Consider the following 56,616-nt stretch of genomic DNA (forward strand, 5'->3'; position numbering starts at 1 on the left):
CGCCCAGAACATCGCGCTCGTCCCCAGGATGACCGGCTGGCCGAAGGCGAGAGTGAGCAGCCGCGTCGAGGAGATGCTCGACCTGGTCGGCCTGGACCCGCGCGAGTTCCACGGCCGCTACCCGCGGCAGCTCTCCGGCGGGCAGCAGCAGCGCGTCGGGGTGGCGCGGGCGCTGGCCGCCGACCCGCCCGTCCTGCTCATGGACGAGCCGTTCGGCGCGGTCGACCCGATCACCCGCGACCACCTCCAGGACGAGCTGATCCGGCTCCAGCACGAACTGCGCAAGACCATCGTCTTCGTCACCCACGACTTCGACGAGGCGATCAAGCTGGGCGACCGCATCGCGGTCCTGCGCGAGCGCTCGCACATCGCCCAGTTCGACACGCCCGAGGCCATCCTCACCAACCCCGCCGACGACTTCGTCTCCGGCTTCGTGGGGGCCGGCGCGGCCCTCAAACGCCTCAACCTCACCCGCGTACGGGACGTCGGCGTCGTCGACTTCCCCACCGCGTCGATGGACGACCCGCTCCAGTCCATCTTCGACCTGCTGCGCTCCGGCGCCACCAACGAGATCCTGCTGCTGGACCGGCACCGGCGCCCCTACAAGTGGCTGCGCCGCGGCGACCTGATGCGCGCCAAGGGCTCGCTGGCCCGCGCGGGCACCCTCGTGCACGACACGGTCACCCGCGACGCGACCCTGCGCGACGCGCTGGAGGCGGTCCTCACCGACAACGCGGGCCGGGTCGCGGTGACCGGACGGCGCGGCCAGTACATCGGCGTCGTCGACATGGAGACGCTGATGAACAACGTCCACCAACTGCTGGAAGAGGACCGGCTGGACGCCGTCGAGCACCGGCACGAGCTGGAGGAGCAGCGCGCGCGGCAGACCCGGCTGGCCCAGGAGGGCGTGGATCCGGCGGGTGGCGCGCACGGGGTCAAGGCGTGAGCCCCCGGGACAGGCGCCGGCCGCCGAAGGGCGAACGGCCGCCGGGCGAGCACGAGGTACGCGGCGTGACCTTCCGCGACGAGGCGGCGGCCGGGGAGCGCGGGCCGGTGCTCGCGGCCGAACCGGCACCCGCCGCACCCGCCGCGTCTGCCACCCGGCCGCCACGCCGGATCACCTGGAAGAAGGCGGCCGCGCTGCCCGCCGTACTGGCGGCGGTGCTGCTCGCCACCTGGCTGTGGTTCCGCGGCGTCCGGCTGGACTCGATCGCGCACCAGGCGGTGGACGACGGCAAGGTGTGGCTGGCGCTGCGCCAGCACCTCCAGCTGACCGCCGTGTCGACCTTCTTCGTCCTGATCATCGCCATCCCCCTGGGCATCGCGCTGACCCGCGCCAGGTTGCGCCGGGCCGCGCCGTTCGCGGTGGCGGCGGCCAACCTCGGGCAGGCGGTGCCCGCCCTGGGCCTGCTGGTGCTGCTGGTCATCCGGCTCGGCATCGGCCCGGAAGCGGCCGTCATCGGCATGGTCGTCTACGCCGTACTGCCGGTACTGGCCAACACCGTCGCGGGCCTGAAGGCCATCGACCCGACGCTGACCGAGGCCGCCCGCGGTATCGGCATGTCGGCGGCCGGGGTGCTGGGGAAGGTCGAACTGCCGCTGGCCGTACCGCTGATCCTGGCGGGCGTACGCAACGCGCTCGTCCTGAACGTCGGCACCGCCACCCTGGCCACCTTCGGCGGTGGCGGCGGGCTCGGCGACCTGATCTCGGCGGGCATCATCACCCAGCGGATGCCGGTGCTGGTGCTCGGTTCCGTCCTGACGGTGGTGCTGGCGCTGCTGGTCGACTGGCTGGCGTCGCTCGTGGAACTGCTGCTGCGCCCGCGCGGGCTGGAGGTGGGGGAATCATGACCGCAGGACCGCGCCGGCTGCGCAGGACCGCACCGGCCGCCGCTGCCTGCCTGCTGCTGGGCGCGGCCGCACTGAGCGGCTGCGGGCTGGTCAGCGGCAGCCCGATGAGCGACGCCGTGCGGCCCGGCACGATCGGCCGGGGGCAGCCGCTCAAGGGCGCCGAACTGACCGTGACGTCCAAGGAGTTCACCGAGAACATCATCCTGGGCCAGCTCATGGGCCTGGCCTTCAAGGCGGCCGGCGCCACGGTCGTCGACAAGACCAACATCCAGGGCTCGATCGGCGCCCGGGAGGCGGTCAAGTCCGGTACGGCGGACGGGATGTACGAGTACACCGGCACCGGCTGGATCACCTACCTCGGCCACGAACGTCCCATAGTGGACCCGCGGAAGCAGTGGGAGGCGGTACGCGACGGCGACCGCGCCAACGGTCTGGAGTGGCTGCCGCAGTCGAAGCTCAACAACACCTACGCGCTGGCGCTCAACGCCGAGCAGTACAAGCGGCTGGGCGTCGAGACCCTGTCGGACGTCGCCGAGCTGTCCCGCAAGGACCCGAGCGCGGTCACCCTGTGCGCGGAGGCCGAGTTCTCGGCCCGTAACGACGGCCTGCCGGGCATGGCCAAGGCGTACGGCATGCGGATCCCGCCCGGCAACATCAAGAAGATGACCAGCGGCGTCGTCTACACGCAGGTGGCGGAGGGCCGCGCCTGCACCTTCGGCGAGGTCTACACGACCGACGGCCGGATCAAGGCGATGGGCCTGAAGACCGTCAAGGACGACCGGCACTTCTTCCCGAACTACAACGCGGCGCCCGAGATGAACGCGGCGACGATGAAGAAGTACCCGCAGATCGCCGACCTCCTCGCACCGGTCACCGCCGCGCTGGACAACGCCGTCGCGCAGAGCCTGAACGCGAAGGTGGACGTGGACGGGCAGGACCCGCACGAGGTCGCCAAGGAGTGGATGATCGAGAAGGGGTTCATCAAGGACGGCGGCTGAGGCGCGCGGGGAGCGGGGCGCGGCCGCTGCCGACACCCTCAGCCGCCGCCGACGCCCTCAGCCGCTGCCGCCCGCTCTCAGCAGCCGGTCAGCAGCTGGGGACCTTGCCGCCGGACTTCAGCGCCTTGAGCGCGTCCACGGTCTTGGACAGCGTGCTGACCGGGACCAGCCGCAGTCCCTCCGGCAGCTCGGCCTGCGCGTCCCGGCACTCCGACTTCGGTACGAGGAAGACCGTGGCGCCGTCCCGGCCCGCGGCCTGCGTCTTCAGCGCGACCCCGCCGACCGCTCCGACCTCGCCGTCCGCGGTGATCGTGCCGGTGCCCGCGATCTTCTGCCCGCCGGTCAGGTCGCCGCCCGCGCCGTCCCCGGCCAGCTTGTCGATGATGCCCAGCGAGAACAGCAGACCGGCGCTGGGCCCGCCGATCGTGCCCAGGTCCAGCTTGACCTGGACGTCCTTGTCGCTCTTGTGCAGGTAGTTCAGGGCGGCGCGGGTGGCGACGTCCTGGGAGGAGCGCATGTCCTTCAGATTGTGCTCCACGGCCTTCTCCGCCGTGTCGCCGACCGGGTAGACCGACTCGACCGGCATCACGGCCTGATCCGTACGGAACCAGCCCCTGACGATGTCCGGCAGCCGGACCGGCGCGTCCGGGCCGGTCGCCACGATCGCCGCCATCCGCAGCTGACCGGTGGTCTCGCGGGTCGGCGCCCCGCTGATCGTGATCACCTGTTTGCCCTTGTGCTTGCCGAGCACGTCCGCCGTGTCGCCGGGGAAGGCGACCGAGAACGGCAGGGGCGCGAAGGCCACCGTGGCGAGGAGCGCGATGACCAGGGCGGCGCAGATCCCGAGGGCGCGAGTGCGAGAAGACACCCCGCCACCCTAGATGACCTGGCCGCCCGGCCTCTCACCACGGGGCGGGACGGGGTACCCGCGCCCTTCGGCCCCCGGACCCTCACCGCAGCGCTTCGGACACCTCACGGGCCGCCTCCACCACCCGGGGCCCGACCCGCTCGGGCACCGTGTCGGCGAGCATCACGACGCCGACGCTGCCCTCGATGCCGCTCACCCCGAGCAGCGGGGCCGCGGCGCCGCTCGCGCCCGCCTCCAACTCGCCGTGTGTCAGGGCCAGCCCGGCGTCCTCGATGCGGCCCTGCCGGGCCTTGAGGATGGCCCGCCCGGCCGCGCCCCGGTCCAGCGGGTGCCGGAAACCGGCGCGGTAGGCGACGTGGTAGTCGGTCCAGGACGGCTCGACGACGGCCACGGCCAGCGCTTCCGTACCGTCCACGAGCGTCAGGTGGGCGGTGGCGCCGATGTCCTCGGCCAGGGCGCGCAGGGCGGGCAGCGCCGCTTCGCGCACCAGCGGGTGCACCTGGCGGCCCAGGCGCAGCACGCCGAGGCCGACCCGGGCCCGGCCGCCGAGGTCACGGCGTACCAGGGCGTGCTGCTCCAGGGTGGCGAGCAGGCGGTAGACCACGGTCCGGTTGACCCCCAGCTTGGTGGACAGCTCGGTGACGGTCAGGCCGTGGTCGGTGTCGGCGAGCAATTTGAGGACGCGTAGTCCCCGGTCGAGCGTCTGGGAGGTCTCCGCGGTCACGACGCCCCCTCCTCGGGTGAGTGGCGGTCCGTCCGCGGGGTGCGCTGCCGGTCCCGGGGCAGCGCGCGCGAAGAGGCCGCCGGCCGCATGGCACCGGCTGCGCTCCGCGGCGGCGCTGCCACGGGGCGTGTGCGTGACCGGGACAGTAGCGAGCTGGTCCGGTCAGCGGAAGAGTCCGTCCAGAATCCGGTCTTCCGTGACCGCTTTATCCCTGAACATCCGCAGGTTGTGACCAGTTGGCGGCGCACCCCGGCCTTTCGGCCTGGGGTACAACACGAGCACGTCCGGACACGTACGGGTACGGCCCGCGCCCCGGAACACGTCCGGGCCGCGGGCCGCCGCCTCACGTCACACAGGGGTCACTTCATGCGCGTGGCCCACTCCCGTACCTTCTTGATCCGCTCGTTGAGCTGCCCGGCCGTGGCCTCCGCGCTCGGCGGGCCGCCGCACACCCGGCGCAGCTCGGTGTGGATCACGCCGTGCGGCTTGCCGCTCTGGTGGACGTACGCGCCGACCAGGGTGTTCAGCTGCTTGCGCAGCTCCAGCAGCTCCTTGTGCGTGACCACCGGGCGCCGCTCGGCGGGCATCTCCAGCAGGTCGGCCTCGGAGTCCGGCTTCTTCTTGCTGTGCGCTATCTGCCGGGCCTGCCGCTTCTGGAGCAGCATCTGCACCTGGTCCGGCTCCAGCAGCCCCGGGATGCCGAGGTAGTCCTGCTCCTCCTCGCTGCCCGCGTGCGCCTGCATGCCGAACTCGGCGCCGTCGTAGAGCACCCGGTCGAAGACCGCCTCGGACTCCAGCGCCTCGAAGGAGAACTGTTCGCCCGTGGCCCCGTCTTCTTCGTCCTGCTGCTTGTTGGCCTCGTCCATCTCCTTCTCGGACTCGGCGTACGGGTCCTCGTCGCCGTCCTTCTTCGGCTTGTCCAGGACGTGGTCGCGCTCGACCTCCATCTCGTTGGCGAAGCCGAGCAGCGAGGGCACCGTGGGCAGGAAGACGGACGCGGTCTCGCCGCGCTTGCGGGACCGTACGAAGCGGCCCACCGCCTGCGCGAAGAACAGCGGAGTGGAGATCGTCGTCGCGTACACGCCGACCGCGAGCCGCGGCACGTCGACGCCCTCGGACACCATCCGGACCGCGACCATCCACCGGTCCTCGGAGTGCGCGAAGTCGTCGATGCGCTGCGAGGCGCCGCTGTCGTCGGACAGCACCAGGGTGGCGCCCTCGCCGGTGATCTCACGGATCAGCTTGGCGTACGCGCGGGCCTGCTCCTGGTCGGAGGCGATCACCAGCGCGCCGGCGTCCGGTATCGCCTTGCGGACCTCGGTCAGCCGCTGATCGGCGGCCTTGAGGACCTTGGGCATCCAGTCGCCGCGCGGGTCCAGCGCGGTGCGCCAGGCCTGGGAGACGGCGTCCTTGGTCATCGGCTCGCCGAGCTTCGCCGCGATCTCGTCGCCCGCCTTGGTGCGCCAGCGCATGCTGCCGCTGTACGACAGGAAGATCACCGGGCGGACGACGCCGTCGCCGAGCGCGTTGCCGTAGCCGTACGTGTAGTCGGCGGAGCTGCGCCGGATGCCGTCGTCGCCCTCCTCGTACGTCACGAAGGGGATCGGGTTGGTGTCGGAGCGGAACGGCGTACCGGTCAGCGCGAGCCGCCGGGTGGCCGGCTCGAACGCCTCCAGGCACGCCTCGCCCCACGACTTGGAGTCGCCGGCGTGGTGGATCTCGTCGAGGATGACCAGCGTCTTGCGCTGCTCGATCCGGTTGCGGTGCAGCATCGGGCGTACGCCGACACCCGCGTACGTGATCGCGATGCCGTGGTACTCCTTGCCGAGCGGACCCGCGCTGTACTCCGGGTCCAGCTTGATGCCTATCCGGGCGGCGGCCTCCGCCCACTGCTTCTTCAGGTGCTCGGTGGGGGCGACCACGGTCACCTGCTGCACGACGTGGTGGTGCAGCAGCCAGGAGGCGAGGGTGAGCGCGAAGGTGGTCTTGCCCGCGCCGGGGGTCGCGACCGCGAGGAAGTCGCGCGGCTGCGTCTGGATGTACCGGTCCATCGCGGACTGCTGCCAGGCGCGCAGCTTGTTCGCGGTACCCCAGGGGGCCCGTCCGGGGAAGGCCGGGGACAGGTGGTGGTTGTTGGTGGCGCTGGTGGTGGTAGTCACGGTCTCCGTCGGGCTGGCTCGGCGATCGGCAACCGCGTCAGCCTAACGCTCCGCGGGAGCGGACGGCGTTCCCGGGTGAGCCGCCGACACCGTCTTCGCGCCACCGGGCGGGACCGTCGCCAGGCCGCTTCCCGCGGGCTTCAGCCGTGTGGCCACCCACGATCCGGTCAGGGCGACCGCCGCCATGGCGACGAAGACCGCGGCGAAGGCGGCGGGCTGCCCGGATGCGGCGTCGGTCACGTCCGGTGTGCCGCCCGTGTCGACCGAGGCGCCGCCGAAGGCGCTGAACAGCAGGCCGCTCAGGCCGACGAACGTGATGTTGCCGAGGGCGTCGGAGACCTGGAGCGAGGCGGAATTGCTCCCCGCGTCCTCCGGCGGGGACAGCTTCAGCAGCAGCACGCTCCCGCTGGAGATGTTCAGCCCCATGCCGTACCCGGCCACCACCCACGCGACCGCCACGATCCAGACCGGCACGCCGCCGAACAGCACCAGCGGCACGATCAGGATCGCCGCCGTGATCAGCAGCAGCCCGATCCCCATGATCCGCTCCCGGTACGGCTCCAGGCGCGGCCGGCTCTGGGTGTACGAGCCCAGGGCCCAGGTGAGGCCGCCGCCGGTCAGCGAGAGCCCGGCCAGCGTGGTCGACAGGCCGCGCTCCGTGACGAGCATCAGCGGAATGAAACTCTCGGCGGCGAGCAGCGACCCGGCTGCCAGACCACGGATCAGCACGACGGAGGGCAGGCCCCGCGCGGCCCGGAACGTCCCCTTGGGCAGCAGCCGGACGATGGCCGGCACCAGCAGTACGAGCCCCACCACCGCGGGCAGCACGGCCACCCAGTCCCGCCGCTGGGCCGCGTACTGAAGGAGCCCGGCACCCGCTGCCACCGCCAGGGCCAGCAGGATGCGGCGCCGGTCCATCCCCTCGTCGTCCCTCCGCGGCGGCAGCTTGCGCAGCGCGGGCAGCATGACCGTCAGCGGCAGCAGGACGAGCACGGGTATGGACAGGAACACCCAGCGCCAGCCCAGGTGCTCGGTGACCGTCCCGGCGACGAGCGGCCCGACGATCACCGGCAGCACCCAGGCCGCCGAGAAGGACGCGAGGACGGACGGCCGCAGCGCCTCCGGATAGGCGCGGCTCACCACCACGTACAGCGCGACGATGACCAGCCCGCCCCCGATCCCCTGCACCCCGCGCCCCACCACGAACAGCCACATCTGCTGCGCGCACCCCGCGACGACCAGCCCCGCGCCGAACGTGGCGATCCCGGTGAACAGGGGCGCGAGGGGCCCGCCCCGGTCGCACCACTCCCCCGACAGCGCCATCGCGAACAGACTCGCCGTGAAGTACGCGGAGAAGGCGAACGCGTACAGCTCGATGCCGTCCAGGGCGTGGCCGACGGCGGGCATCGCGGTGTTCACCGCGCTCGCCTCGAAGGCGATGAGCGAGACGACGGAGATGATGCCGAGGGTGAGCGCCCGGTACGTACGGCCGAGGACGCCTTCGGCGGGCGCAGCGGCCATGGGCTCGGCACGGAGGGGGACTTCGGGGGTTCTGGCGGCGTCGCGCGGGTCCACGGCAGTCATGCGGTCAGCGTAAGAGGCGTCGACCGCGTGCGCCCCTGTCGCAGGGAGGGGATCTTCTAGGCCGCCGGACCTAGGGCGTACCGGACGACGAGCGTCCCCTTCTCCCCCGTACGGCAAGCTGGGCCCATGCCCCACTTCACCAGTTACGACAACGCCGCACTGCACTACCGCGCACTCGGCCCGGAGGGCTCCGGACTCCCGCCCCTGGTGTGTCTGGCGGGCGGACCGGGCCGGGACGCCGCGTACCTGGGCGACCTGGGCGGCCTGGCGGAGCGACGGCGGCTGCTGATCCCGGACAGCCGCGGCACGGGCGCCTCCCCGACCGCCGCCGACCCGTCCCGCTACGCCTTCCCGCACCTGGCCGAAGACCTGGAGGCATTCCGCGCCCACCTCGGTCTGGAGCGCTTCGCGCTGCTCGCCCACGACGCCGGGGCGGCGACCGCGCAGGCGTACGCGGCCACGTACCCCGACCGCCCCACCCGGCTGGTCCTGATCTCCCCCGGCTCACACCTCCAGGGAGAACTCCCCGACGACGCGCCGGACATCTTCGCCTCCCGGTCGCACGAGACGTGGTGGCCCGAGGCGTCGGCTGCGGCCCGGCGTCTGGCGGAGACGTCCGACATGACGGAGGTACGCGACCTGCTGCCCCGCGCGGTCCCGCTCGCGTACGGGCGCTGGGAGGCGCCCCAGCGGGCCCACGCGGCGGCGGAGGGCGAACAGTTGAACCCGGTGCCGCGGGCCGGCTTCTGGCAGGGCGTGGACGAACCGGCCCGCCAGACACTGCTCGCGGGCCTGCGCGAGGTGACGTGCCCGGTCCTCGTCATGACCGGCGGCCGGGACGCGGTGGCGGGCGTACGGGCGGGCGAACTGGTCGCCGCATCCTTCCCCGACGGACGCACCCACCACCTGCCCGAGGCGGGCCACTACCCCTGGATCGACGAACCGGACCGGTTCCGCCGCGCGGTGGAGGAGTTCCTGCACGCGCCCTGAGGGGCGTCACCCCAACCCCTGAGCCCCGTCGGCCGACCGGACTTGTGAACACCGCATTGCAACCTCGTGCCGGCCCGCCCGAAACCCTTGCCCCGCCCCCGGTCCCCCGGCCTAACCTCGGTGCATCGCTTCACCACGGCCGTGTGCCCGAGCGGTTCAGGGGCCGGACTGCAAATCCGGTTACGCAGGTTCGAATCCTGTCACGGCCTCAGAACAGCGCTGCGCGCGCAACGTCCGCGACAGCGCGTCCACGGTCACGCCCACCACGGCCAGGAGCTGCGCCGGGGTCGCCCCGGCCCTGCTCATGACGGCGAGCGACTGGTTCACAGCCGCCGCGTGCACAGCGAAGTTCTCGGCGTCCTGTTCGGCCAGCCGGCCGGTCTTCAGCGCGGTGCGCAGGCGCAGGCGCTGGGAGCCGAGCGCCTGCTCGGCGTGGGCCGCGACGCCCGGACTCAGCACGGGGATCGCCATGGCCGACTGGGTGATCAGGCAGCCATCGGGCAGTTCGGGATCGGCGATGCGGTCGAGGGTGACGTCGAAGAACGCACGGACAGCGGCAACGGGGTCCACGGCCGCACCCGACAGGGCGACGTCGTACTTCTCGCCGTAGCGCGCGGCGTAGAGATCCAGGCAGCGCAGGAAGAGCGCGTCCTTGTCGCCGAAGGAGGAGTAGAGGGAACTGCGGTTCAGGCCGGTCACCCGGGACAAATCGCCCACCGAGGTGTCGGCGTAGCCGTCGCGCCAGAACTGGATCATCGCGGCGTCGAGCGCCGTGTCCATGTCGAACTGCTTCTTGCCTGCCACGCGGCACTTCCTCGGTGATGCGTCGATGGTCCGGACCGTGTCGCGCACCATTCTATCTTGAACTGATCGATTCAAGATGGGTAGCCTTCCAGCGTGGTCACGGCCAGGCGTGCCGGGCACTTCGCGACCGCGCGAGAAACCCACCACGCGTACGTGGTCCCGGCCGCCACCGCCAGCCACACCGCTCCAGCCGCACACCTGACACCCATGGAGGATTTCCGTGACCAGCCCGGCAACCAGCACTCCGCAGGTCTCCGACAGCAACCCCGTCCGCGACCTGCCCCTACAGCATCTGGCCGGCTTCACTCACCGCTGGGTCGACGCGGACGGCGTCCGCCTTCATGCCGTCGAAGGCGGGCGGCCGGGCGGCCCGGCCGTCGTCCTGCTCGCCGGATTCCCGCAAACCTGGTGGGCCTGGCGGAAGGTGATGCCCGGCCTCGCCCATCGGTTTCGCGTCATCGCGATCGACCTGCCGGGGCAGGGCCACTCCGAGCGTCCGGAGCGCGGCTACGACACGCACACGGTCGCCGCGCACGCCCACACCGCCGTGCAGGCTCTCGGAGTGTCGACATACACCCTGGTCGCCCACGACATCGGCGCCTGGGTCGCGTTCTCCCTCGCCCTCGGCTTCGAGAGCCACCTGCGCGGGGTCGCGCTGCTCGACGCCGGGATTCCCGGTATCACCCTCCCGGAGGCGATTCCCACCGACCCGGACCGAGCGTGGAAAACCTGGCACTTCGCGTTCCACATGGTGCCCGACCTGCCCGAGACGCTGCTCGCCGGCCGCGAACGCGAGTACGTCGGCTGGTTCCTGAAGATGAAGGCCCTGTCCCCCGACACGTTCGACGACGCCGAGATCGACCACTACGCGCAGGCCGTCGCCGTCGACGGCGGCCTGCGCGCTTCCCTCGCGTACTACCGGGACGCCGCGGAGTCGGCGCGCAAGAACCGCGAGGCGCTCGAACGGCGGCGCCTGACGGTGCCGATCCTCGGAATCTCCAGCAGCCACGGCTCCGTTCCGGACATGGCCGCCTCCATCAGCCCATGGGCCGACCGCACCACCCGGATCGTCGTGCCGGACGCCGGACACTTCATCCCCGACGAGCAGCCCGAAGCCGTCGCCGGCGCGCTGGCGGACTTCCTCGCCGACCACGGCTGACACCCGCGCCCCGGCAGGATTCCGGCAGCGACGGTTCCGGGTACGGGCGCCTACTGCTGCTGCGCCACCGCCGCCTGGGGCCGGATCGGGAGGCGGCCTATCGGGCGGCCCGTGGCGGCGCGTACGGCGGAGGCCACGGCGGCCGGGGAGGTGACGACCGGGACGGCGCTGGCGGGTTTGGCGCCGAAGGGGGCCACGACGTCGCGTTCCTCGACGAGTTTGACGATGCGGATGTCGGGGGCGTCGAGGGCCGTGGGCATCGCGTAGCCGGTCAGGTCGGGGTGGCGGATCCGGCCGCGGGTGGTGCGGAGGTTCTCCATCAGGGCCGCGCCGAGGCCCTGGGTGACACCGGCCTCGATACGGGCGCGGAGCTGGCGCGGGTTGAGGACCCGGCCGACGTCCTGGGCGACGGTCATCTCGACGACGCGGATGGTGCCGAGTTCGATGTCGACGTCCGCGACGCAGCGGATCGCGCAGAAGGCCAGGCCCACGAACGCGTCGCCCTGGCCGCCCTCGTCGAGGGGCTCGGTGGGGTGCGGGCGGCACTGGGCGGTGGCCCACAGTTCCTTGCCGTCGAGGGCTTCGGCGACGGTGGTGCTGAGGACACCGTCGTACGAGGTGATCTTGCCGTCGTTGATCTGGAGAAGTTCGGTGGACATGCCGAACTTGTGGGCCAGGGGCTGGAGGAGCTGGGTACGCACCATCTTGGCGGCGCGTTCGACGGCGCCGCCGGAGACCCAGGTGTGGCGGCCGTGACAGGCGCGCCCGGCGGACGGCTGGTCGGTGTCGACGCCCGCCACGTGCACCTCTTCGATGCCCAGGGTCTCCTGGACGATCTGGCGGGCCAGGGTCGAGAAGCCGGAGCCGGTCTCCACGGCCGCACACAGCACGGTGGCGACCGAGCCGCTGACCTTGACCGTGGCGGTGGACACCTCGTCGGCGCCCTCCGCGCCGAGCATGTGGACCATGCCGAGCGCGTAACCGACGCCGCGGCGCACCGCGGACGGCTCGCCCGCGCCCTCCAGGCCACCGGGCAGCAGCCAGTCCTCCTCCGGGGTGTCCTTGGGGAGTTCGGGCAGCGGCTCGTCCTTGACGGCGCGCAGCAGTTCGGCGACCGGCGCGGGGCAGGTGACGGTCTGGCCGGTGGGCAGCAGGTCGCCGGTGGCCATGACGTTGCGCAGCCGGATCTCGGCCGGGTCCATGCCGAGCTTGGCGGCCAGCTTGTCCATCTGCCCCTCGTACGCGGCGCAGACCTGCATCGCGCCCTCGCCGCGCAGGTGCCCGGAGGGCGGGTTGTTCGTCCGGACGGCCCAGCCCTCGATGAAGGCGTGCGGGACGACGTACGGGCCGCAGGCGAACGACACGGCGGCCGCCAGCGCCTCGGCGGAGGTGTCCGCGTACGCGCCCGCGTCCATCAGGATCTGCGCCTCGACCTTGACCAGCTTGCCCTCGGCGTCCGCGTGATGGCGGTAGCGCAGCAGGGTCGGGTGGCGGTGGGCGTGCCCGAGGAAGGACTCCTCGCGGGTGGCGGCCAGCTTCACCGGGCAGCCGGTGCGCAGCGCCAGCAGCCCGAGGGACAACTGCATGCCCGGGTCCTCGCGGTCCGCGGTGGCGCCGGGCACGCCGGTGACGACGACGCGTACCCGCTCCGGCTCCAGCCCGAAGCAGGCGGCGGCCAGGTCGCGGTCGGTGTGCGGGTCGGTGGAGGCGGTGTAGATCTCCACACCGCCGTCCGGACGCGGCACCGCCAGCCCGGCCTCGGCGCCGATCGGCGCCGGGTCCTGGCGGCCGATGCGGTACAGGCCCTCGACGATGGTCTCGCCCACCACCTCGGGGTCGCCGAAGTGCAGCGGGATGTGCCGGATCAGGTTGCCGTCCGGGTGCAGCGGCTCGGCCTCGAAGGCCAGTTGCGGGTCGGTGACCGGCTCCAGCACCTCGTACTCGACCTCGATGGCGGCCGCGGCCAGCCGGGCCGTGTCGGGGTGGTCGGCGGCGACGGCGGCGATCGGCTCACCGTGGTGGCGGACCACGTCGTGCGCGAAGACCGGGCGGTCGGGGACGCCCCGGCCGTGCCCGGCGTCGCCCGGCACGTCCGCGTGGGTGACGACGGCCCGTACGCCCGGCATCTCCACGGCCTGCCGGGTGTCGACGGAGAGGATGCGGGCGCTGGGGTACGGGGAGCGCAGGATCGCGGCCCACAGCAGGCCCTCGGCCCACAGGTCGGAGGCGTACGGGAAGACGCCTTCCGTCTTGGCGGGCGCGTCCGCGGACGGGAGGGAGACGCCGAGGCCGTGCGGCGGCGGGTCGGCGGGCCCGCCGGAACGGTCGCCCGCGGCGGGCGGCGCGGTGACGGCGCCGGCGCCCTCGGATGTGCCGGTCATACGGAGCCTCCGGACTGCGGATCAGCGCCCGGGCCGTGGGGGTGCGGCCCGTGGGGGTGGTGGCCGTGGGAAGCGGGGCCCTGCGGGTCGGCGGGGCCCGCCTGGTGCGGGATACGGGGGGTGCCGGTGCCGGGCTCCTCGGGGGCGGCGGCCGCGGCCTCTTCGGCGGCCGCCGCGGCGTCGGCCCGGCCGCGTACGACCTCGTTGACCGCGTCGAGCACGCCGCGGTAGCCCGAGCACCGGCACAGGTTGCCGCAGAGGGCCTGCCGGGTCTCCAGCTCGGTGGGGGCGTGGTTGCCCTCCAGCAGGTCGTGGACGGTCATCGCCATGCCGGGGATGCAGAAGCCGCACTGCACGGCGCCGGAGTCGGCGAGGGCGCGCTGCACGTCGGAGGGCGCGCCGTGCTGCGCGAGGCCCTCGACCGTACGGACCTCGCTGCCCGCGGTGGTCGCGGCGGGCACCAGGCAGGAAGCGACGAGGCGCCCGTCGACCTGGACGGAGCAGGCGCCGCACTCCCCCTGCGAGCAGCCGTCCTTGGCCCCGGCGAGGCCGAGGCGCTCGCGCAGTACGTACAGCAGCGACTCGCCGATCCAGGCGTCGGTGACGGGGCGGTCGGTGCCGTTGACGGAGAGGACGTAGGAGGTGTGGGGGTGTTCGTCGTGGGGGAAGGGGAGGGGTTCCGTCGTCGTGTCGTCGGCCGGGGTCGGGGCCGGGGTCGCGGCCACGGCTGTGTCGCCGGCCGGAGGCGGCGTGGTTCCGGGGGCGGGCGCGGCGTCCGGTGCTGCGGGCGGCTCTTCGGCCGTGGCGGCGGGCTCCGCGAGGTCCGGGGCGGTTTCGGGCTCCGGGGCGGCGGCCGGTTCCGTGGGTGCGTCGCCGGGCACGGCGGGCTCGGCGGGAGGGGCCGCCGGGGCGTCGGGGGCGGCTCGGCCGACGGGCTCGGCCGGAGCGGACTCGGTCGGAGCGGACTCGGCCGACGGCGTTTCGGGGTCCGTGCCGGGTGCGGTTCCGTCACCGGGTGCGGCACCGGACTCCGGCTCGGTTCCGGCCCCGGCCTCAGGGGTCGCGGCCTCGGCGGGCACGCCGTCGGCGGCTTCCTCCGGCCCGGCCGCCTCGGGGGCGGCGGGCTGGGCGTCGGCGGCCGGGGGCGCGTCCGTGGCGGCACGGGTGGCGGCTGCCGGGGCGACGCCGGGCTCGACGCCGGCTTCGGCGGTGGCGTCCGTCGGGGCTTCGCCGGTGGCCTCGTCCGTACGAGCCTCTGCGTCCGTACGCGCTCCAGCGTCCGCAAGAGCCCCGGCGGCAGGCGTCCCGGCAGCAGGCGTCCCGCTCCCGTCCACGCCCTGTTCGACGGCGTCGGCGGCGGCCGGGCCGAGGGCGATCGGCCCGGACACGACGGGGCCCGAAGCAGCCTGGCCGACGTCTTCCCCGGCCTCCGGCTCCGGCTCCGAAACCGGCTCCGGGTCCGGCTCCGCCTCCGCACCCGACTCCGCCCCGTCCCGCGGCTCGGCCGGACGCTCGTCGAGCGGTTCCGCACGCGGCGGCCACTGTGCCAGCGCGTCGGCGGGCAGGGACCAGTTGCCCGCGCCGCCCAGCGTGCCGCCCGCGCTGTCGCCGGAGGCGGGCACGTGGTGGCCGGGGTCGTAGCCCGGTGTCACCTGGTCGGCGGGGCGGAGCGGCTGCTGTCCGTACGGCAGGTGGCCGGCGCCGGTGTGCTGGTCGGTGGTGAAGTGCCACTGCCCGGTCGCCGCCGGGTCCACCGGGGTGTGGCCGTGGCCGTGCCCGTGGTCGTAGGGGCCGTACGCGGTGCCGTACCCGGAGGCCGGGTGCGTACGGTCGTCGCCCAGCAGGTACTCGCCGGACTCCTCCAGCATCTCGTCCGGGGCCGTCGGGATCGCCCACTGGCCCGTGGTGCCGCTGGACCCGTCGGTGCCCGCGGCGGGCCAGAGGGCGTGCGACGCGCCGTCCGTGCCGTCGGTGTAGTGGCCGCCCGGCGCGCCGGTGTGCGGGCCGCTGCCCGTCATCCCGTGTGCGGGCAGGTCGGTGGCCGGGGCGTCCGCGAACGGCAGCGTCCACTGTCCGGTGGCCGACGGGTCGGTCGTCGCGCCCGGGGTGGGCGGGGCGAAGGAGGACGGCGGGGTGTAGCCGTGGCCGGGCGCGGCGAGCGGGTCGGCGGCGTATCCGCCGTGGTCGCCGGTGCCGGGTACGCCGCCGTGGGCGTCCGGGGTGCCGGGGCCGTGCGGGTCCGGGTAGCCCTGGTAGCCGTAACCACCCGGGTAGGGGCCGCTGGTGAAGCCGTCCGGGAGCTGGACGAAGGCGGTGGCCTCCGACTCGTACTCGTTGCCCTGGGGCAGCGGTTCCCAGCGCTGGCGGTCCTGCGGTCGCACCACACGCAGCGGCTGGGTGTCCTCGGGGCTGTTGCGCCGGTCGTTACGGTCGGGGCGGTCGGCGTCGCTCACGAGAGCGCCCTCCCAAGTGCTCGGCGGGCCAGGGCCGCCACCGTACGGCGCAGGTGCAGCGCGGCGGGCGGCAGGGTCTGCGGTTCCGTGCCGTCCTGCGGCGGTGGCGGGTCCGGGATGCAGGCGGCGGCCACGTAGTCGCCGAAGGCGGCCAGCGCCTCGGGCACCAGCTTGCGTTCGCCGTCCCAGTCGATGATGGAGGCCACCCACTGCTCGGCCTCCAGGGGCCGCAGCGGCATGGCGGCGACCGCGCCGACCGCGCAGCGCACGCCGCGCCGGGCCGGGTCGAGGACGAGGGCCACCGAGGCGGTGGCGCGGCCGGGGCCGGTGCGTCCGGTGGCCTTCAGGAAGGTCTGCGGGGCGTGCAGGAGCGGCACCCGTACGTAGCCGACGAGTTCGCCGGGGCGCAGCATCTCGCGGCCGGCCAGGAGGTGGCTGACGGGGATCTCGCGGCGGGCGCCGCCGGGTCCGGCGACGACGAGGTCGGCTTCGAGGGCGGCGAGCACCGGCAGGGTGTCGCCGGTGGGCGCGGAGGTGACGATGTTGCCGCCGAGGGTGCCCGCGTTGCGTACCTGCGGGGGGCCGGCGGCGCGGGCGGCGGCGGCAAGGCCCGGGATGAGCGCGGCGAAGTCGGGGCGTCCCATCCGGGCGAGGGTCAGGCCCGCGCCGAGCAGGGCGTGGCCGTCCTGGTACTGCCAGCCGCGGATCTCGCTGATCCGGCCGAGGCCCACCAGTCCCGCGGGCCGCAGCAGCCCGGAGTTGACGGCGGCCATCAGGTCCGTACCGCCCGCGACGGGCACGGCGGCGGGCATGGCGGCGAGCGCCGCCACGGCCTCGTCGAGCGAGGCCGGCAACGTCACCGATTGCGAAGCCTGCGGTGCGTGCGTGGTCAACCCAGCTGCCCCTTCCCCGGTGTCCCGGCTGTTCCGCTCCGCCGTACGGTACGTGCTCACGGTCCGGACGTGGCAACTCTGGCACATCTTTGCAGGCCCGCGGTGCTAGGGCCCGGCTTCCGGACGCCTTGGGACGGCAGCGGGCGCGCCGCGTACGGGACATGGCCGGTGTTCGGGGCGTTCGGGATGTTCGGGGCGCGTGCCGGCGGGCGGCGGCGCCGGGCGGGCGGCGGACGGTGGCCGGGCTGCGGTGGAGCAGGCGTGACGTGCGGGACGGCGTCCCGGCTCGGCCCCCGGCCGTGGCCGGAGCCGGGGGCCGAGCGGTGCGCGGGCGGACGTTCCCGCCCCCGGCTGGTGCGATGTACCGGACATACCTCACCTTGGCTGCCTTCAGTGCGTTCCGCGGGAACCACCGTCCCAGGTACCGCCGGCGCCGGCCGCCCGCATCCGCTCCGGCTCACACGTTTGGGGGCGACCCCTCGATCGGACGTCCGAGCAACCCGGGGCGCCGCTGCCACGGGAAGGGACCACCGGGCGGCCGGTAGTCGACGCCGAGCGCGTCCAGGCGGTGGTAGTGGGTGTCCATCCGGCGGGTGAAGCCGGCGTGGTCGCGGTCCTCGGGGGGCGGCAGCCGCGACCAGGCGACCTCGGCGAAGGCGGCGAGCCGCGGGAAGACCTGGTAGTCCAGGCGCTGCTGGTTCTCCATCACCTCCGTCCAGACGTTGGCCTGGGTGCCGAGGACGCGGGTGGCCTCGTCCGGCGTCAGTTGCGGGGGCACCGGCTCGAAGCGGTAGACGTCCTCCAGGGTCCGTACGTAGCCGATCGGTACGGGTTCGTCGGCGCCGCCGTCCTGCCGGTGGTCCAGGTAGACCTGCTGCTCGGGGCACATGACGACGTCGTGACCGGCCTGGGCGGCGGCGATGCCGCCCGCGTAGCCGCGCCAGGACGACACCGCGGCGCCCGGCGCGAGGCCGCCCTCCAGGATCTCGTCCCAGCCGATCAGGCGGCGTCCGCGGTCGGCGAGCCAGCTGTCGAAGTGCCGGATGAACCAGCTCTGCAGCTCGTCCTCGTCGGCCAGACCCAGTTCCTTGATGCGGGCCTGGGCGGCCGGCGACGCCCGCCACTGGTCCTTGGGGCACTCGTCGCCGCCGATGTGCACGAACCGGGAGGGGAAGAGGTCGAGGACTTCTTCCAGCACCCCTTCGTAGAAGCGGAGGGTGGTGTCGGTGGGGGCGAGGATGTTCGGGTTGACGCCCCAGGTGTCCCAGGGCTTGAGGGCGCCGGTGTCGATGACGTCGGTGTTGCCCAGTTCCGGGTACGCGGCGATGGCGGCCTGCGAGTGGCCCGGGATGTCGATCTCCGGGACGACGGTGATGTGCCGGGCGTCGGCGTAGGCCACGATCTCGCGGATGTCGTCCTGGGTGTAGTAGCCGCCGTGCGGCCGGTCGTCCCACAGGGGCGAGGCCCGGTGGCCGAGCTTGGTGCGCTCCCGCCAGGCGCCCGCCTCGGTGAGGCGCGGGTGGCGCCGGATCTCGATCCGCCAGCCCTGGTCGTCGGTGAGGTGGAAGTGCAGGACGTTGAGCTTGTGCGCGGCGAGCAGGTCGAGGTAGCGCAGCACGCCTTCCTTGGGCAGGAAGTGGCGGGCGACGTCGAGCATCATGCCGCGCCAGGCGAAGCGGGGCGCGTCCTCGACACGTACGGCCGGTACGGACCAGCGCTGTCCGGGGCGCAGGGGCGCGCGGCGGTACGCGTCCGCGCCGAGCAACTGCCGCAGGGTCTGCGCACCCCAGAAGGCACCGGCCGCGCCGCCGCCGAGGAGGGTGACGCCGCTGCTGTCGGCCGTCAGCCGGTAGCCCTCGGGGCCGAGCGCGTCGGCGGTCCCGGCGTCGACGCGGAGGCGGATGACGCCGCTGTCGGGGCCGTGCCCGGAGGTGCCGTCGCCGGTCGTACGGGGAGGGAGCGGCAGGCCGGTCGCGGCGCCGACGGTGCCGCGCAGCCAGGCCGCGGTGGCTTCCGTACCGGGGCCCGCGTCCAGTGCGGTCCCCGGGCCCAGGAGGAACGCGCCGTCCCCCGGCCGGGTGTCGCGCGGCAGGGGTATCAGGTCGGTCTCCGTACGGGCGCCGTCCGCCGTCGCTGCGTCGTCCATGTGCTGACCCTTCCGTTCTCGGGGGCGTTCTCTGGGGCTAGAGGGGTGGGGGTGTCCGGTGCGGTTCGCCAGGGGGACGGGTGCGGGCGCGTCGTCAGTCCTTCACCGCGCCGCCCAGGCCCGACACCAGCCTGCGCTGTACGAGCACGAAGAACACCAGTACGGGGATGGTCATCACGGTCGAGGCCGCCATGATCCCGCCCCAGTCGTTCTCGTCCGGTTTGAAGAACACCAGCAGCGCCATCGGGAGGGTGGAGTTCTCCGTCGCGCTGATGATGAAGGACTTGGCGAAGAGGAAGTCGTTCCAGGTGCTGATGAAGGAGAAGACGCTGGTCGCGACGAGCCCGGGGAAGACGAGCGGGAAGAGGATCTGCCACAGGAAGCGGGCGCGCGACGCGCCGTCCAGGTAGGCGGCCTCCTCCAGGGCCTCCGGCACGGCGCGGACGAAGCCGCGCAGCATCCAGATCGCGAAGGGGAGGGAGAAGGCGAGGTGCGGCAGGACCAGGGAGCCGAGGGTGTTCAGTCCGATGCCGGGTACGGCGTCGCCGACGTCCCGCATCAGGAAGAACAGCGGGATGGTCAGCGCTTCGACCGGCACCATCTGCGCGACCAGGAACATGATCAGCAGCGTCGTACGGAACCGGAAGCGGAAGCGGGTGACGGCCGTCGCCGCGAGGAAGGCGATCAGCGCGGAGACGAGGACGACGACGCCCGCCACGAAGAGGCTGTTGAGGAAGTAGCGGCCGAAGTCCTGCTGCTGGAAGACCCGCCGGAAGGCGTCCAGGGAAGGGTGGAGGGTCCAGGGCACCGGTTCGGTGGACTGGATCTCGCCCGCCGGTTTGAAGGCGGACAGCACCATCCAGTACAGGGGGAAGGCCACGGCGGCGGCGAGCAGCAGCGCGCCCGCCTCGGCGGCCAGCCGTCCTGGCCGCCGTATCCGCGGTGTGCGGACCGTACTCACAGTTCCTCCCCCTGTCGGCGCAGCAGGCGCAGGTAGACGAGCGTGACGGCCAGCAGGATCAGCAGCATCACGATGCCGATCGCCGAGCCCAGGCTGTACTGGGACGAGGCGAACGCCTTCTGGTAGGCGTACACGTTCAGTACGAGGTTCTGCCCGGCGATGCCGCCGCCGTTGGTCATGACGTAGATCTGGGTGAAGACCTTGAAGTCCCAGATGACCGACTGGATGGTGACGACGACGAGGATCGGCCGCAGCATCGGCGCCATGACCGAGCGCCAGATCCGCCACTGCGACGCGCCGTCCATGGCGGCCGCCTCCAGGACCTCGCCCGGGATGGCGCGGATGCCGGCGTAGACGGTCACCATCACGAACGGGAACGAGCACCACACGACTTCCAGCAGGACCAGCGCGAAGGCGCTGTAGCGCCCGTAGGTCCAGGAGAAGTCGCCGAGGCCCAGCACCCGGTTGACCGGCCCGAAGTCCGGGTCGAAGAGGAAGACCCAGACGGTGGAGCCGGTGATGGCGGGGGTGGCCCAGGCGCCGAGCGCGGCGAGCATCAGGGCCAGCCGCGGCACCGCCCGGATGCGGGTGAGCAGGACGGCGGTCGAGCAGCCGGCCACCAGCGTGCACAGGACGCAGGCCGCGGCGAACACCACGGTCGCCAGCAGCACCTGCCAGAACTGGCCGTCGCCGAACAGCTCGGCGTAGTTCGCCAGTCCCTTGAAGCTGGTCGGTTCGCCGCCGCTGACCTGGGCCTGGGTGTATTCGAGGAACGAGATCAGGCCGAGCTGGTAGATCGGGTAGACGAGCAGACCGCCGAGGACGACCAGGGCGGGGGCGAGGTAGAGCCACGGTGTCCAGCGGCTCCCGTGCCGGGACGGCGGCCGCAGCCGGCGGCCGCCGGTGAGCGGCGGCCGGCCGCTCCCGGGGCGTGCTTCCTTGACCGTGAGCGTCACTTCTTGAACGCCTCGTCCATCTTCTTGGCCGCGTCGCCGGAAGCCGTGGCGACGTCCTTACGGCCGCTGACGATCTCCTGGTACATCGTCGGCAGCACCAACGAGGAGTCGATGCCGCCCCAGGCCGGGGAGGCCGGGACGAACTTGGCGCCCGCCTCCAGGGTCCGTACGAAGGGCTGCACGAACGGCTGCTTCCGCGCCGCCTCGGCCCGTACGTCGCCGTACGTCGGCAGGAAGCCCATCGCGTCGAACAGCCGCCGCTGGGTGTCCTTGCCGGCCAGCGACTTCATCAGGTCGACGGCCAGCGTGCGGTGCGAAGAGCTCTTCAGCACGCCGATGTTGTTGCCGCCCGCGAAGGCCGGGGCGATCGAGCCCTTCGTGGTGCCGGGCAGCGGTACGACCGCGTACTTGCCCTTGACCTTGCCGTCTTCCATGGCCTGGTGGCTGAAGTCGCCGCCGATCGTCATGCCCGCCTTCCCGGCGGCGAAGGCGGCGACGGTGTCGTTGCCGCCCATCTCGGCGCACTTGGCGGCCGGGCAGTTGGTGTCGCCGAAGAGGTCCGCGTACGCCTTGATGCCCGCCTGCGCCTTCGGGCTGTCCACGGCGGCGGTGTACGCGTCGCCCTTGCCGGTCGCCAGCTCGCCGCCGTGCGCCCAGAGGAAGGGCAGCGCGCCGTAGGTGTACGCGCCGCCGACGGAGATCCCGTACAGCTGGGGCCGCTTCTCGCGGATCGTGCGGGCGGTCGTGGCGACCTCGTCCAGGGTCGTGGGGACCGCGAGCCCCAGGTCCTTGAACACATCGGTGCGGTAGTACAGCGCGCGGACGCCGACGAACAGCGGCGCGCCGTAGACCTTGCCGTCCACGGTCACCGACTGCTTGGCCGTCGGGTCGGTGTCCTTGGCGTCCTTCCAGGCGCCGAACTCCTGGCTGACGTCGGCCAGTCCGCCGTCCTTCACGTATCCGGCGGTGTCGGTGTTCCCGTACTCGATGACGTCGGGGGCGCTCTTGGGGTCGTTGAAGGCGGCCTTGATGCGCTGGGCCCGGGTGTCGACCGGGATGTAGTCGACATCGACCTTCGTGCCCTTGTGGGCCGCCTCGAAGTCCGCCACCGCCTTGCGGACGACTTCTTCCTTGGGCTTGTTGTTGACCTCCTGGAAGAGCCAGACCCGCAGCGTGCCGGACTTGCTGTCTTCCTTGGCGCCGCCGCCCGAGGTGGACGGGGCACAGCCGACGGCGGTGCCGAGGGTCAGGGCAAGTGCCGCGGCACGGGCGGCTGTTCGGGCGGAGAGCTGCATTGGGTACCCCCTGAAGGATCGTTGCAGCATACGCAACGGGCGTTTCGCCATGCACAATCCTCAGGAGGCTAAGCGCGCCGACGCTCCCCCACAAGAGCCGATCAGGCAACGGCGCGGGCGACACGCCGCCACTGGCCCACATTCGTCGGCAATCCGTCCCGGTACGTCTATCTATGAATCAGATGTCCCTCCTCGGCTCCCAGAAGCGGCCCCGGGCCTCGTCCACGCGGACCGGCCCCCGGCAGCACCCCTGGAAGCAGCTCCCAGCCGCACGACACACAAAGGACCGACCGACCCCATGCGCTCAAGACCCGTACGCACCGCCCTGCTGGCCGTCGCCGCCCTGAGCCTGCTCCCCTTCGCCACGGCCCCCGCCGCCGCCACGGACGCCCAGCCGGAGACCGGCGGCCGCCAGCACATCGCCATCCACGAGGGCACCGACCCCTCCGGGCCGCTCCTCGCCGCCGCCTACCTGCGGTGCTTCCCGACCGGCGGCAGCCACCCGACGCCGGAGGCGTCCTGCCTCAAGCTGGCCCTCGCCAACGGGGACTACGCCCGCGTCCCGCGGATCCACCGCGCCTGCACGAAGATCTACCAGCCGGTCACGGTCGTCACCCACGGCACCTGGCACGGCAGGACCACCGCCTACCAGCACACCTACGCCAACCAGTGCATCGCCAACGCCGAGAGCGGCGACATCTTCAACCTCACCCCCTGGAGCGACTGACACGCCCGGCGCACCGACACCGGAGGCCCGGCCCCCGCGTGGGGACCGGGCCTCCGTGTGCGGCGCGCACCACGCGTGCGGCCCGCTCCTGGTACGGGAACGGGCCGGACACGCGCGAGGCGGGCGGGGAGCCGCGCGACAGCGCGCCGCCCCCGGACGGACTACTTCTTGCCGCCGTCCTTACCGCCCTTGTCCTTGTCGCCGCCGGCGCCCATGGACTCGTAGATCTCCTTGCACATGGGGCAGACCGGGTACTTCTTCGGGTCCCGGCCCGGCACCCACACCTTGCCGCAGAGAGCGACGACGGGGGTCCCGTCGAGCGCGCTCGCCATGATCTTGTCCTTCTGGACATAGTGGGCGTAGCGCTCGTGATCGCCGTCGCCGTGCGACGTCTGCGGCGTCGGCTCTACGAGGGTCCCCGTACCTGCCCCGCGCTCGGGCTCAACAGTGCTCATAACCGCCAAGGGTACCGACGCGCGCGGCGTGCCGGGAGCGGCGGGCCGCGCGCAGGTGGAGGGCGAGGGCGAGGGCCGCGACCCCTGCCGCCGCCCACGGCAGCGCGGAGGCCCGGACGCCCGCCGCGAGGGCCAGCCCACCGAGCGCCGAGCCGACCGCGCTGCCCAGGTAGAGGGCCGAGTTGTTCAGGGCGAGGGCCACCGTGCCCCGGTCGTCGCGCAGCGCGAGCAGCCGGTGCTGCTGCGGCACCTGAAGGGCCCAGCCCGCCGCGCCCCAGACCACCAGGGCGGCGCCCGCGCCGGGCAGCGCGGCGGAGGCCAGCAGCGGCAGCAGCGCCTGAGCTGCGGCGACGGTCACCAGCACGCCACCCACCAGGGCCACGGCCTTCCCCGTACGGTCCACCAACGGCCCGGCCGCCAGGCTCCCGAGCACCCCGCCGATCCCCCACGCCCACAGGTACGGCGCGACCTCGTCCACTCCCCCCGCAGAGGCCAGCACCGGCGCCAGATACGTGTAGAGCCCCAGGCTCGCCACAGCGGCCAGGAACGAGACACCGACGATCGGCGCCACCTCACGGTCCGCGACAGCGGCCAGCCGCGCCCGCACCGGGACCGGCGGGTCCGCGGGCACCGCGGGCAGCAGCCCGGCCAGCCCCGCCAAGGCGACCGCCCCCAGCCCCGTGACCAGCCACATCGTCGACCGCCACCCCGCGTGCTCGGCCAGTAGCACCCCCACCGGCACACCGAGCACCGTGCCCGTACTCATGCCACCCATGACCAGCGCCAACGCCCGTCCACGCCGCTCAGCCGACACCAGCGCCGACGCGGCCGCCGTCGACAGGGCCGCGTACACCCCGGCCCCGGCCCCCGCGACGATCCGGGCCGCCAGCAGCGCACCCCACGCGGGCGCGAGCGCCGTAGCGGCGTTTCCGACCGTGAACACCGCGAGCGCGAGCAGGATCAGCAGCCGCGGCCGTGCTCCCGCCGACAGTCCCGCGACCAACGGCGCGGCCACCGCATACGCCAGCGTGAACACCGTCACCATCTGTCCCACCAGCGAAACCGTCGTACCGAGGTCGTGCGCGACCACCGGCAACAACCCCGCCGTCACATAGGCGTCGAGCCCGAGCGCGAACGCCCCCAGCGCCAACAACCAGACCTTGCGCATCGCTGCCAACTCCCCTGTTCCGCCTGCTCCTGTGCATCGACCGGAGGAACGTAGGCGGGCTCCGGGAGGTGGGGGAAATGCCCGAGCGGGGGATTGATGCCCGGGGGGAATAGGTGTGATGTGTGCGGCAGCGGATCGACGTCGAGCCGCGCCGGCGGAGCCGCGGACGGAGATCGTCTCGCCGGCACGCCGTGACGAAAAGGGTTGGTGTGCCGCAGACCGAAGGCGCGCGACTGTTCCGGGAGAGCTGGACCGCGGGAGTGCGCCGGCACTTCCCCGGAGAGCCCAAGGCCGGCTACGTCACTCCGTGGGACGCCACCCCGCAGTGGGAGCGCGCTGCCGCCGGTGCCGTCCACGCGCAGGTCCGACAGTCCGTCGAGCTCAGCGGAGGCCGCACGTGGAGGCCGTCCCGCGAACAGAAGCGCCGGTTCGTCACGGCGTGCTGGACGGCCCGGATGTTCCGGCACTTCGAGGGCCCCGAGCCCGGCTACGTGGCCGACTGGGCCGATCTGCCGACGTGGCAGCAGGAGACCGGCGCGGACATCTTTGAAGCCGTCGAGGAGGCGTTGGGCTGAGCGAAGACGCTGAACTGGTCCGTCGGCCCCCGGCCCGGGAAGCGCAGCCGCTCCTCGGGTGTTCGGGGAGGTGCCTGCGCGGAGCGACGGATGTCCGGCGGGGACGTGTGCGGACGGCCACGTGCGGATGAGCGCGGCAGCGCTTCGGTAGAGGGTGGCGGCAGCATGGACAAGACGGCGGGCGCGGAGCCGGTGGCGGGAAGGGCGCGTGGCACTGACGGGCTCGACGGGGTCGAACTGCGGCACCTGCGCGCCTTCATGGCCGTTGCCGAGGAGCGCAGTTTCACCTACGCCGCCGACCGGCTGCGCGTCGGCCAGCCCGCGCTGACCAAGTCCGTACGGGCCCTGGAGGAGACCCTCGCCAGGCGGCTGCTGGACCGCACCACCCGGCGCGTCGAGCCGACGGAGGACGGCCGGCGGCTGTACGCCGAGCTGGCGCCGCTGCTCCCCCGCCTGGCCGCCGCGCTGCGCTCCCCCGGCGGGCAGCCCGTGCTGCGGCTCGGCTTCACGTCGCTGCTGCCCGCCGCCTGTGCCGAGCTGACCGCGGAGTTCGAGGCGGCCACCGGGGCCGGGGTGCGGCTGGTGCGCCGGGACACGCCGCTGGCGGGGCTGGACACCGGCGAGTCGGACATCGTCGTACTGCGCGGGGACGACCCGCCGGAGGCGGATGTCCGTACCCGGGTACTGCTGCACGAACCGCGGGTCGCCGCGGTCGGCCGGCTCGGCGCGAACGGGGCGCTGGCGCGCCGCCGCGTGCTGGACTGGGCCGAGCTGGCGGACCACCCGCTCGTGGTGAACACCGTCACCGGCAGCACCCGCCCCGAACTGTGGCCCGCGGACCGGCGCCCGCGCCTGGCCTGCACGGCGGACAACTTCGACGAGTGGCTGGAGGCGGTGGCCGCCGGGCACGGGGTGGGGGTGGCGCCGCAGGAGGTGGCCGCGCGGCACACCCATCCGGGCATCCGCTTCGTACGCCTGAAGAACGCTCCGCCGGTGACCGTCCGTCTCGCGCTGCCCCACCGCGGCGCCCATCCACTGGCGGAACGGTTCTTCGGTATGGGTGGAGGCTGAGGCCGGGGACGGCGGGTTGAGGCCGAGGAGTGAGGCCTGAGGCCGAGGACGGCGGGGCGGGAGGCGGGTGCCCTACGGGGGCGCGCTCGCATCCCCCCAGCGGGGGTTCACCCGGGTGGGGGCGAGTGGAATCCGGGGCTCGGGGCGTCAGTTCAGGGACGGGTCGTCGGGGTACGTCGCCACCATGGCCAGTTCGTTGCGCTGGCGGCGCAGGACCGCTCGCCAGAGTTGTTCGGGGTCGGGGGAGGACACGTCGCCCGGTTCGGACTCGACGACGTACCAGGCGCCCTCGGCCAGTTCGTCCTCAAGCTGGCCGGGGCCCCAGCCCGCGTAACCGGCGAAGATCCGCAGGCTGCCGAGCACCGTGGAGAGCAGTTCCGGCGGGGCTTCCAGGTCCACCAGCCCTATGGCGCCGTGGACGCGGCGCCAGCCCAGCGGGCCGTCGCCGACCAGCGCGCTCTCCGGGGTCTCGGGGCCGCCCGGCACCACGGCCACGCCGAGGGCCGAGTCCAGCGAGACCGGACCGCCCTGGAAGACCACGCCGGGCTCGCCGGCCAGGGACGCCCACGGCTGGAGGATGTCGCCGACCCCCACGGGCGTCGGGCGGTTGAGGACCACGCCGAGGGACCCCTCCTCGTCGTGGTCGAGCAGGAGCACCACCGCGCGGTCGAAATTCGGGTCGGCGAGCGCCGGTGTGGCGACGAGCAGCCGGCCGGTGAGCGAGGACACCTCGGTCATGGGGACATGATCCCGCACTTCGGACCGCGGCGGGGAGTCAACTGCGGTACCCGGGCGAGAGCAGCGCAGGGCGTACGACGGCAGCCCCGGCGCACAGGCCGACGGCAGAGGCGGCATAGCGTGTCGTAGCCGTACACAACGTACCGAATGTCGATTACAGAACAAAGGCGGACCGTAGCGGAGGGTGTTGTGACAAAGCCATTACACGCCCCGAACCCGCTCCGGCCTACGGGCACCCCCTCCCCCGCCCTTACCATTTCCCCTTGGCCCCCTGTCCGTCTCCAGGAACGCGAGATCCATGACCGTCTCTACCGACGACGTACTGCTTGTCCACGGCGGCACCCCGCTGGAGGGCGAGATCCGGGTTCGCGGCGCGAAGAACCTCGTGCCCAAGGCCATGGTCGCCGCGCTGCTCGGCAGCAGTCCGAGCAGACTGCGCAATGTGCCCGACATCCGCGACGTACGCGTCGTACGCGGCCTGCTGCAGCTGCACGGCGTCACGGTGCGCCCCGGTGACGAGGCGGGCGAGCTCATCCTCGACCCGTCGCACGTGGAGAGCGCCAATGTCGCCGACATCGACGCGCACGCCGGCTCCTCGCGCATTCCGATCCTCTTCTGCGGCCCGCTGCTGCACCGCCTCGGCCACGCCTTCATCCCGGGCCTGGGCGGCTGCGACATCGGCGGCCGCCCGGTCGACTTCCACTTCGACGTGCTGCGCCAGTTCGGCGCGACCATCGAGAAGCGGGCGGACGGCCAGTACCTGGAGGCCCCGCAGCGGCTGCGCGGCTGCAAGATCCGCCTGCCGTACCCGTCCGTCGGCTCGACCGAGCAGGTGCTGCTGACCGCCGTCCTGGCGGAGGGTGTCACCGAGCTGTCGAACGCGGCCGTGGAGCCGGAGATCGAAGACCTGATCTGCGTCCTGCAGAAGATGGGCGCGATCATCTCCATGGACACCGACCGGACCATCCGGATCACCGGTGTGGACAAGCTGGGCGGCTACAACCACCGCGCGCTCCCGGACCGCCTGGAGGCGGCCTCCTGGGCGTCCGCGGCGCTGGCCACCGAGGGCAACATCTACGTGCGCGGCGCGCAGCAGCGCTCGATGATGACCTTCCTGAACACCTACCGCAAGGTCGGCGGCGCCTTCGAGATCGACGACGAGGGCATCCGCTTCTGGCACCCGGGCGGCTCGCTGGACGCGATCGCCCTGGAGACCGATGTGCACCCCGGCTTCCAGACCGACTGGCAGCAGCCGCTGGTGGTCGCCCTGACGCAGGCGTCGGGCCTGTCCATCGTCCACGAGACGGTGTACGAGTCCCGGCTCGGCTTCACGTCGGCGCTCAACCAGATGGGTGCGCACATCCAGCTCTACCGCGAGTGCCTGGGCGGCAGCGCCTGCCGCTTCGGGCAGCGCAACTTCCTGCACTCGGCCGTGGTGTCCGGGCCGACCAAGCTCCAGGGCGCGGACCTGGTCATCCCGGACCTGCGCGGCGGCTTCTCGTACCTGATCGCCGCGCTCGCGGCGCAGGGCACCTCGCGCGTGCACGGCATCGACCTGATCAACCGGGGCTACGAGAACTTCATGGAGAAGCTCGTGAGCCTGGGGGCGCACGTGGAGCTGCCGAACGGGGCGCTGAGCGCCTGACCGGCGCGGCGGGTGTGCGGCCCGCGCACCCGCCGCGCGGCAGAGAGCGGAAGGGGCGGTCACCCGAGAGGGCGGCCGCCCCTTCCGCTGCGCTCGGGACGCCACGCCAGGCCGAGCGCTTTTGCTTTTGCGAATGGTTTAATTCGGACCCTTGGGTCGGGTGACACTCGCGGGCCGAGCCTGCGGACATTGCGGTTGCGACGGGCGCGCGAGGGGTGACGCGACGGGGACGGAGGCGACAGACGGCGGCGCCGGGTGGCGGCGCCGGGGGAGGACGGCGGCGGTCCCGAGCGTCTGCCGGTGTCCGGCCGCGCACATGCCCCCGATCACCCCCGCGCGCCGGCTGAGCCCACGAAGCAGCTTCTACGCCCCTGTAGAGCAACGGGAGACCTCAGGAGGCACTAGGGCCCCACCGGCCCCATTCGCGGGCCTTCTGGGCACCTCCGTGGCCGCTGAACGCCGTACTCCGGATGCCGGGGGGCGCCGGAGACCGGGCGCCTGAGGTCGCGCACGCAAAAGGGCGGCCGTCCCCCGAAGGGGACGGCCGCCCTCACGCCTTTGTCACCAGGGGGCCGGTCGGGCCCCCGGCGGCTTACTTGCCCTTGGCGGCTTCCTTGAGCTTGGAGCCCGCGGAGACCTTCACGCTGTAGCCGGCCGGGATCTGGATCGGGTCGCCGGTCTGCGGGTTGCGCGCGGTGCGAGCGGCACGGTGGGTGCGCTCGAAGGTCAGGAAGCCGGGGATGGTGACCTTCTCGTCGCCCTTGGCGACGACCTCGCCGACGGTCTCGGCGAGCGCGGCCAGAACGGCGTCGGCGTCCTTGCGGGTCACCTCGGCACGGTCGGCCAGAGCGGCCACCAGCTCACTGCGGTTCATGTTTGTACTCCCGTGTTCTTCTTGCCAATGAGGCGTGAGATCGAAGCCGATGCTGCCAGGGCCCTTGGACGGTGCCCGGACCCGGGTCTGCTGACAGACCCTCGCGCCCGGATACGCATCCTGCCCCCACCTGCGGCGGTAAAGCCAATCCGGCACCCAGGAGGGTCACACGAAAAGCGCCACTGCCTCAGAGTGGTGACGTCCCGCACCGTGCCCCACCGGGCCGGCCCCGCAGGGTGGCGGCCGTTTGCTGCCCGCCACCCTATGGGGGCGCCGCGGACCCGGTGCCACGCGACGCGCCGGGCGGTCAGGCCGTCGTGGCGGCCGTCACAGCCTCTCCCGCGGCCTTCGCGGCTTCCTTCACCGCGTCGGCCACCGCGCCCGCGACCTTGTCGTTGAAGACGCTCGGGATGATGTAGTTCGCGTTGCGCTCGTCGTCCAGGACGACGTTCGCCAGCGCGCCGGCCGCGGCCAGCATCATGTCCGTGTTCACCGTACGGGACTGGGCGTCCAGCAGGCCGCGGAAGACGCCCGGGAAGACCAGCACGTTGTTGATCTGGTTGGGGAAGTCGGAACGGCCGGTGGCCACGACGGAGGCGGTCTGCCGCGCGATCGCGGGGTCCACCTCGGGGTCGGGGTTGGCGAGTGCGAACACGATCGCGCCCTGCGCCATCTTGGCGACGTCGTCGCCGTCCAGGACGTTGGGGGCAGAGACGCCGATGAAGACGTCGGCGCCGACGACGGCCTCCTTGAGAGTGCCGGTCTCGCCCTCCGGGTTGGTGTTGTCGGCGATCCAGCGCAGCGGCGAGTCGGGGTCGGCGTCGACCAGGTCCTCGCGGCCGGCGTGCACCACGCCGTTGATGTCGGCGACGACGGCGTGCTGGACGCCGGCCGCCATCAGCAGCTTGAGGATGGCCGTACCGGCGGCGCCGGCGCCGGACATCACCACGCGGACGTCCTCGAACTTCTTGTCCACCACGCGCAGCGCGTTGGTCAGCGCGGCGAGCACCACGATGGCGGTGCCGTGCTGGTCGTCGTGGAAGACCGGGATGTCCAGGGCCTCGCGCAGCCGGGCCTCGATCTCGAAGCAGCGGGGCGCGGAGATGTCCTCCAGGTTGATGCCCGCGAAGCCGGGGGCGATCGCCTTGACGATCTCCACGATCGCGTCGGTGTCCTGGGTGTCCAGGCACAGCGGCCAGGCATCGATGCCGGCGAAGCGCTTGAAGAGGGCCGCCTTGCCCTCCATGACGGGCAGCGCGGCCTTGGGGCCGATGTTGCCCAGGCCCAGCACGGCGGAGCCGTCGGTGACGACCGCGACGCTGTTGCGCTTGATGGTCAGGCGGCGGGCGTCCTCGGGGTTGTTGGCGATGGCCTGGCAGACCCGGGCGACGCCGGGGGTGTAGACCATCGACAGGTCGTCACGGCTGCGGATGGGGTGCTTCGACTGCATCTCGATCTTGCCGCCGAGGTGCATCAGGAACGTACGGTCGGAGACCTTGCCGAGCGAGACGCCCTCGATGCCGCGGAGCTTCTCGACGATCTCGTCCGCGTGGGCGGTGGAGGTCGCGGCGATGGTGACGTCGATGCGGAGCTTTTCGTGGCCGGAGGCGGTCACATCGAGGCCGGTGACGGAGCCGCCGGAGGACTCCACGGCCGTGGTGAGCTGGCTGACCGCCGTACCGCTCGCGGGAACCTCCAGTCGCACCGTCATCGAATACGAGACGCTAGGCGCCGTTGCCATGGCCGACTTCCTCTGCTTTCCCTTGTTTCTCTCTGCGCGCCGCTCCGGGGTCCGCGGCGGGATCAGGCCGGAGTGCGAGGACCGATCGTCCCACCTACCAGCCGGTACACGGTAACCAGACTCCCGTTACGGAAAGGATTTTCCACCATACGAGAGAGTCTGGTCGAACGGAAGACCTGACCGGCAAGCGCGGATGAACACTGCGCGAACGCCGACGGGCGCCTCCCGGATTGCTCCGGGAGGCGCCCGTCGTGTGGTTCAGTGACACCGACCCGCCATGCTCGCCTCGCGGCAAGTGGTCGCTCGTAGCGACTATGGTTGGGCCCGGGGGCTTGGATCGGGCCGGTGCCACCACCAAGGCTAACAAACCATCCCTGGAAGCGAATCCCGTCCCGCCACCTTCTTTCGCGGCGGGGCACCGCCGTTCGGCGGACGCCCGGGGACGCCCCGGCCGCTCAGTCCCTCAGAAGATCCGGGACTCCGTCCTCGTCCGGTTCGTCGCGCGCCCCGGACAGCACGGTCAGCTGCTGGGTGGCCCGGGTCAGCGCCACGTACAGCACCCGCAGCCCGGCCGGCGACTCGTCCGCGATCTCGGCGGGCGAGACCACCAGGGTCGCGTCGTACTCCAGGCCCTTGGCCTCCAGCGAGCCCAGCGCCACCACCCGGTCGCCCAGCTCCGCCAGCCAGCGGCGGGCCTCCGCACGGCGGTCCATCGCCACCACGACGCCGACCGTGCCGTCCACCTCGTCCAGCAGCAGCCGGGCCGCCTCCCGGACGGAACCGGCCAGGTCGTTCTCGTCGGCGACCGCGAAACGCGGCGTCAGGCCCGTGGAACGGACCGCCTCCGGCGCTTCCATGCCCGGCATGGCCAGCGCCAGCACCCGCGCCGCCAGCTCCGCGATCTCCGCCGGGTTGCGGTAGTTGACGGTGAGGGTGAAACGGCGGCGCGGACGGGTGCCCAGCGCCTCGTCGCGGGCGACGGCCGCCTCGTCCGGATCGGACCAGGACGACTGCGCCGGGTCGCCGACCACCGTCCACGTCGCGTGCCGGCCGCGGCGGCCGACCATCCGCCACTGCATGGGCGTCAGGTCCTGCGCCTCGTCGACGATGACGTGGGCGTAGTCCGTACGCTCCTCCTCCAGCCGCTCGCGTCTGCCGCGGCCGCCGCCGGACATCCGCTCGCCGTACGTCCTCAGCTCCTCCAGACCGGTGAGCTGGTCCAGCGGGTCGGCCTCGCGGGGCCGGGCGGGCCGGGGCGGCGCGCCGAGGATGAGCTGGAGCTCGTCCAGCAGTGCCACGTCGTGGACCGACAGCGGCCCCTGCCCCTTGTCGTCCAGCCGGCTCAGCGAGCGGGCCAGCTTGCGCACCTCGCGCTGGTTGAGCACCCGGCGCGCCCAGCGGCCGAGCCGGCGCTCGTCGGCCATGGCGGCCAGCACGCCGCGCGGGGTCAGCTCCGGCCACCAGGCGTCGAGGAAGTCCTGGAAGTCCGGCTCGGTGGTGATGTCCTCGTCGAACGCCTGGCGGGCCTCGGCGGCCAGTTCGGGATCGGTGTAGCGCTTGGCCGCGCCGGAGCGGGACCAGAGGGCGTCCAGGATCAGGCGGCGGGCGCGCGGGCGCAGCAGGTTGACGGGTGCGGTGCCGCCGAGGGCGTTGTGCCGGATGCGGTGCAGGTCGCGTGCGTCCAGTTCGACGCGGGAGCCGAAGACGACCACCCGCAGCCGGTCCGGCGGTCCGGCGGGGGCCGCTGTCGCCTCGTCCTCCTCGCCGAAGGCGAGCTGGCCGTCGGCGGGCGCCTGGGCGGCGGCCCCCGCGGACGCCGTACCGGCCATTTCCAGGGCCCCGCGCGCCGCCTTGCGCAGCAGTTTCTGCATCCGGCTGGAGCCCTTGATGCGGGCGACGGCCGGGGAGTCGTACGCGGTGGCTTCCGCGCCGTCCACCAGGGAGCCCAGCGCGCGGATGGCGACCTGGCCCTCCTCGCCGAGGGACGGCAGGACGCCTTCGGTGTACGCGACGAGCAGCGGGGTCGGGGAGACGATGAGGATGCCGCCCGCGTAGCGGCGGCGGTCCTGGTAGAGGAGGTAGGCGGCACGGTGCAGCGCCACCGCGGTCTTGCCGGTGCCGGGGCCGCCCTCGACCTCGGTGACGGAGGCGGCGGGGGCCCGGATGACCATGTCCTGCTCGGCCTGGATGGAGGCGACGATGTCGCGCATCGTGTGGCTGCGGGCCCGCCCCAGGGCGGCCATCAGCGCGCCGTCGCCGACCGCGGGCAGCTCCTCGCCGTCCAGCGTCGCGGCGATCTCCGGGCGCATCAGGTCGTCCTCGACGCCCAGGACGCGGCGGCCCTTGGAGCGGATGACCCGGCGGCGTACGACGCGGCCGGGCGCGACCGGGGTGGCGCGGTAGAAGGGGGCGGCGGCGGGTGCGCGCCAGTCGATGACCAGCGGGCTGTAGTCGGCGTCCAGCACGCCGAGGCGGCCGATGTGCAGGGTCTCGGCGATCTCGGCGCGGCCGTCGGTGATCGCGCCGTCGGCGGGTTCGACGGAGGTGTACGCGCCGTCCGGGCCCTTCTTGCCGTCCTTGCCCAGGAGCAGGTCGATCCGGCCGAAGAGGAAGTCCTCGTACTCGGAGTTGAGCCGGTTCAGGTGGGCGCCGGCCTGGAAGACCTGGGCGTCCCGCTCGGCGAGGGCGCCGGGCGTGCCGACCTGGCCGCGTTTGGCGGCGTCGTCCATGAGGAACTCGGCCTCGTGGATCTTCTCCTCCAGCCGCTGGTAGACACGGTCGAGATGCTGCTGTTCGGAAGCGATCTCGCGTTCGCGTGTGCTGTCCGGCTGTGCGTCGTGGACGGAGTCCGGCGCGTGCGTGGCATTCTGCGCGGCCACCCAGGCCCCCTTCTTCTGTGCGTAGGGCAGCCGTCAACCGTACGCGAACCGGGCACCGGGCGCACCTGACCCAAAGGACGAAATCACCACCGGGCGGGCGCAAACCGGGCACCGCGGACGGGCGGGCGGGGCGGAATCAGCGGTTCCGACTATTCGGGAGGGGGATCGGGCGCCCGGTCACGCCTCGGTCCGGAGGCGACCGGGCGGCCGGGCACCGGGGCCGGGGGCCGGGGCCGCTCTCGTTCTGAGGGTGGGCGGCCGGTCACACCTTGATCTCGGCCAGCCGCCTGCCGTCGAGCGTGCGGACCTCGAAGCGGTCGATGTAGGAACGGTTCATCGCCGAACCGCCGTGGGTGTAGAGCGGCTCCTTGTTCCACTTGGCGGCGCCGTCCTTGAGGCCGTAGCCGCCCGGGGGCACCGCCCAGGTCGTCACGGTCTGCTCCGCGCCGCTCTTGCCGACCGCGACCAGGTCGCAGGTGAGCGGGCCCTTGACGTTGGCCAGCTTGAGGGCGACGTGGGTGCCCCAGGGCTTGCGCTCCATGGAGACGCTGGCGGCGACCTTGGTCACCGGGTCGACCGTGCCGACCTTCTCGCCGTGCTCGTACATCGTGCGGGCGTAGCTCGTCAGGTGCTCCGGGGGCTCGGCGGTGTCCCCCGCGGTCAGCGCGTACGTGGTCAGCGGACCGCCGACGACCAGTACGGCAGCGGCGGCGACCAGGTACAGGCGGCGCCTGCGGCGGGTGCGGCGCACCGCGCCGACCTCCTCCAGCAGCCCCGCCAGGACGCCCGGCCCGGGGACCGGGGTGACCGCCTCCGGGTCGGGCGCCGACTCCCTGGCGTCGGCGAGCAGCGGCGGCAGGCCCATCAGGCCGTCCAGTTCGGCGGCGCACCGGCCGCAGCCCGCCAGGTGCTCCTCGAAGCGTGCCGCCTCGTCGGCGTCCAGGACGCCCAGCGCGTAGGCGCCGACGTCGGTGTGTGCTACGGGCTCCACGGGCCGCTTCACGCCGTCACTCCTCGTTCTTCGAGCGAGAGCTTCAGGGAGCGCAGGGCGTAGAAGACCCGGGACCGGACGGTTCCGGCCGGTACCCGGAGGACTTCGGCCGCCTCATTGACCGTACGCCCCTTGAAGTAGGTCTCTATCAACGCCTCCCGATGGGCCGCACTGAGGTCGCCGAGCGCTTCGGTGATCGTCATCAGGCGCAGGGCCCGGTCGATCTCGTCGGCGGCCGGCATCGATTCCAGGGGGCCGGAGTCGACCTCCTGGGGACGTGCCTGACGGCTGCGGTGGCTGTCGATGACGATGCGCCGGGCGACGGTGACCAGCCAGGGGCGGACGGAACCGGTCGCGCGCTGCAACTGGCCGGCGTTGCGCCAGGCCCGCAGCAGGGTCTCCTGCACCACGTCCTCCGCCCGGTGCCGGTCCCCGGCGACCAGGCGCAGCACGAAGGCGAGCAGCGGGCCGGCGTGCTCCTCGTACAGGGCCCGCATCAGCTCCTCGTCCGGCGCCGTACTGTCTGCCACGTCGGCATCCTCGCGCACGCCAACTCCCGGGTCGATAGCGCGGATCGGACATTCGCTGCGCACGGCCATCAGCGCTCGCACGCGTCGCCGGTGTCACTGCCGCCGTCTTCCGCACCGCCGATCACCTCGATCTGCCGTCCGCGACCGGGCTCGCGCATGTCCGCCCCCTCGTCTCGCATTCCGGGCCGATCGGGGCCTGGGTAAAGGCCCCTTCAGCCAGCAGTACGGGGGCCGGGGCGCCGCGGCTCAGCATCTGACGGGTGAATTCCCGTGCCGGGGGCGGGGGTCAGGGGGCGCGGACGGGCGTTCGGCGAAGGGCCCGCCCGCATTTCCCGGTTCATGCGACGGCTTTCCGCCGGAAGGTGCCGGGGCGCGGCGCCCTGCGGGGTACGGCCGGCATCTCCGCCGGCGGGTCCGAAATGCCCTGCGGGGGCGGTCCGAACGGTCTCCCTTTCCCTCTCCGTACGGCGCGATTCCCGCGCGTCCGGGGCGGTGCCGCAGCGGGCCGCTCACGTTTTCGTCGGCACCGTCCGTACGGCAGGGAGCTGCACCTGAGCGCCCACGGCGGCCTGCTGGCCCGCGCGGCTGACCGCCCGCCGGCGGTGGCGGGCCACCCGTTCCCGGTTCCCGCACACCTCGCTGGAGCACCACCGGCGCCGCCGCCCGCGCGAGGTGTCCAGGTACACCAGCGCGCAGCTCTCGCCCTCGCACTGCCGCAGCCGGCCGCGGGTCGCCCCGTCGGTCAGCATCCCTATGGCGTCACGGGCCACCGCCGCCAGCAGTCCGGCGCAGTCGGGGGGCGCGGCGAGCGTCCGGACGAGGGCGCCGTCGTCGGCGCGTACGGCGCGGTCGGGCGGTACCGGGGCGGCGGCGGCCGCCGCGTTGAGCAGGCGCAGGTCGCCGTCGGCGGCCCGGCCGCACAGTTCGTCGTGGACCACGCGGCGCAGCAGTTCGCGCAGCATCCGGAAGCGTACGACCCAGCCGCGGTCCACGGCGCCGAGCTGGGTACTGCCGGGAACGACGCCCGCACCCACCAGCCAGGCCGCCAGTTGTTCGGGCCCGGCCAGCCGTTCGGCGGACCGGCCGGTCGTGGCCATCAGGTCCAGGCAGATCCGCCCGCAGTCGAACCGCAGGTCAAAAGGCGCCGCCATGTGCCCGTCACTCCTTGGGAGACAACCTCTGCCCTATCAGAGTGCCCGGCGCGGCCCCCGGCCGTAACCCTCGGCACCGCCGCACACCGGGCCGCGCCTTCCGTATACATGACGTGTATGCATCGCGTGTATACCTCTGTTGTATAGTCCGGATCATGTCGGCCAAGACCCTGCTCAAGAACCGCTCCAGCCTGACGCACAAGGTCCGTTACGCGGTCAGCAACCCGGCGCGGATCGCGCCCTACCTCCGGCGCACCGCCCGGGACTCCTGGCTCCGCCTCAAACACCCGGACCACGTCGCGTACTACCGCGCCGTGATGGCCTCCGACGCCGGCCGCAACCCGGAGGCCGCGGTCGGCAGCCGCAGCCACGAACGCTGGCTGGCCCTGGGCGAGATGCAGTTCACCTATCTGATGGAACACGGGCTGCGGCCGGACATGCGGATGCTGGACATCGGCTGCGGCAACCTGCGGGCCGGCTGGCGCTTCATCGCCCACCTCGACACCGGCAACTACTACGGCATCGACATCTCGCCGGACATCCTGATAGCCGCCAAGAAGACCCTGGCCACCTACGAACTCCAGTACAAGGTCCCGCACCTGACGATCACGCAGGACCTGACCTTCGACTTCCTGCCGGACCGGCACTTCGACGTGGTGCACGCGCACAGCGTGTTCTCGCACTCGCCGCTGTCCGTGATCGACGAGTGCTTCCGGCACGTCGGCCGCATCCTGGCGCCCGGCGGGTTCTTCGACTTCACCTTCGACCGCACCGAAGGCACGGAGCACCAGGTGCTGCGCGAGGACTTCTACTACCGCACCGGGACGCTGCTGGCGCTGGCCCGCAAACACGGGCTGGAGGCCAGGTTCATGGAGGACTGGGAGACCCGTCCGCACGGCCAGTCCAAGATCCGGGTGACGAACCCCGCGTAGCGCGGCCCTCCCGGGAGGCTCCCGGGGACGGCCGTACGGCGCGGTACGTCACTCGTCGCCGTACTTGGCCCCCACCTGCGGGTCGAGCGCCAGCCGGTACCCCCGCTTTACCACCGTCTGGATCAGCTTGGGCGCGCCGAGCGCCCCCCGCAGCCGGGCCATCGCCGTCTCCACCGCGTGCTCGTCGCGCCCCGCTCCCGGCAGGGCGCGCAGCAGGTCGGCGCGGGAGACGACCCAGCCGGGGCGGCGGGCCAGCGCCCGCAGCAGCGCCATCCCCGCCGGGGGCACCGGCCGCAGCGCGCCGTCCACCAGGGCGGCCTGCCCGCGGATCTCCACCCGCCGTCCGGCGACCGTCAACGGGCGCACGCGGCCCGGCAGTTCGCGGCAGAGGAGCTGGACGAGCGGGCCGAGCCGGAACCGTTCGGGCTGGTACGTGGTCACCTCGTGCGCTTCGAGGGGCAGCGCGGTGACCGGCCCGACGCAGGCGGGCAGCACGTCACGGCGCAACGCGTCCAGCAGCCCGTCCCGCAGGCCGCGTTCCTCGGCGCGGCGCAGCAGCGAGGCGACGGCCGGCGCGCTGGTGAACGTGATCGCGTCCAGTGCGCGGCCGACCGCCGCGTCCAGCAGCCGGTCGACGGGGCCGATGTCGGCGGGCGGCATCCAGCGGTAGACCGGTACGCCGACCACCTCGGCGCCGCCCGCCCGCAGCGACTCCACGAAGCCGGGCAGCGGTTCGCCGTGCAGTTGGAGGGCGATCCGGCGTCCGCGCACGCCCTCCTCAAGCAGCCGGTCCAGCACCTCCGCCAGCGACTCGGACTGCGGCGACCACGTCTCCGTCAGCCCGGCCGCGCGGATCGCACCCTTGACCTTCGGGCCGCGGGCCAACAGCTCGACGGCGCCGAGCCGGGCGAGCAGCGCCGCGCCGAGCCCCCAGCCCTCGGCGGCCTCGATCCAGCCCCGGAAGCCGATCGCGGTGGTCGCGATCACCACGTCCGGCGCCCGGCCGATCAGGTCCTCGGTGGCGGCGAGCAGTTCCGCGTCGTCCGGCAGCGGCACGATGCGCAGCGCGGGGGCGTGCAGGACCTGGGCGCCGCGCCGTTCGAGCAGGGCGCCCAGCTCCTCGGCGCGGCGGGCGGCGGTCACCCCGACGGTGAAGCCGTCCAGGGGCCGTACGTCCGTGGCGTCCGGCGCGGCGTCCCGGGCCGGGTCGCCGTGCTGCCGCGCGCCGTCCGGTGCGCTGTCCCGTGCGCCGTCGTCGTGACGCTCGTCGTGCTCGCCCTCGTGCATGGTCCGTCCCTGGCTCGTGCTGGCTCCGGTGCCGCCGGGCACCGGTGGCGGTCCGAGCCTGCCAACCGCCGGTGACAGGCTCGCTCCCGCAGTATTTCCCAGCGGTTACGGACCGCCGCGGCCACCCGGCGCGGCGCGCGTCACACCTCCGCGAGCGCGGGCGCCGCCGCCTCCCGGTCCCGTACGGCCGCGGTGGCCGCCGTACGCCTCAGGTACACCGCCCAGGTCACCGCGGAGCACAGCGCGTAACAGCCGAGGAAGGCCACGAACGCCGGGGTGCCGGAGCCCCCGGCCCGGAACGCCTGGCGGAAGGCGAGGTTGACGCCGAGGCCGCCGAGCGCGCCGACGGCGCCGATCAGCCCCATCGCCGCGCCGGACAGCCGCCGCCCGTGGGCCGCGGCCGCCTCGCCCGTCAGGCCCTTCGCCAGCGCCTTGGCCTGGAAGATGCCGGGGATCATCTTGTACGTGGAGCCGTTGCCGAGGCCGCTGAGCACGAACAGGACGACGAACCCGGCGAGGAAGACCCCCAGCGAGTGCCGCGCCGACGCCACGATCACCACGCCCGTGGCCAGGGCCATCGCCGCGAAGTTCGCCAGGGTGATCCGGGCCCCGCCGTACCGGTCCGCCAGCCGGCCGCCCACCGGCCGCACCAGGGACCCGAGCAGCGGCCCGAGGAAGGTCAGCGACGCCGCCTGGAGGGGCGTGCGCGCGAACTGGGTCTGCAGGACCAGGCCGAAGGCGAAGCTGTAGCCGATGAACGACCCGAAAGTGCCGACGTAGAGGAGCGAGACGATCCAGGTGTGCGGGTCGCGGGCGGCATCCCTGGCCGCTCCCGTGTCGTTGCGCACCGGGCGCAGATTGTCCATGAACAGGGCCGCCAGCACGGCCGCGGCCACGATCAGCGGGAGGTAGACCGCGAGCACGAGCCGCGGGTGCGCCGCGCCGGCCGTGGCGATCACGAGCAGCCCCAGCAACTGGACGACGGGGACGCCGATGTTGCCGCCACCCGCGTTGACCCCGAGCGCCCAGCCCTTCTTCCGCAGCGGGTAGAAGGAGTTGATGTTCGTCATGGACGAGGCGAAGTTGCCGCCGCCGACCCCTGCCAGCGCCGCGACCAGCAGAAAGACGGTGTACGAGGTGCCCGGCCGCAGCGCGGACGCCGCGGCGGCGGTGGGAATCAGCAGCAACACCGCGCTGAACACCGTCCAGTTGCGCCCGCCGAACCGCGCCACCGCGAAGGTGTACGGCACCCGCAGCACCGCCCCCACCAGCGTCGGCACCGCCACCAGGAAGAACTTCCCGGCCGCGTCGATCCCGTACTCGGGCCCCATGAACAGCACCATCACCGACCACAGGCTCCAGACGGAGAACCCGATGTGCTCGCAGACGACGGAGAGCACGAGGTTGCGCCGGGCGATCCGCCGCCCGTGGTCCCGCCAGAAGGTCTCGTCCTCCGGGTCCCATTGCTCGATCCAGCGGCCCGGTCCCCGGACGGGGGCGCGGGCCGCCGCCCCTCCGCCCTTGGCCGCTCCTGTGCCCGTCCTCGCGTCGGTGTCCGTCATCGCGCCTCCCAGCTCCCGGTTGCCGCCGTACCGCGACGCTAGGAAGGGCGCGTTTCCTCTCTGTGGCGGCGCGTGACCGCCGCGAAACCTTGCGCTCACCGCCTCCGGGAGCGCGCGGTGAGCAAAGATCCCGCCGGTGGCGCACAACCGCCGGAGGTTACGCCAATGCACCCCGTGCGCCCCCGACGTCACTCGTTAGGGGCAATGGCAGAGGGCATGGACTTTGGCAACATCTCCCTTGGATGCGTTGAGTAATCACGCGAACACCAAGAGTGTCCGCGTCGTGACCACGGGAAGGGACGCAGCCGATGCAGGACGGACAGGAACGTGACGAAGTGACCGAGTACGAGGCACCGGAGCTGGCCGACGCAGGGGCCTTCGCCGAGCGGACGCTCGGGTTCACCGGCGAACTCTCCGACAGCTGGGGCGGACTGCACAGCACCTTCTGGTGACCTGCGGGCCCCGGCCGCGCCGGCCCCCGGTCCGGCGGTCCCTGCCCGGGCGCGCACCGCCCGCCCCGGCAGGGGCCGCCCCCACCACCACGGCCGGACGGCCGCGTCGCGGTACCGGCCGCCCCGCGACACCCCGGCCCGCCCAGCACCTGTCACCTACGGCCTACGACCTGTCCGCATCTGCCGGCACCCGTCCGCACCCGACCATGTGCCGTACGCCCGCACCGCACGCCAGGGGTGGTAAGTCATCGTGGATTTCGTCGTCTTCCCCGACCATCCCGCGACCGGTCCGCTGTGCCTGAACCTGCGCCGCGACCCCGCCGTGCGCACGGTGCGCCACCCCTCCGGACGCCCCTGGGTCATGGGGCACTGGACCGATGAGGAGGCCGTCGCGGCCGGTTCGGGGCCGGACCGGCTGCTGCTGCTCGGCACGACCTCGGCCGACGCCGGGACCCTGGGCCGGATGCTGCGCCGCCTGCGCCGCCTGGACGACCTCGACACCCGGGTGCGCGAACTGCCCGGCAGTTTCTTCCTGCTGGCCGCGATGGGCTCCCGTATCCGGTGCCAGGGCAGCCTGTCGACGGTCCGCCAGCTCCACCACGCGACCGTCAACGGCGTCACGGTCGCCGGCAGCCACCCGCAGGACCTGGCCGCGCTGGCCCGCGAGGCGGCCGCCGTCGGCCTGCCCACCGGCGCCCCCGGCCTCGGCTCGGTCGACGACGAGAGCCTGGCGCTGCGGCTGCTCGCCCCGTTCGCGCCCTTCCCGCTCGCCCAGCGCCCCGCCTGGCGGGCGGTGCACGCCGTACCGCCGGGCCACTGCCTGACGCTGGGCGCCGACGGGCGGCACGGCACGGCGCGCTGGTGGCGTCCCCCGCAGCCCGACCTGTGGCTGGAGGACGCCGCCGAATCCGTACGGGACGCGCTGACCGAAGCGGTACGGGTGCGCACCCGCCGCCCGGCGCTCAGTGCCGACCTCTCCGGCGGCATGGACTCCACCAGCCTGTGCTTCCTCGCCGCCCGTGAGGACACCCGGCTGATCACCACGGCCTGGGTGTGCCGGGACGAGGCCAACGACGACAACGTGTGGAGCGCCCACGGCGCGGCCCTGCTCCGCTCCGCCGAGCATCTGCCCCTCCCGTACGCCGACGCACCCACCTGGTACACACCCCCACAGCCCGCGCACACCGACCCGGCGGGCCCGCTCGCCGTGATCCGGGAGAGCGCCCGGCTCAGCCACCAGGCGCGCATCGTCGCCGCCCGCGGCTCCCGTACGCATCTGGTCGGCGTCGGCGGCGACGAACTGTTCTCCCCGCGACCGGTGGCGCTGAACTCCCTGGCGCGTACGGACTTCCGGTCCGCCGCCCGGCGCGCGTGCACGGCCCGCCGCCTCGGCCGCTGGACGCTGGTGGACACCCTGCGCACCCTGTTCGGCGGCGTGCCGTACCCGCAATGGCTGGAGTCCTGCGCCGACCGGATCGTGCCCGGTGTGCGGTCCGGGGACAGCGGCGCCGACTGGGAGGTCGTACCGGCCATGCCGCCGTGGGCGCACCCGGACGCGGTCTCCACGGTGCGCCGTCTGGTGCGGGACGCCGCCGCCGGGGAGCCCGAGCCCTTCGCGCCGCTGCGCTGCCAGCACGAGACGCTGCGGGCCGCCGCCCGCGCCGGGGAGATCGTGCGCGGCGCGGCCGCCCTGACCGCGCGGCACGGCGTCACCTTCGAGGCGCCCTTCCTCGACGACAACGTCATCGAGGCCGCGCTGACCGTGCGCCTCGTGGACCAGGTCGCGGTCGGCTCGTACAAGCCCCTGCTCAGCGCGGCCATGCGCGGCGTCCTGCCGGACGCGGTACGGGCCCGGGCCACCAAGGGCGAGCACAGCGCCGAGGTCTACGCGGGCCTGCGCCGCCACCGCCGGGCCCTGTCCGCGCTCTGCGACGACTCCCACCTGGCCGGGCTGGGCCTGATCCGGCCCGAGGTACTGCGGACGGCCCTGACCTCGCTCCAGCCGCTCGCGCACACCCTGCATCCCCTCGACCCCACCCTGGCGGCCGAGTACTGGCTGCGCTCCCTCCGGGAGACGCAGGCCCCGGTCCCCACCCGCCCCACCGTTCCCGCCGCGGAAGGAGCCTGAACCCGATGTTCGCCCTCGCCCCCCACGTCAGCAGCGTGCGCACCCCCGGAGGCATGGTGCTGCTCAACGCCCGTACGGGCCGCTACTGGCAGATGAACAACACCGGCGCGTTCGTCCTGGAGCACCTCCTCGCCGGCGGCACCTGCGCGTCCGCCGCCGACGAGCTGCGCAACCGCCACCCCTCGGCGGCGGACCGGGTGGCCGCGGACGCCGTCGCCCTGCTGGAGTCGCTCAGGTCGGCGAAGCTGGTGACCTCGTGAGCATCCCGGTCGCCCTGGGCGTGCCCGCGCGCCTGTCCTTCGCGGAACGCTGCGCCGCCCTCGGCTGCGTCGCCGCGGCCCGCCTCCTGGCGCGCTGCTCCCCCCGCACCCTGTGCCGCGCGCTGGAGGCCGTACGGCGCGGCGCCCGCCCGGCCACCGCGCCGGAGGCCGCGCGCGCCCGGCACGCCGTCGTCACGGTCAGCATGCGCTGCGCGGGCAACGGCTGTCTGCCACGCTCCGTGGCGACCGCCCTGTTGTGCCGCCTGCGCGGCCGCTGGCCCCAGTGGTGCACCGGTGTCCGTACGGAGCCGTTCCGTGCCCACGCGTGGGTGGCGGTGGACGGCCGTCCCGTGGGCGAGCCCGACGACACCCGGCTCTACCAGCCGTTGCTGACCGTCCCCCGGTGAGATCCCGCGTCACCACGCCATCGGGTGCCCGTCCGCGGGCCGGTCAGCCGGCCGCCGCCCGCGGCGGTGCCATCCGGATCACGTCGCCGCAGACGTCCATGCCGGTCTCCCGGCCCTTCTCGTCCCGGATCGGCGCCATCGCGCCGTCGCCGGTGTCGCGGGGTGCCGCCGCCACGGCGTGGCCGTTGGTGATCCGGCAGTCGTCCGGAGCGGGCCGCCGGCCCGCGGGGTCCCGGTACTGAAGATCGATCACGACGCGCCCGCCACTGGGCAGGCCCACCGGCCGCGTCCGGCCCTGCCCCACGCCGTTCGCGAAGGGCCCCTTGCCGAGGTACACCCGGAAGGCCGGGTAGCCGCCGAAGACGCATCTGCCGGAGCCGGTGTTGACCGCCGAGAGCCGGCCTTCCCGGTGCGTGCTGCGCGCCTTCTTCTTCAGGACCGTGACCTTCCACTTCAGGTCCTCGGTCGTGCATTTCGCGTGCAGCGCGTCCATACGCGGTTCGTCACAGGCAACCAGGCCACCGCTCAGGGCGAGCACGGCCAGGGCTGCCACGGTCAGCGGGCGCTTGCGCACGGGACCCCCTCGATGTCCGGCTACGGTTCCTGACGCCCATAGGGAGGGATTCCAGCGCTTACCGGTTGCTTATACGACGAAAATTCGGCAGCCGTCGGCAGTCACCGGCCGTTCGCCATCAGCGCCGCGTCCACCTCCGGCAGCCACACCGCCCCCTCCGGCCACCGCAGCCACCCCCGTTCGGCCGCCAGTCCCCGGCAGGCCGACCGCAGCGCGTCCAGGCCCGCATGGCGCAGGCCGCGCCGCCACACCAGCGATACCGGCGAGAGCGGCACGGGGTCGGTGACCGGCCGCAGCGCCATGCCGGGCACATCGATGAACTCCACGCCGGCCAGCACCGACCAGCCCTGCTTGCGTACCACCCGCATGAACTCCGCCGGCCCCTCGATCTCCGGGAACGGCGCCGCCATCGCGATGTCCCGCCCGGCGAAGAGGCGCGCGGCGAGGTCGGTCCACTCGGCGGTGTGCGGGTTCCCGGCCCCGGCGTAGAGGGTCTCGCCCGCCAGCTCGGCCAGCGGGACGGCGGGGCGGGCCGCCAGCGGGTGGTCCGCGTCCAGCAGGACGGCCATCGGCTCGTACCGTACGGGCTGGTGCTCCAGGCGGGCCCGGACGGCCGGGGGCAGTCCGGCGACGCGCCCGAAGGACACGTCCAGTCGCCCGGCGGCGAGTTCGGCCGCCGCGCCGGTCAGGCCGCTGTGGAAACGCGCGACGAGTTCGCAGGCGGGGGCCAGACGGCGGGCTTCCTCCAGGACGGTGTGCGCCGTGCCGACGGGGACGCTGACGTCGACCAGCAGCGGGCGGTCGTCGGGGGTGCGGAAGGCGGCGGCCAGGTCGTCGTGGGCGGCCAGCACCCGGCGCGCGTACGGGAGCAGCCGGGCGCCGTCCTCGGTGAGGGCGACCCGGCGCGTCGTACGGTCGAAGAGGTCGGCGCCCACCTCCCGTTCCAGCCGCCGGATGTCGCGGCTCAGTGCCTGCTGGGCGACGTACAGCCGGGCGGCGGCGCGGGTGAAGTGCAGTTCGTCGGCGACGGCGGTGAAGGCGCGGAGCAGGCGCGGGTCGAGGTCTCGGGACACGCGCACATCGTGCCACCGGCGCGTGCGGGGACCGGACGGGCCGACCTCATTGACAACAGGGCCGCGTGAATGCGGGCACTTCAGGTGTTGGACGGGGAACAGCCCGCGCGGCGACGGTGGTTACGTGATCCTCTTCCTCGCCGCCCGCCCCGTGACCGCCCCGCCCGTCCGCCCCGTTCCGCCGCCCGTCCGCCGCCGGCGTCGCCGCCGCTCCCCCGCCGCGCTCCGGCGCGTACTCGGGCCGTACGGACGGATCTTCGCCGTCCCCGGCACCCGCGCCTTCACCGCCGCCAACCTCCTCGCCCGGCTGCCCATGGGCATGTTCAGCGTCAGCACGATCCTGATGATCGCCGGGTCGCGCGGCTCGTACGCGCTGGCCGGGGCGGTCACCGCGACGGGCCTCGCGGCGACGGCGGTCGCCGGGCCGTGGACGGCGCGGCTGGTCGACCGGTACGGGCAGGCCAGGGTCGCCGTCCCCGCGACGGCACTGGCCGTGCTCGGGTCGCTGGCGCTGCTGCTGTGTGTCCGCTTCGGTGCGCCGTCCTGGACGCTGTTCGCCGCGTACGCCTGCACCGCCACCACACCGAACACCGGCGGCATGGCGCGTGCCCGCTGGGCCCACCTCCTGCGGGACGACCCGCGCGCGCTGCACACCGCCAACTCCTTCGAGCAGGCGGCGGACGAGGTGTGCTTCATGCTCGGGCCGGTGCTGGCGGCCTTCCTGTGCACCGGGCTCTTCCCGGAGGCGGGCACACTGACCGGCGCGGTGCTGCTGCTGACGGGTGTGCTGCTGTTCGCCGCCCAGCGCCGCACGGAGCCGCCGGTCGCGCCCACGTCCGCCCGCCACGGCGCCGGACGGCTGGTGACGTCGCTGCTGCCCCTCCTGCTGACCTTCCTCGCCACCGGCGCGGTCTTCGGCTCGCTGGAAGTCGTCACGATCGGCTTCACGGACGCGCACGGGCAGCGCGCCGTGGCGGGCGCGCTGCTCGCCCTCCAGGCGGCCGGGTCCTGTGCGGCGGGCCTGCTGTACGGGGTGCTGCGCCCGGCCGGACCGGCGGACCGCCGCTTCGTACGGTGCGTCACCGCGATGGCCGCGCTGATGTGGCTGCCGTTCGCGGCGGCGGGCGCGGGCGGCGGGGCCCTCCTGGCGGCGGCCCTGCTGCTCGCCGGGATGGCCACGGCGCCGACCATGGTCACCGGGATGGGACTGATCCAGTCGCGGGTACCGGCCGGCCGTCTGAACGAGGGCATGACGCTGGCCGTCACCGCGCTGCTGACCGGCATCGCGGCGGGCTCGGCGGGCGGCGGCTGGGCCGTGCAGCACCTGCCCGCCGCAACCGCCGCCGGCTACACCGTGCCCGCCGCGGCGGCCGCCCTGGCCCTGACCGCGGCCGTCACCGCGCACGCCGTACGGGCCGCCCGGCGGCCGGCCTGAGGCCCGGGGCACGCGACGACGAAGGCCCCGCTGCCTGGGCAGCGGGGCCTTCGCCTCACATGGGGTGACGGGTCCGGGGGCCGGGGCCTCCGGTTCTCCGTCGAGTGGAGATGGCGGGAATCGAACCCGCGTCCAACGGTGCGGAAACAGGGCTTCTCCGAGCGCAGTCCGCTGCGATTTTCTCGGCCCCGGAGATCTCGCGGACACGTCTCCGACGGGCTCAGTCACTGTGTGATTTCCTTCCAGGCCCCGTGACCGGGCCTAGAAGTTTAGTTCCCTAGCTGATGCCAGGATCCGGGTCGGGAACACCCCCGGGCTGACACTTCGCAAGTCGCTACTTAGGCAGCGAGGGCGAAGGAATCGCGCTTGGTGTTGGCGATTATTTTTTGCGACATATGGTTTACGAGATCATTGCCGCTTCCTCGGCTCGCTTCCCCTGCTTCGACATCCGCTGTCGAAACCGATCATCCCCATGTTGTTTTTTCAAGGTGGTGCCCGCACCGGCGTGCGGTGCGTAGCCCATCGTACGTGACCAACGCGCCACGATGCCAGCGTATTCCTGTCCGGGGCGGCGGGCCGGGCACCCGGTCAGGCCCGCTCGCGCCGCTTGGCCGCCGAGATCGCCCGGTGCGCCTCGCGCCGGTCCTGCTGCTCACGCAGCGTCTGCCGCTTGTCGTACTCCTTCTTGCCCTTGGCGAGCGCGATCTCGACCTTCGCACGGCCGTTCTTGAAGTACAGCGACAGCGGCACGATCGTGTGGCTGGTCTCCTGCGACTTCGACTCCAGCTTGTCGATCTCCAGACGGTGCAGCAGCAGCTTGCGCTTGCGGCGCGCGCTGTGGTTGGTCCACGTGCCCTGGGCGTACTCCGGGATGTGCACGTTGTGCAGCCACGCCTCGCCGCGGTCGATCTGCACGAAGCCGTCGACCAGGGACGCCCGGCCCTGGCGCAGCGACTTGACCTCGGTGCCGGTCAGCACCAGCCCGCATTCGTACGTGTCCAGGATGAGGTAGTCGTGCCGCGCCTTCTTGTGCTGGGCGATGAGCTTGCGGCCGGTCCCGTCGTCCTTCTTGTTCTTCTTCTTGTTCGCCTTAGACGTCTTGGTCATAGTGAAGCCATTTTCGCACTACGCCCCGCCCCCGAGGCCACTCAATACCGTGCGGGCGCGGGCCGGGGCGTCGTCCTCGGCGATCAGGTCGGGGGTGATGCCGTGCTCGTCCACTTCCCGCCCCGACGGCATGCGGTACCGGCCGACGGTCAGCTCGGCGACCGAGCCGTCCGACAGCTCGCTGGGCAACTGCACCGAGCCCTTGCCGAAGGTCGGGGTGCCCACGACGACCGCACGGCCGCGGTCCTGGAGCGCCCCGGCCAGCAGTTCGCCGGCGCTCATCGTGCCGCCGTCCACGAGCACCGCGAGGGGGATGTCCGGGTCGCCGCCGCCCTTCGCGTACAGGGCGCGCTGGCTGCCGCGTACGTCGTACGTGGCGACCAGGCCGCCGTCCAGGAAGGCGGAGGCGGCGGTGACCGCCTCGGCCACCAGGCCGCCGGTGTTGCCGCGCAGGTCCAGCAGCACACCACCGCGCGGGGAGGCCGTACGCACCGCCCGGCGGATCTCCTCGCCCGTACCGCTGGTGAAGGCGCCGACCTTGACGCGGGTGGGCCCGTCCGGGCCGTCGGGGCGGTCGGTGATCACGTTCTGGTCCCGCAGGCGGGCCCGGCGCAGGGTCTCGGTCCACTGCCGCGTGCCGCGCCGCAGCTCCAGGACGACGCTGCTCCCGGCGCCCGGCGCGGGGCTTCCGGCGGCCGGTCCGGCGTCGCCGCGCAGCCGCGCCACGACCTCGGTGACCGGACTGCCCCTGGAGGCCACACCGTCCACCGCGCGCAGGTCGTCGCCGGGGCGCAGGCCGGCCGCCGCCGCGGGGCTGCCGGGCCGTACCCGGGAGACCAGGGCGCGGCCGTCCGACGCCTGCCGGAGCCACAGGCCCACGCCCACGTACTCGCCGCCGAGCTCGCGCTGGAAGTCCTCGTACTCGCGGGCGGAGAACGCCGTGGACCAGCGGTCACCGCTGCGGCTGACGACGTCGTCCGCCGCTCCGGAGCCGTCCGGGTGCGGCCCTGCGTGCCGGCCGGCGCGCGCCGGCCGGTGGCCGCGGCCGGCTCCGTCGGCCGCCCGCCCGGACACCTGCTGCCCGTCCGCCGGGGGCCCGGTCTCCTTCCAGGTGCCCGCCGCCGCGCCGGTCGCCAGCACGCTCACGAAGACCAACGTCAGGGCCGCCCCGCGGCGGCTGCGGCGGGGCCGGACGAACAAACTCGGGCCCGTCATGCCGGTGAGTGTAGGACAGAAAGAAGCGCCGTACGGGGAGTTGACCGTACGGCGCCCTTGGCATACGTCACACCTTGAGGTACTTACGGAGCGCGAAGAACGCGGCGAGCGCCGGCATCAACAGGCCGATCAGCAGCACCAGTGGCAGCACCGCGACCACCGAATCCCAGCCGATGAACTTGATGACCAGAATCTTCGTGGCCAGCCAGTTGTTGATCAGCACCCACTTGCCGCCGACGATCAGCACACACGCGAACACCGCTCCCAGCAGGCCCGCGATGGCCGCCTCCAGGATGAACGGCATCTGGATGTAGAAGCTGGACGCGCCCACCAGCCGCATGATCCCGGTTTCCCGCCGCCGGCTGAACGCCGACACCCGCACGGTGTTGACGATCAGCATCAGCGCCACCACCAGCATCAGCGCCATCACCACCAGCGCGGCGATGTTCATCCCGTTGAGGAGATTGAACAACGGCTCGATGGTGTCCCGCTGGTCCTGCACCTCCTGGACGCCCGGCCGCTCCGAGAACGCCGATTTGATCACTTCGTACTTCGTGGGGTCCTTGAGCTTGACCCGGAAGGACTCCGGCAACTGGTCGGGGGTGACCAGGCCCGCCACGGGCGTGTCGCCGAACTGCTCCTTGTAGTGCTTGTAGGCCTGGTCACTGGACTCGTACTGCACGCTCTGCACGATCGGCAGCCGGTCCAGTTCGGCCTTGATGTCGTTCTTCTGCTGCTCGGTGGCCGCGCCCTTGGCGCAGTGGGAGCCCGTCTCGGCGTCGTTCTTGTTGCAGAAGAAGATGGAGACGTTGACCTTGTCGTACCAATAGCCCTTCATCGTGCTGACCTGGTCGCGCATCAGCAGCGAGGCGCCGAACAGGCCGAGGGAGAGGGCTACGGAGACGATGACCGCGAAGGTCATCGTGAGATTCCGGCGGAGACCGACGCCGATCTCCGACAGGACGAACTGGGCGCGCATGGCGTCCTTTCAGTGCTGGGGGCCGTACACGCTTAGTGCTGGTAGCCGTACACGCCGCGCGACTGGTCACGCACGAGCCGGCCCTTTTCGAGTTCCATGACGCGCTTGCGCATCTGGTCGACGATCTGCTGGTCGTGGGTGGCCATGACCACCGTCGTACCGGTCCGGTTGATCCGGTCCAGCAGCTTCATGATGCCGACCGAGGTCTGCGGGTCGAGGTTGCCGGTGGGCTCGTCCGCGATGAGCAGCAGGGGCCGGTTGACGAACGCCCGCGCGATGGCGACGCGCTGCTGCTCACCGCCGGACAGCTCGCCCGGCATCCGGTCGTCCTTGCCGCCGAGGCCGACGAGGTCGAGGACCTCGGGGACCGTCTTGCGGATCTGCCCGCGCGGCTTGCCGATGACTTCGAGGGCGAAGGCGACGTTCTGCCCCACCGTCTTGTTGGAGAGCAGCCGGAAGTCCTGGAAGACGGTGCCCACCTGGCGCCGCATCTGCGGCACCTTCCAGTTGGAGAGCTTCGCGAGGTCCTTGCCCAGTACGTGCACGGCGCCATGGCTGGCACGCTCCTCCCGCAGGAGCAGACGCAGGAAGGTGGACTTACCGGAGCCCGAGGAGCCCACCAGGAAGACGAACTCACCGCGCTCGATCTCCAGGGAGACGTCCCTGAGGGCGGGGCGGTTCTGCTTCGGGTAGGTCTTGGAGACGTTGTCGAATCGGATCACTGATGCACCACGGTCGACCTGGGTAGCGGCACGGGATGCCCCTGTTGGGGCTCCTGTCGGTGAGCGTGACCCTACGCGAGTCTCGCGCGAAGGCGCAGTCGCCGTTCGGGGTTGGTGCGTTTATTCACGGCATCTACGGGGACAAAACGAGCACATTCCGGCCCAGAGGCGCGCACAGGTCCGCGGAAGAGGCCGGAAGGCGACCGGGGCGCGCCGTTCCGACGGCGAGCTGGCAAAGTGGTAGGGGGAACCATCGGGGTCCCTTGCGCGTTGCAGCGGTTGAGGAGGAGGTCGCATGACGTACGACCGGCTGGTGTGCGCCAACTGCGCGGCCCCTGTGAACGAGGGCCGCTGCCCCGTCTGCCGGGCCAGCAGGGAACGGCTTCAGGAGAACGGGCTGTTCGGCCAGGTGACGCCCGCTGCCGTGGTGGCGCTGCTGGTGGCGCTGGTCGCGCTCGCGGTGCTGCTGCACCAGGCCGCCTGAGGCGGCCCGGGGCCCGGGGGCTCGTGTGACGCCTCGCGTACGGAGCGTTGCCGCACCCCGGCGCATCCCGCACACCGGGGACTGAAGACACCGAAGGGCCCGGAGCGCTGCTCGCGCTCCGGGCCCTTCGTCATGCGCTGCCCCGGGTGCGGGGCGGGGCCTGGTGTCAGGCCGCGGCCGCGCCGCCGTTCTTGTTGATCAGGCGCGGCATCAGGCGGAAGCCGATGCCACCGGCGATCATCGTCGCCGCGCCGACGAGCAGGAAGGTGGTGCCGGAGGCACCGGTCTCCGCCAGCTCGCCGCCCTTGGCCTGCTGCTGCGGCTGGCCGGGCGTGTCCACGATCTGCTGGCTGCCCTCGCCGGGCTGCTCGATCGGCTTGCTGCCCTCGTTGTCGGTACCGGTGCCGGTGCCGTCGTCGCCGCCACCGGTGCTGCCGGTGGAGGAGCCGCCGGTGCTGCCGGAGCCGCCGGTGCTCCCGGTGGAGGAGCCGCCGGACTGGCCGCCGTTTCCGTTGCCACCGGTCTGGCTGCCGCTCTGGCCACCGGTCTCGTTACCGCCGGTCTGGCTGCCCGACTGGCCACCGGTCTCGTTGCCACCGGTCTGGCTGCCGGACTGACCGCCCGTCTCGTTACCGCCGGTCTGGCTGCCGCTCTGGCCGCCGTTCTGGTTGCCGCCGGTCTCGTTGCCACCGGTCTGGCTGCCCGACTGGCCGCCGGTCTCGTTACCGCCGGTCTGGCTGCCGGACTGACCGCCCGTCTCGTTACCGCCGGTCTGGCTGCCGCTCTGGCCACCGGTCTCGTTCCCACCGGTCTCGGAACCACCGGTCTGGTTACCGCCGGTCTCGGAACCACCGGTCTCGCTGCCACCGGTCTCGGAACCACCGGTCTCGCTGCCGCCGATCTCGCTGCCGCCGGAGTTACCGCCGCCGAAGAGACCACCGAAGAGGCCGCCGATCGCGCCGGAGCCCTCGGCACCCGCCGTCGTCGGCTCGTTGCCGACCGCGGAGGCCGCGCCGGCCGCGGTGAGCGACGCGCCGGCCGCGATGACCGCGCCGGCCGCAATACGCGCTACACGCAGCCGCGTCTTTTTCGTCATGTGCTGCTACCCCCAGTAGCTCTACTCATCCATGGAGCATCGCTGTTCGGGGCAGCGGCCGACCCGGGTAGGCGAGTCGCAGCACCGCCCTGCGGCCGTTGCACTCAGTTCCCCGTTCACACGCGCGCCCCAGACATACGCATGCCGCGTACCACCCTTCCCAGTTCTCACATCATCGTCAAGGTCAAATAAAGGCGCGATGACCGAATTGAGAGGAGTTGCGGGGTCCATGGACGTATGACTGTGACCAAATTGCCACACGACCCAACGGCAGCAAAAAACAACTGCCGCTCAAAAAGCGGCAGTTGTTTTCACAGAAAATCCATACGGCCTTCAGTCGCGGCTTACCGGTTTATCGACTCACCGACCTGCCGGCTGCGGACTGTCGGCCTACTTTCCCTGTTCCTGCTGCTTGCGCCAGCGGATGCCCGCCTCCAGGAAGCCGTCGATGTCACCGTCGAGCACGGCCTGCGGGTTGCCGACCTCGAACTCGGTGCGCAGGTCCTTGACCATCTGATAGGGGTGCAGCACGTACGACCGCATCTGGTTGCCCCAGGAATTGCCGCCGTCGCCCTTGAGCGCGTCCATCTTGGCCTGCTCCTCCTGGCGGCGGCGTTCGAGCAGCTTCGCCTGGAGGACGTTCATCGCGGTCGCCTTGTTCTGGATCTGCGAGCGCTCGTTCTGACAGGAGACGACGATGCCGGTCGGGATGTGCGTCAGACGCACCGCGGAGTCGGTCGTGTTGACGCCCTGGCCGCCGGGGCCGGAGGAGCGGTACACGTCGACGCGCAGCTCGGACTCGTCGATCTCGATGTGGTCGGTCTGCTCGACCACCGGCAGCACCTCGACGCCCGCGAAGGACGTCTGGCGGCGGCCCTGGTTGTCGAAGGGCGAGATGCGCACGAGGCGGTGGGTGCCCTGCTCGACGGAGAGGGTGCCGTAGGCGTACGGGACCTGGACGGCGAAGGTGGTCGACTTGATGCCGGCCTCTTCGGCGTACGAGGTCTCGTACAGCTCGGTCTTGTAGCCGTGCCGCTCGGCCCAGCGCAGGTACATGCGCTGGAGCTTCTCGGCGAAGTCGGCGGCGTCCACGCCGCCGGCCTCGGCGCGGATGTTGACGACGGCCTCGCGGGAGTCGTACTCGCCCGACAGCAGGGTGCGGACCTCCAGCTCGTCGACGGCCTTGCGGACGTCGGCCAGCTCCTTCTCGGCCTCGGCACGGGTCTCGTCGTCACCCTCGGCCTCGGCGAGCTCGAAGAGCACACCGACGTCGTCGACCCGGCCGCGCAGCTCCTCGGCCCGGCGCAGCTGGCCCTGGAGGTAGGACAGCCGGCTGGTGATCTTCTGCGCGCTCTCCGGGTCGTCCCAGAGGGACGGCGCCGCTGCCTGCTCCTCAAGCGCGGCGATATCGGCCCTCATCTTGTCGAGGTCCAGGACGGCCTCGATCGACCCCATGGTCGAGGAGAGGGACTTCAGCTCTTCGGATACATCGACGACTGCCACGCACCCCAGCCTAACGGCTGCCGCCGCCTGCGTGCCCCGAGCCTCGCGCCGCTCGTCGGGCGGCGGCGCGAGGAGGCCGGCGGGGCGGGGTGTCGCCGGAGGTCAGCGCGTGGGCCGTGGGGTCGCCGCCTCGGAGTGCCGGACGTCCGGCTTGGCGTCCTCGCCGGAGTCGCCGTGCTGGGAGGCGAACCAGCCGCCCAGCCCGGCGGCGGCCACCACCGCCGCCGCGGCCAGCCCCAGTTTCACCCGGCGGCGGCGCACCGCCTCGCGGTGCCGGGCCGAGCCGGCCCGGGGCTCGCCCGCGGCGCGCGGGGCGCGGGCCGTGCCGTGCGCGCCGCCCGCCAGCTCGTCCGGGCCGGGGACGCGCATGCTCGTGTGGGTCTCGCGGTTCGAGTCGGGGGCGGCCGAGCCGTGGACGAGCGGTACGGCGCCGCGCGGGCGGGAGCCGCCCGGCGCGACCGGCGGGTAGAGGGCTTCGTCGTACGCCCCCGGAGCGGACCCGGCGGCACCGGAGACGTACGGGCCGGTGGCGGTGTCCGGCGCCTCCTCGGCGGCCTGGTCGCTGTCGGGCTCGTCGATGTCCAGCGGCGGGTGGCCCGCCAGGCCGGGCAGGATCTCGCGCAGCCGGGCGGCCAGCTCGGGGGCGCGCAGCCGGGAGGCGGGCGCCTTGGCCAGGCACTGCAGCAGCAACTGCCACAGTTCGTCCGGGATGCCGGGCAGCGGTGCCACGGCCTCGGTGACGTGGCGGCGCAGCACCGCGCCGGGGTGGCCGCCGCCGAACGGGGTGAAGCCGGCGAGCATCTCGTACAGCACCGTGGCGAGCGCGTACACGTCGACGGACGCGCGCGGCGGCAGGCCCTCGATGATCTCGGGCGCGAGGTAGTCGGGTGTGCCGATCACCTTGGCCGCGCGCAGGTTTCCCGCGGCCGGGGGCTGCGGGAGGGCGCGGCGCGGCGTGTCGACGAGGCGGGCGATGCCGAAGTCGGTGAGGAGCGCGGGGTGGGCGCCGCCGGGCCCGAGCGGCCCCTGCATGTCCAGCAGGACGTTCTCGGGCTTGACGTCGCGGTGCACGACGCCGGCCTTGTGGGCAGCGGCGAGGCCGTCGGCCACGTCGGCGGCGACGGCGACGGCGGCCTCCGGGGCGAGCCGCCGCTCCCGCTCCAGGCGGGTGCGCAGGTCCGTGCCGCGTACGAGGTCCATGACCAGGGCGAGGTCGTTGCCGTCGACGACCAGGTCACGCACGCCGACGACGTGCGGGTGGTCCAGGCCCAGCAGCGCCGCGCGCTCCTGGACGAAGCGGCCGACCAGTTCCTGGTCGGCGGCGAGGTCCTCGCGCAGCAGCTTGATGGCGACGGGCCCCTCGGGCCCGTCGCCGAGCCATACCGTGCCGGCACTGCCGCGGCCAAGGATCTGGTGGGCGGTGTACCGGCTGCCGATCTTCCGTGCCAAGACTGCTCCGACGTGTCGGGCCCACTGAGCGTCCTCAGGGGGCTGAAGGTGGCGTCAAAGCTACGCGGGTGCCGGGGGGTTCCGTGCCCAGGATGGGCCCAGGTGTCACTTCTGTGGGGGAAATCGCCCCCTGGAAGTCGACAAATCCCCTTGGTCACCGTGCCGGACGCGGGCACCGCGCTCCCCCCGACGGGCGCGCCGGGGCCGTCCCGTGCCGCCGGAGGCCACCGGCGGCACGGGAACCGGACGTCACTTGAACCAGGTGCCGACGTCGTTGAAGAAGTCCCGGACGCTGCCGATGACGTCGCCGATCTGTTCGAAATAGCCCTTGGTCGTGCCGATCCACTCCTGGAGCGGCGAGAACTCCCAGACCGCCCAGCCGCCGACGAACAGGATCACCAGGACGAACAGACAGCCCTTCAGGCAGCCCAGGCCCGGGATGCGCATCGGGTTGGCGCTGCGCTGCCGGGGCTCGCGGCGCGGCCGGGGCTCCCGCTCCCGGGGCGGCGGCTCCGGTTCGTAGCGCTGGGGCGGCGGCTGCTGCCGGCGCGGCGCCTGCTGGGGCTGGCGCTGCGGCGGCTGGTAGGGCGCGGGGGCCTGCTGCTGGTACGGCGCGGGCGCCTGCTGCCGGTACTGCGGCGGCGGCTGCTGGTACTGCGGCGGCGGCTGCTGGTACTGCGGCGGCTGCTGGGGCTGCTGCTGCGGCTGCGCGGGCTGGCGCTGCGGGCGGCGGCGCAGCGGGTCCTGGCCCGGGTCCATGTACTGCGTCTGCTCGTTGCGGTCCCGGGCGGCCCGCATCTGGGACTCCCACGGGTGCGGGCCCTCGGGCCGGCCACCGGGCGGACCCGGCGGTACGGGAGGCATCGCGCGGGTCGGGTCGGCGCCGTTCGGGCCGTACCCCTGGCCCTGGTTCTGGCCCTGGCCCTGGTCCCGGCCGCCGGGGCCGGAGGAGGAGAGGAGCTGAGTGGGGTCGGCGTCCGGGCCGCCGGGCGCGCCCTGGCCGCCGGTGGACGGCAGCACGCTGGTCGCCGCCGCCGGGTCGTAGGAACCGCCGGTGGACGGCAGGACCTGGGTGGGGTCGGCGTCGCCCGTACCGCCGGTGCCGGTACCGGGCACCGTGGCGGGGGACGGGTCCGGCGCCAGCAGCGCGGCGACGCCGAGCGCGGCCTCGGCCTGCGCGGGGC

Annotated in this window: 49 protein-coding genes, 1 tRNA gene and 1 other RNA gene (2 of these 51 only partly in view); 17 read left to right on the plus strand and 34 right to left on the minus strand. The window is 73.1% G+C overall.

Annotation, left to right across the window (positions count from 1 at the left end):
- The 3 genes in view from ACZ4QV_RS07935 to ACZ4QV_RS07945 are tightly spaced (each overlapping or abutting the next) and all read left to right on the plus strand, a layout consistent with a single transcriptional unit that may run on beyond the window.
- On the plus strand, positions 1-946 hold the 3' portion of the coding sequence (locus tag ACZ4QV_RS07935; RefSeq protein WP_361144875.1) for a betaine/proline/choline family ABC transporter ATP-binding protein. Its footprint begins 308 nt before the window's first position; 946 of the gene's 1,254 nt are visible here — the last part of the coding sequence; its start codon lies beyond the left edge, outside the window; the stop codon is at positions 944-946.
- A complete protein-coding gene (locus ACZ4QV_RS07940; protein WP_361144878.1) occupies positions 943-1,851 on the plus strand; it encodes an ABC transporter permease in 909 nt (302 codons plus the stop codon). The genes ACZ4QV_RS07935 and ACZ4QV_RS07940 overlap by 4 nt, the downstream gene beginning before the upstream one ends.
- Positions 1,848-2,849, plus strand: coding sequence for a glycine betaine ABC transporter substrate-binding protein (locus ACZ4QV_RS07945; RefSeq protein WP_361144880.1), 1,002 nt, complete (start codon positions 1,848-1,850; stop codon positions 2,847-2,849). The genes ACZ4QV_RS07940 and ACZ4QV_RS07945 overlap by 4 nt, the downstream gene beginning before the upstream one ends.
- 88 nt (positions 2,850-2,937) lie before the next feature.
- Here the strand turns inward: ACZ4QV_RS07945 and ACZ4QV_RS07950 are convergent, their stop codons facing one another.
- The 4 genes from ACZ4QV_RS07950 to ACZ4QV_RS07965 form a co-directional block, all read right to left on the minus strand.
- Positions 2,938-3,717 (minus strand): S16 family serine protease, encoded by a 780-nt coding sequence (locus tag ACZ4QV_RS07950; RefSeq protein ID WP_361635198.1) that lies wholly within the window; start codon positions 3,715-3,717, stop codon positions 2,938-2,940.
- An 82-nt stretch (positions 3,718-3,799) separates the two neighbouring features.
- Positions 3,800-4,441 (minus strand): IclR family transcriptional regulator, encoded by a 642-nt coding sequence (locus ACZ4QV_RS07955; protein WP_361144886.1) that lies wholly within the window; start codon positions 4,439-4,441, stop codon positions 3,800-3,802.
- Positions 4,442-4,800: 359 nt separating this feature from the next.
- The gene (locus tag ACZ4QV_RS07960) at positions 4,801-6,600 is read right to left on the minus strand and encodes a DEAD/DEAH box helicase (protein WP_361585558.1); all 1,800 of its coding nucleotides are present in this window, start codon (positions 6,598-6,600) and stop codon (positions 4,801-4,803) included.
- A 42-nt stretch (positions 6,601-6,642) separates the two neighbouring features.
- Positions 6,643-8,184 carry an MFS transporter gene (locus ACZ4QV_RS07965; RefSeq protein WP_467762683.1) on the minus strand — a complete coding sequence of 514 codons (1,542 nt, stop codon included), beginning with the start codon at positions 8,182-8,184 and terminating at the stop codon, positions 6,643-6,645.
- A gap of 126 nt (positions 8,185-8,310) precedes the next feature.
- Here ACZ4QV_RS07965 and ACZ4QV_RS07970 point away from each other — a divergent pair, with 126 nt between their 5' ends.
- On the plus strand, positions 8,311-9,174 hold the full coding sequence (locus ACZ4QV_RS07970; protein WP_361614859.1) for an alpha/beta fold hydrolase: 864 nt from the start codon (positions 8,311-8,313) through the stop codon (positions 9,172-9,174).
- Between the two features lie 137 nt (positions 9,175-9,311).
- Positions 9,312-9,383, plus strand: a tRNA-Cys gene (locus tag ACZ4QV_RS07975).
- Here the strand turns inward: ACZ4QV_RS07975 and ACZ4QV_RS07980 are convergent.
- Entirely contained in the window at positions 9,355-9,978 is a 624-nt protein-coding gene (locus tag ACZ4QV_RS07980) for a TetR/AcrR family transcriptional regulator (RefSeq protein ID WP_467762684.1), read from the minus strand. The two genes, ACZ4QV_RS07975 and ACZ4QV_RS07980, sit on opposite strands and share 29 nt — an antisense overlap.
- Before the next feature lie 220 nt (positions 9,979-10,198).
- On the opposite strand from ACZ4QV_RS07980, the gene ACZ4QV_RS07985 reads away from it, so the two are divergent.
- Positions 10,199-11,137 carry an alpha/beta fold hydrolase gene (locus ACZ4QV_RS07985; RefSeq protein WP_467762685.1) on the plus strand — a complete coding sequence of 313 codons (939 nt, stop codon included), beginning with the start codon at positions 10,199-10,201 and terminating at the stop codon, positions 11,135-11,137.
- Positions 11,138-11,187: 50 nt separating this feature from the next.
- Here the strand turns inward: ACZ4QV_RS07985 and ACZ4QV_RS07990 are convergent, their stop codons facing one another.
- From ACZ4QV_RS07990 to ACZ4QV_RS08020, 7 genes are all read right to left on the minus strand, one after another.
- The gene (locus ACZ4QV_RS07990; protein ID WP_361585570.1) at positions 11,188-13,518 is read right to left on the minus strand and encodes a xanthine dehydrogenase family protein molybdopterin-binding subunit; all 2,331 of its coding nucleotides are present in this window, start codon (positions 13,516-13,518) and stop codon (positions 11,188-11,190) included.
- Positions 13,515-15,971 (minus strand): (2Fe-2S)-binding protein, encoded by a 2,457-nt coding sequence (locus ACZ4QV_RS07995; RefSeq protein WP_467762686.1) that lies wholly within the window; start codon positions 15,969-15,971, stop codon positions 13,515-13,517. The genes ACZ4QV_RS07990 and ACZ4QV_RS07995 overlap by 4 nt, the downstream gene beginning before the upstream one ends.
- Positions 15,968-16,864, minus strand: a complete 897-nt coding sequence (locus tag ACZ4QV_RS08000; protein ID WP_361144905.1) for an FAD binding domain-containing protein — start codon at positions 16,862-16,864, stop codon at positions 15,968-15,970. The genes ACZ4QV_RS07995 and ACZ4QV_RS08000 overlap by 4 nt, the downstream gene beginning before the upstream one ends.
- Positions 16,865-17,321: 457 nt before the next feature.
- Positions 17,322-19,010 carry a beta-N-acetylhexosaminidase gene (locus ACZ4QV_RS08005; RefSeq protein ID WP_467762687.1) on the minus strand — a complete coding sequence of 563 codons (1,689 nt, stop codon included), beginning with the start codon at positions 19,008-19,010 and terminating at the stop codon, positions 17,322-17,324.
- 94 nt (positions 19,011-19,104) lie between these two features.
- On the minus strand, positions 19,105-19,971 hold the full coding sequence (locus tag ACZ4QV_RS08010) for a carbohydrate ABC transporter permease (RefSeq protein WP_361144911.1): 867 nt from the start codon (positions 19,969-19,971) through the stop codon (positions 19,105-19,107).
- Positions 19,968-20,861: a carbohydrate ABC transporter permease gene (locus ACZ4QV_RS08015; protein WP_361145332.1), complete on the minus strand. Its 894-nt coding sequence runs from the start codon at positions 20,859-20,861 to the stop codon at positions 19,968-19,970. The genes ACZ4QV_RS08010 and ACZ4QV_RS08015 overlap by 4 nt, the downstream gene beginning before the upstream one ends.
- 62 nt (positions 20,862-20,923) lie before the next feature.
- Positions 20,924-22,222, minus strand: coding sequence for an extracellular solute-binding protein (locus tag ACZ4QV_RS08020; RefSeq protein WP_361585583.1), 1,299 nt, complete (start codon positions 22,220-22,222; stop codon positions 20,924-20,926).
- Positions 22,223-22,520: 298 nt separating this feature from the next.
- On the opposite strand from ACZ4QV_RS08020, the gene ACZ4QV_RS08025 reads away from it, so the two are divergent.
- Positions 22,521-22,949 carry an SSI family serine proteinase inhibitor gene (locus tag ACZ4QV_RS08025; RefSeq protein ID WP_361144917.1) on the plus strand — a complete coding sequence of 143 codons (429 nt, stop codon included), beginning with the start codon at positions 22,521-22,523 and terminating at the stop codon, positions 22,947-22,949.
- 161 nt (positions 22,950-23,110) lie between these two features.
- Here ACZ4QV_RS08025 and ACZ4QV_RS08030 read toward each other — a convergent pair whose 3' ends face one another.
- Together ACZ4QV_RS08030 and ACZ4QV_RS08035 are read right to left on the minus strand one after the other, a co-directional pair.
- Complete coding sequence (locus ACZ4QV_RS08030; protein ID WP_031007434.1) at positions 23,111-23,404, minus strand: DUF3039 domain-containing protein; 294 nt, start codon at positions 23,402-23,404, stop codon at positions 23,111-23,113.
- Positions 23,391-24,572, minus strand: coding sequence for an MFS transporter (locus ACZ4QV_RS08035; RefSeq protein WP_361144920.1), 1,182 nt, complete (start codon positions 24,570-24,572; stop codon positions 23,391-23,393). The genes ACZ4QV_RS08030 and ACZ4QV_RS08035 overlap by 14 nt, the downstream gene beginning before the upstream one ends.
- 209 nt (positions 24,573-24,781) lie before the next feature.
- Here ACZ4QV_RS08035 and ACZ4QV_RS08040 point away from each other — a divergent pair, with 209 nt between their 5' ends.
- Together ACZ4QV_RS08040 and ACZ4QV_RS08045 are read left to right on the plus strand one after the other, a co-directional pair.
- The gene (locus ACZ4QV_RS08040; protein ID WP_361144923.1) at positions 24,782-25,147 is read left to right on the plus strand and encodes a hypothetical protein; all 366 of its coding nucleotides are present in this window, start codon (positions 24,782-24,784) and stop codon (positions 25,145-25,147) included.
- 165 nt (positions 25,148-25,312) lie between these two features.
- Positions 25,313-26,218 carry a LysR family transcriptional regulator gene (locus ACZ4QV_RS08045; protein WP_361585588.1) on the plus strand — a complete coding sequence of 302 codons (906 nt, stop codon included), beginning with the start codon at positions 25,313-25,315 and terminating at the stop codon, positions 26,216-26,218.
- A 147-nt stretch (positions 26,219-26,365) separates the two neighbouring features.
- Here the strand turns inward: ACZ4QV_RS08045 and ACZ4QV_RS08050 are convergent, their stop codons facing one another.
- The gene (locus tag ACZ4QV_RS08050; RefSeq protein WP_361144929.1) at positions 26,366-26,956 is read right to left on the minus strand and encodes a YqgE/AlgH family protein; all 591 of its coding nucleotides are present in this window, start codon (positions 26,954-26,956) and stop codon (positions 26,366-26,368) included.
- 298 nt (positions 26,957-27,254) lie between these two features.
- On the opposite strand from ACZ4QV_RS08050, the gene murA reads away from it, so the two are divergent.
- Positions 27,255-28,601, plus strand: coding sequence for a UDP-N-acetylglucosamine 1-carboxyvinyltransferase (gene murA / locus ACZ4QV_RS08055; protein WP_360136259.1), 1,347 nt, complete (start codon positions 27,255-27,257; stop codon positions 28,599-28,601).
- A gap of 592 nt (positions 28,602-29,193) precedes the next feature.
- Here the strand turns inward: murA and ACZ4QV_RS08060 are convergent.
- The 6 genes from ACZ4QV_RS08060 to ACZ4QV_RS08085 all read right to left on the minus strand — a co-directional run bounded on the left by ACZ4QV_RS08060 (position 29,194) and on the right by ACZ4QV_RS08085 (position 36,767).
- Positions 29,194-29,475: an HU family DNA-binding protein gene (locus ACZ4QV_RS08060; protein ID WP_004571953.1), complete on the minus strand. Its 282-nt coding sequence runs from the start codon at positions 29,473-29,475 to the stop codon at positions 29,194-29,196.
- 307 nt (positions 29,476-29,782) lie between these two features.
- Entirely contained in the window at positions 29,783-31,216 is a 1,434-nt protein-coding gene (locus ACZ4QV_RS08065; RefSeq protein ID WP_361144933.1) for an NAD-dependent malic enzyme, read from the minus strand.
- A 455-nt stretch (positions 31,217-31,671) separates the two neighbouring features.
- A complete protein-coding gene (locus ACZ4QV_RS08070; protein WP_361144937.1) occupies positions 31,672-34,095 on the minus strand; it encodes a HelD family protein in 2,424 nt (807 codons plus the stop codon).
- Positions 34,096-34,357: 262 nt separating this feature from the next.
- Entirely contained in the window at positions 34,358-35,098 is a 741-nt protein-coding gene (locus ACZ4QV_RS08075; protein ID WP_361585594.1) for a zf-HC2 domain-containing protein, read from the minus strand.
- Complete coding sequence (locus ACZ4QV_RS08080) at positions 35,095-35,583, minus strand: sigma-70 family RNA polymerase sigma factor (protein WP_467762710.1); 489 nt, start codon at positions 35,581-35,583, stop codon at positions 35,095-35,097. Before ACZ4QV_RS08080 ends, ACZ4QV_RS08075 begins: the two co-directional genes overlap by 4 nt.
- A gap of 542 nt (positions 35,584-36,125) precedes the next feature.
- A complete protein-coding gene (locus ACZ4QV_RS08085) occupies positions 36,126-36,767 on the minus strand; it encodes a CGNR zinc finger domain-containing protein (protein ID WP_361144945.1) in 642 nt (213 codons plus the stop codon).
- A 155-nt stretch (positions 36,768-36,922) separates the two neighbouring features.
- Between ACZ4QV_RS08085 and ACZ4QV_RS08090 the strand changes: the two genes are divergently transcribed.
- The gene (locus tag ACZ4QV_RS08090; RefSeq protein WP_361585598.1) at positions 36,923-37,699 is read left to right on the plus strand and encodes a class I SAM-dependent methyltransferase; all 777 of its coding nucleotides are present in this window, start codon (positions 36,923-36,925) and stop codon (positions 37,697-37,699) included.
- A gap of 48 nt (positions 37,700-37,747) precedes the next feature.
- Here the strand turns inward: ACZ4QV_RS08090 and ACZ4QV_RS08095 are convergent, their stop codons facing one another.
- Both ACZ4QV_RS08095 and ACZ4QV_RS08100 read right to left on the minus strand, forming a co-directional pair.
- Positions 37,748-38,986 (minus strand): uroporphyrinogen-III synthase, encoded by a 1,239-nt coding sequence (locus ACZ4QV_RS08095; protein WP_361585601.1) that lies wholly within the window; start codon positions 38,984-38,986, stop codon positions 37,748-37,750.
- Between the two features lie 140 nt (positions 38,987-39,126).
- The gene (locus tag ACZ4QV_RS08100; protein WP_361585604.1) at positions 39,127-40,548 is read right to left on the minus strand and encodes a nitrate/nitrite transporter; all 1,422 of its coding nucleotides are present in this window, start codon (positions 40,546-40,548) and stop codon (positions 39,127-39,129) included.
- A 308-nt stretch (positions 40,549-40,856) separates the two neighbouring features.
- Here ACZ4QV_RS08100 and ACZ4QV_RS08105 point away from each other — a divergent pair, with 308 nt between their 5' ends.
- From ACZ4QV_RS08105 to ACZ4QV_RS08120, 4 genes are all read left to right on the plus strand, one after another.
- Positions 40,857-41,000: a lasso RiPP family leader peptide-containing protein gene (locus ACZ4QV_RS08105; RefSeq protein WP_361585607.1), complete on the plus strand. Its 144-nt coding sequence runs from the start codon at positions 40,857-40,859 to the stop codon at positions 40,998-41,000.
- 250 nt (positions 41,001-41,250) lie between these two features.
- Entirely contained in the window at positions 41,251-43,128 is a 1,878-nt protein-coding gene (locus tag ACZ4QV_RS08110) for an asparagine synthase-related protein (protein ID WP_361144956.1), read from the plus strand.
- Positions 43,129-43,133: 5 nt separating this feature from the next.
- Positions 43,134-43,388, plus strand: a complete 255-nt coding sequence (locus tag ACZ4QV_RS08115; protein WP_030025130.1) for a lasso peptide biosynthesis PqqD family chaperone — start codon at positions 43,134-43,136, stop codon at positions 43,386-43,388.
- Positions 43,385-43,795, plus strand: coding sequence for a lasso peptide biosynthesis B2 protein (locus ACZ4QV_RS08120; protein WP_361144959.1), 411 nt, complete (start codon positions 43,385-43,387; stop codon positions 43,793-43,795). Before ACZ4QV_RS08115 ends, ACZ4QV_RS08120 begins: the two co-directional genes overlap by 4 nt.
- Positions 43,796-43,838: 43 nt before the next feature.
- Here ACZ4QV_RS08120 and ACZ4QV_RS08125 read toward each other — a convergent pair whose 3' ends face one another.
- Together ACZ4QV_RS08125 and ACZ4QV_RS08130 are read right to left on the minus strand one after the other, a co-directional pair.
- On the minus strand, positions 43,839-44,369 hold the full coding sequence (locus tag ACZ4QV_RS08125) for a DUF4232 domain-containing protein (protein ID WP_361619232.1): 531 nt from the start codon (positions 44,367-44,369) through the stop codon (positions 43,839-43,841).
- 101 nt (positions 44,370-44,470) lie between these two features.
- Positions 44,471-45,442, minus strand: coding sequence for a LysR family transcriptional regulator (locus ACZ4QV_RS08130; RefSeq protein ID WP_361144965.1), 972 nt, complete (start codon positions 45,440-45,442; stop codon positions 44,471-44,473).
- A 124-nt stretch (positions 45,443-45,566) separates the two neighbouring features.
- Here ACZ4QV_RS08130 and ACZ4QV_RS08135 point away from each other — a divergent pair, with 124 nt between their 5' ends.
- Positions 45,567-46,877, plus strand: coding sequence for an MFS transporter (locus tag ACZ4QV_RS08135; RefSeq protein WP_361585615.1), 1,311 nt, complete (start codon positions 45,567-45,569; stop codon positions 46,875-46,877).
- Between the two features lie 102 nt (positions 46,878-46,979).
- On the opposite strand, the gene ssrA is transcribed toward ACZ4QV_RS08135, so the two are convergent.
- The 5 genes from ssrA to ftsE all read right to left on the minus strand — a co-directional run bounded on the left by ssrA (position 46,980) and on the right by ftsE (position 50,900).
- Positions 46,980-47,349: a transfer-messenger RNA gene (gene ssrA, locus ACZ4QV_RS08140) on the minus strand.
- Positions 47,350-47,465: 116 nt separating this feature from the next.
- Positions 47,466-47,984, minus strand: coding sequence for an SsrA-binding protein SmpB (smpB, locus tag ACZ4QV_RS08145; RefSeq protein ID WP_361144971.1), 519 nt, complete (start codon positions 47,982-47,984; stop codon positions 47,466-47,468).
- A gap of 18 nt (positions 47,985-48,002) precedes the next feature.
- The gene (locus tag ACZ4QV_RS08150) at positions 48,003-49,199 is read right to left on the minus strand and encodes a S41 family peptidase (protein ID WP_361144973.1); all 1,197 of its coding nucleotides are present in this window, start codon (positions 49,197-49,199) and stop codon (positions 48,003-48,005) included.
- Positions 49,200-49,266: 67 nt separating this feature from the next.
- Positions 49,267-50,178, minus strand: coding sequence for a permease-like cell division protein FtsX (gene ftsX / locus ACZ4QV_RS08155; RefSeq protein ID WP_361144975.1), 912 nt, complete (start codon positions 50,176-50,178; stop codon positions 49,267-49,269).
- A 32-nt stretch (positions 50,179-50,210) separates the two neighbouring features.
- Positions 50,211-50,900, minus strand: a complete 690-nt coding sequence (ftsE, locus tag ACZ4QV_RS08160) for a cell division ATP-binding protein FtsE (protein ID WP_467762688.1) — start codon at positions 50,898-50,900, stop codon at positions 50,211-50,213.
- Between the two features lie 295 nt (positions 50,901-51,195).
- Between ftsE and ACZ4QV_RS08165 the strand changes: the two genes are divergently transcribed.
- Complete coding sequence (locus tag ACZ4QV_RS08165) at positions 51,196-51,384, plus strand: hypothetical protein (protein WP_125056037.1); 189 nt, start codon at positions 51,196-51,198, stop codon at positions 51,382-51,384.
- A gap of 166 nt (positions 51,385-51,550) precedes the next feature.
- On the opposite strand, the gene ACZ4QV_RS08170 is transcribed toward ACZ4QV_RS08165, so the two are convergent.
- The 4 genes from ACZ4QV_RS08170 to ACZ4QV_RS08185 form a co-directional block, all read right to left on the minus strand.
- A complete protein-coding gene (locus tag ACZ4QV_RS08170; RefSeq protein ID WP_361585620.1) occupies positions 51,551-52,480 on the minus strand; it encodes a hypothetical protein in 930 nt (309 codons plus the stop codon).
- Positions 52,481-52,870: 390 nt separating this feature from the next.
- On the minus strand, positions 52,871-53,983 hold the full coding sequence (prfB, locus tag ACZ4QV_RS08175) for a peptide chain release factor 2 (RefSeq protein WP_361144982.1): 1,113 nt from the start codon (positions 53,981-53,983) through the stop codon (positions 52,871-52,873).
- Between the two features lie 102 nt (positions 53,984-54,085).
- Entirely contained in the window at positions 54,086-55,432 is a 1,347-nt protein-coding gene (locus tag ACZ4QV_RS08180; protein ID WP_361144985.1) for a serine/threonine-protein kinase, read from the minus strand.
- Between the two features lie 249 nt (positions 55,433-55,681).
- Positions 55,682-56,616: the 3' portion of a serine/threonine-protein kinase gene (locus ACZ4QV_RS08185; RefSeq protein WP_361639650.1), read on the minus strand. 865 nt of this gene lie beyond the right edge of the window; only the last 935 of its 1,800 coding nucleotides appear in the window; its start codon lies off the right edge, out of view — the gene reads right to left on this strand; it ends in the stop codon at positions 55,682-55,684.

The sequence above is a fragment of the Streptomyces sp. NPDC026394 genome (assembly GCF_055567735.1).

Coding starts and splice junctions, on each gene's coding strand:
- smpB (WP_361144971.1), bottom strand. CDS start 47,984: ATGACCAAGACGTCTAAGGCGAACAAGAAGAAGAACAAGAAGGACGAC.
- ACZ4QV_RS08165 (WP_125056037.1), top strand. CDS start 51,196: ATGACGTACGACCGGCTGGTGTGCGCCAACTGCGCGGCCCCTGTGAAC.
- ACZ4QV_RS07965 (WP_467762683.1), bottom strand. CDS start 8,184: ATGACTGCCGTGGACCCGCGCGACGCCGCCAGAACCCCCGAAGTCCCC.
- ACZ4QV_RS08035 (WP_361144920.1), bottom strand. CDS start 24,572: ATGCGCAAGGTCTGGTTGTTGGCGCTGGGGGCGTTCGCGCTCGGGCTC.
- murA (WP_360136259.1), top strand. CDS start 27,255: ATGACCGTCTCTACCGACGACGTACTGCTTGTCCACGGCGGCACCCCG.
- ftsX (WP_361144975.1), bottom strand. CDS start 50,178: ATGCGCGCCCAGTTCGTCCTGTCGGAGATCGGCGTCGGTCTCCGCCGG.
- ACZ4QV_RS08170 (WP_361585620.1), bottom strand. CDS start 52,480: ATGACGAAAAAGACGCGGCTGCGTGTAGCGCGTATTGCGGCCGGCGCG.
- ACZ4QV_RS07945 (WP_361144880.1), top strand. CDS start 1,848: ATGACCGCAGGACCGCGCCGGCTGCGCAGGACCGCACCGGCCGCCGCT.
- ACZ4QV_RS07990 (WP_361585570.1), bottom strand. CDS start 13,518: ATGACCGGCACATCCGAGGGCGCCGGCGCCGTCACCGCGCCGCCCGCC.
- ACZ4QV_RS08045 (WP_361585588.1), top strand. CDS start 25,313: ATGGACAAGACGGCGGGCGCGGAGCCGGTGGCGGGAAGGGCGCGTGGC.
- ACZ4QV_RS08065 (WP_361144933.1), bottom strand. CDS start 31,216: ATGGCAACGGCGCCTAGCGTCTCGTATTCGATGACGGTGCGACTGGAG.
- ACZ4QV_RS08100 (WP_361585604.1), bottom strand. CDS start 40,548: ATGACGGACACCGACGCGAGGACGGGCACAGGAGCGGCCAAGGGCGGA.
- ACZ4QV_RS08085 (WP_361144945.1), bottom strand. CDS start 36,767: ATGGCGGCGCCTTTTGACCTGCGGTTCGACTGCGGGCGGATCTGCCTG.
- ACZ4QV_RS08030 (WP_031007434.1), bottom strand. CDS start 23,404: ATGAGCACTGTTGAGCCCGAGCGCGGGGCAGGTACGGGGACCCTCGTA.
- ACZ4QV_RS08050 (WP_361144929.1), bottom strand. CDS start 26,956: ATGACCGAGGTGTCCTCGCTCACCGGCCGGCTGCTCGTCGCCACACCG.
- ACZ4QV_RS08105 (WP_361585607.1), top strand. CDS start 40,857: ATGCAGGACGGACAGGAACGTGACGAAGTGACCGAGTACGAGGCACCG.
- ACZ4QV_RS08090 (WP_361585598.1), top strand. CDS start 36,923: ATGTCGGCCAAGACCCTGCTCAAGAACCGCTCCAGCCTGACGCACAAG.
- ACZ4QV_RS07970 (WP_361614859.1), top strand. CDS start 8,311: ATGCCCCACTTCACCAGTTACGACAACGCCGCACTGCACTACCGCGCA.
- ACZ4QV_RS08150 (WP_361144973.1), bottom strand. CDS start 49,199: ATGACGGGCCCGAGTTTGTTCGTCCGGCCCCGCCGCAGCCGCCGCGGG.
- ACZ4QV_RS08020 (WP_361585583.1), bottom strand. CDS start 22,222: ATGCAGCTCTCCGCCCGAACAGCCGCCCGTGCCGCGGCACTTGCCCTG.
- ACZ4QV_RS08060 (WP_004571953.1), bottom strand. CDS start 29,475: ATGAACCGCAGTGAGCTGGTGGCCGCTCTGGCCGACCGTGCCGAGGTG.
- ACZ4QV_RS08005 (WP_467762687.1), bottom strand. CDS start 19,010: ATGGACGACGCAGCGACGGCGGACGGCGCCCGTACGGAGACCGACCTG.
- ACZ4QV_RS08025 (WP_361144917.1), top strand. CDS start 22,521: ATGCGCTCAAGACCCGTACGCACCGCCCTGCTGGCCGTCGCCGCCCTG.
- ACZ4QV_RS08080 (WP_467762710.1), bottom strand. CDS start 35,583: ATGCGGGCCCTGTACGAGGAGCACGCCGGCCCGCTGCTCGCCTTCGTG.
- ACZ4QV_RS08115 (WP_030025130.1), top strand. CDS start 43,134: ATGTTCGCCCTCGCCCCCCACGTCAGCAGCGTGCGCACCCCCGGAGGC.
- ACZ4QV_RS08095 (WP_361585601.1), bottom strand. CDS start 38,986: ATGCACGAGGGCGAGCACGACGAGCGTCACGACGACGGCGCACGGGAC.